The 57,671-nt window shown below is 60.7% G+C and carries 51 protein-coding genes (1 of these 51 running past the window's edge); 21 read left to right on the forward strand and 30 right to left on the reverse strand.

The window, feature by feature from the left end; genetic code table 11:
- Positions 1-816 precede the first annotated feature (816 nt).
- The 3 genes from M0D69_RS29755 to M0D69_RS29765 all read left to right on the forward strand — a co-directional run bounded on the left by M0D69_RS29755 (position 817) and on the right by M0D69_RS29765 (position 3,110).
- Positions 817-1,086 (forward strand): hypothetical protein, encoded by a 270-nt coding sequence (locus M0D69_RS29755; RefSeq protein ID WP_301785438.1) that lies wholly within the window; start codon positions 817-819, stop codon positions 1,084-1,086.
- A gap of 313 nt (positions 1,087-1,399) precedes the next feature.
- Positions 1,400-1,873, forward strand: a complete 474-nt coding sequence (locus M0D69_RS29760; protein WP_301785439.1) for a hypothetical protein — start codon at positions 1,400-1,402, stop codon at positions 1,871-1,873.
- Positions 1,874-2,606: 733 nt separating this feature from the next.
- Positions 2,607-3,110, forward strand: coding sequence for a M48 family metallopeptidase (locus M0D69_RS29765; protein WP_301785440.1), 504 nt, complete (start codon positions 2,607-2,609; stop codon positions 3,108-3,110).
- Position 3,111: 1 nt separating this feature from the next.
- Here M0D69_RS29765 and M0D69_RS29770 read toward each other — a convergent pair whose 3' ends face one another.
- Positions 3,112-4,656 (reverse strand): DHA2 family efflux MFS transporter permease subunit, encoded by a 1,545-nt coding sequence (locus M0D69_RS29770; protein WP_301785441.1) that lies wholly within the window; start codon positions 4,654-4,656, stop codon positions 3,112-3,114.
- Between the two features lie 152 nt (positions 4,657-4,808).
- Between M0D69_RS29770 and M0D69_RS29775 the strand changes: the two genes are divergently transcribed.
- Both M0D69_RS29775 and cls read left to right on the forward strand, forming a co-directional pair.
- Positions 4,809-5,252 (forward strand): MarR family winged helix-turn-helix transcriptional regulator, encoded by a 444-nt coding sequence (locus M0D69_RS29775; RefSeq protein ID WP_301785442.1) that lies wholly within the window; start codon positions 4,809-4,811, stop codon positions 5,250-5,252.
- Positions 5,253-5,524: 272 nt separating this feature from the next.
- Entirely contained in the window at positions 5,525-6,808 is a 1,284-nt protein-coding gene (cls, locus tag M0D69_RS29780) for a cardiolipin synthase (protein WP_301785443.1), read from the forward strand.
- 79 nt (positions 6,809-6,887) lie between these two features.
- Here the strand turns inward: cls and M0D69_RS29785 are convergent, their stop codons facing one another.
- On the reverse strand, positions 6,888-7,313 hold the full coding sequence (locus M0D69_RS29785) for a hypothetical protein (RefSeq protein ID WP_301785444.1): 426 nt from the start codon (positions 7,311-7,313) through the stop codon (positions 6,888-6,890).
- 137 nt (positions 7,314-7,450) lie between these two features.
- Positions 7,451-8,749: a CaiB/BaiF CoA-transferase family protein gene (locus M0D69_RS29790; protein ID WP_301785445.1), complete on the reverse strand. Its 1,299-nt coding sequence runs from the start codon at positions 8,747-8,749 to the stop codon at positions 7,451-7,453.
- Positions 8,750-9,056: 307 nt separating this feature from the next.
- Between M0D69_RS29790 and M0D69_RS29795 the strand changes: the two genes are divergently transcribed.
- The 4 genes from M0D69_RS29795 (at position 9,057) to M0D69_RS29810 (ending at position 11,539) form a co-directional block, all read left to right on the forward strand.
- Entirely contained in the window at positions 9,057-9,419 is a 363-nt protein-coding gene (locus tag M0D69_RS29795) for a hypothetical protein (RefSeq protein WP_301785481.1), read from the forward strand.
- Positions 9,420-9,571: 152 nt separating this feature from the next.
- Positions 9,572-10,090, forward strand: coding sequence for a sigma-70 family RNA polymerase sigma factor (locus tag M0D69_RS29800; RefSeq protein ID WP_031360721.1), 519 nt, complete (start codon positions 9,572-9,574; stop codon positions 10,088-10,090).
- A complete protein-coding gene (locus M0D69_RS29805) occupies positions 10,087-10,881 on the forward strand; it encodes an anti-sigma factor (protein ID WP_301785446.1) in 795 nt (264 codons plus the stop codon). The genes M0D69_RS29800 and M0D69_RS29805 overlap by 4 nt, the downstream gene beginning before the upstream one ends.
- Before the next feature lie 85 nt (positions 10,882-10,966).
- Positions 10,967-11,539: a YbhB/YbcL family Raf kinase inhibitor-like protein gene (locus tag M0D69_RS29810; protein WP_301785447.1), complete on the forward strand. Its 573-nt coding sequence runs from the start codon at positions 10,967-10,969 to the stop codon at positions 11,537-11,539.
- A gap of 27 nt (positions 11,540-11,566) precedes the next feature.
- Here the strand turns inward: M0D69_RS29810 and M0D69_RS29815 are convergent, their stop codons facing one another.
- The 3 genes from M0D69_RS29815 to M0D69_RS29825 form a co-directional block, all read right to left on the reverse strand.
- Positions 11,567-13,018 carry a glycosyltransferase family 2 protein gene (locus M0D69_RS29815; protein ID WP_301785448.1) on the reverse strand — a complete coding sequence of 484 codons (1,452 nt, stop codon included), beginning with the start codon at positions 13,016-13,018 and terminating at the stop codon, positions 11,567-11,569.
- Between the two features lie 74 nt (positions 13,019-13,092).
- Complete coding sequence (locus M0D69_RS29820; RefSeq protein WP_301785449.1) at positions 13,093-13,695, reverse strand: cytochrome b; 603 nt, start codon at positions 13,693-13,695, stop codon at positions 13,093-13,095.
- 164 nt (positions 13,696-13,859) lie between these two features.
- Positions 13,860-14,843, reverse strand: coding sequence for a LysR substrate-binding domain-containing protein (locus M0D69_RS29825; protein ID WP_301785450.1), 984 nt, complete (start codon positions 14,841-14,843; stop codon positions 13,860-13,862).
- A 119-nt stretch (positions 14,844-14,962) separates the two neighbouring features.
- Between M0D69_RS29825 and M0D69_RS29830 the strand changes: the two genes are divergently transcribed.
- The 9 genes from M0D69_RS29830 to yacG all read left to right on the forward strand — a co-directional run bounded on the left by M0D69_RS29830 (position 14,963) and on the right by yacG (position 24,072).
- Positions 14,963-16,315, forward strand: a complete 1,353-nt coding sequence (locus M0D69_RS29830; RefSeq protein ID WP_301785451.1) for an MFS transporter — start codon at positions 14,963-14,965, stop codon at positions 16,313-16,315.
- 55 nt (positions 16,316-16,370) lie between these two features.
- Positions 16,371-17,351 carry a hypothetical protein gene (locus M0D69_RS29835; protein WP_367619774.1) on the forward strand — a complete coding sequence of 327 codons (981 nt, stop codon included), beginning with the start codon at positions 16,371-16,373 and terminating at the stop codon, positions 17,349-17,351.
- Positions 17,352-17,536: 185 nt separating this feature from the next.
- A complete protein-coding gene (locus M0D69_RS29840) occupies positions 17,537-19,198 on the forward strand; it encodes a tannase/feruloyl esterase family alpha/beta hydrolase (protein ID WP_301785453.1) in 1,662 nt (553 codons plus the stop codon).
- Positions 19,199-19,313: 115 nt separating this feature from the next.
- Positions 19,314-20,603, forward strand: a complete 1,290-nt coding sequence (locus tag M0D69_RS29845; protein WP_301785454.1) for an HlyC/CorC family transporter — start codon at positions 19,314-19,316, stop codon at positions 20,601-20,603.
- Positions 20,604-20,683: 80 nt separating this feature from the next.
- On the forward strand, positions 20,684-21,376 hold the full coding sequence (locus M0D69_RS29850) for a GspE/PulE family protein (protein WP_301785455.1): 693 nt from the start codon (positions 20,684-20,686) through the stop codon (positions 21,374-21,376).
- On the forward strand, positions 21,364-22,272 hold the full coding sequence (locus tag M0D69_RS29855; protein WP_301785456.1) for an A24 family peptidase: 909 nt from the start codon (positions 21,364-21,366) through the stop codon (positions 22,270-22,272). Before M0D69_RS29850 ends, M0D69_RS29855 begins: the two co-directional genes overlap by 13 nt.
- A gap of 15 nt (positions 22,273-22,287) precedes the next feature.
- Entirely contained in the window at positions 22,288-22,911 is a 624-nt protein-coding gene (gene coaE, locus M0D69_RS29860) for a dephospho-CoA kinase (protein ID WP_301785457.1), read from the forward strand.
- Between the two features lie 156 nt (positions 22,912-23,067).
- Complete coding sequence (gene zapD, locus M0D69_RS29865) at positions 23,068-23,823, forward strand: cell division protein ZapD (protein WP_047845289.1); 756 nt, start codon at positions 23,068-23,070, stop codon at positions 23,821-23,823.
- A gap of 57 nt (positions 23,824-23,880) precedes the next feature.
- Positions 23,881-24,072, forward strand: a complete 192-nt coding sequence (yacG, locus tag M0D69_RS29870) for a DNA gyrase inhibitor YacG (protein WP_075645280.1) — start codon at positions 23,881-23,883, stop codon at positions 24,070-24,072.
- 8 nt (positions 24,073-24,080) lie between these two features.
- Here yacG and M0D69_RS29875 read toward each other — a convergent pair whose 3' ends face one another.
- The 4 genes from M0D69_RS29875 to secA form a co-directional block, all read right to left on the reverse strand.
- Positions 24,081-24,530, reverse strand: coding sequence for an NUDIX domain-containing protein (locus M0D69_RS29875; RefSeq protein ID WP_301785458.1), 450 nt, complete (start codon positions 24,528-24,530; stop codon positions 24,081-24,083).
- The gene (locus tag M0D69_RS29880; RefSeq protein ID WP_301785459.1) at positions 24,527-25,390 is read right to left on the reverse strand and encodes an ATP-binding protein; all 864 of its coding nucleotides are present in this window, start codon (positions 25,388-25,390) and stop codon (positions 24,527-24,529) included. The genes M0D69_RS29875 and M0D69_RS29880 overlap by 4 nt, the downstream gene beginning before the upstream one ends.
- Before the next feature lie 14 nt (positions 25,391-25,404).
- Entirely contained in the window at positions 25,405-26,646 is a 1,242-nt protein-coding gene (argJ, locus tag M0D69_RS29885) for a bifunctional glutamate N-acetyltransferase/amino-acid acetyltransferase ArgJ (protein ID WP_301785460.1), read from the reverse strand.
- A 198-nt stretch (positions 26,647-26,844) separates the two neighbouring features.
- Entirely contained in the window at positions 26,845-29,655 is a 2,811-nt protein-coding gene (gene secA, locus M0D69_RS29890; protein ID WP_301785461.1) for a preprotein translocase subunit SecA, read from the reverse strand.
- A gap of 262 nt (positions 29,656-29,917) precedes the next feature.
- Between secA and M0D69_RS29895 the strand changes: the two genes are divergently transcribed.
- Positions 29,918-30,409, forward strand: coding sequence for a DUF721 domain-containing protein (locus tag M0D69_RS29895; RefSeq protein ID WP_301785462.1), 492 nt, complete (start codon positions 29,918-29,920; stop codon positions 30,407-30,409).
- 49 nt (positions 30,410-30,458) lie between these two features.
- Here the strand turns inward: M0D69_RS29895 and lpxC are convergent, their stop codons facing one another.
- The 18 genes from lpxC to coq7 form a co-directional block, all read right to left on the reverse strand.
- Positions 30,459-31,376 carry a UDP-3-O-acyl-N-acetylglucosamine deacetylase gene (lpxC, locus tag M0D69_RS29900; RefSeq protein WP_301785463.1) on the reverse strand — a complete coding sequence of 306 codons (918 nt, stop codon included), beginning with the start codon at positions 31,374-31,376 and terminating at the stop codon, positions 30,459-30,461.
- A 366-nt stretch (positions 31,377-31,742) separates the two neighbouring features.
- The gene (locus tag M0D69_RS29905) at positions 31,743-32,246 is read right to left on the reverse strand and encodes a peroxiredoxin (RefSeq protein WP_301785464.1); all 504 of its coding nucleotides are present in this window, start codon (positions 32,244-32,246) and stop codon (positions 31,743-31,745) included.
- A 266-nt stretch (positions 32,247-32,512) separates the two neighbouring features.
- Entirely contained in the window at positions 32,513-33,706 is a 1,194-nt protein-coding gene (gene ftsZ / locus M0D69_RS29910; RefSeq protein WP_301785465.1) for a cell division protein FtsZ, read from the reverse strand.
- A 97-nt stretch (positions 33,707-33,803) separates the two neighbouring features.
- Entirely contained in the window at positions 33,804-35,036 is a 1,233-nt protein-coding gene (gene ftsA / locus M0D69_RS29915) for a cell division protein FtsA (RefSeq protein WP_031360698.1), read from the reverse strand.
- Between the two features lie 27 nt (positions 35,037-35,063).
- The gene (locus M0D69_RS29920) at positions 35,064-35,816 is read right to left on the reverse strand and encodes a cell division protein FtsQ/DivIB (protein ID WP_122175260.1); all 753 of its coding nucleotides are present in this window, start codon (positions 35,814-35,816) and stop codon (positions 35,064-35,066) included.
- A gap of 22 nt (positions 35,817-35,838) precedes the next feature.
- The gene (locus M0D69_RS29925) at positions 35,839-36,798 is read right to left on the reverse strand and encodes a D-alanine--D-alanine ligase (RefSeq protein ID WP_301785466.1); all 960 of its coding nucleotides are present in this window, start codon (positions 36,796-36,798) and stop codon (positions 35,839-35,841) included.
- On the reverse strand, positions 36,795-38,207 hold the full coding sequence (gene murC / locus M0D69_RS29930; protein ID WP_301785467.1) for a UDP-N-acetylmuramate--L-alanine ligase: 1,413 nt from the start codon (positions 38,205-38,207) through the stop codon (positions 36,795-36,797). The genes M0D69_RS29925 and murC overlap by 4 nt, the downstream gene beginning before the upstream one ends.
- On the reverse strand, positions 38,204-39,361 hold the full coding sequence (gene murG / locus M0D69_RS29935) for an undecaprenyldiphospho-muramoylpentapeptide beta-N-acetylglucosaminyltransferase (protein WP_301785468.1): 1,158 nt from the start codon (positions 39,359-39,361) through the stop codon (positions 38,204-38,206). The genes murC and murG overlap by 4 nt, the downstream gene beginning before the upstream one ends.
- Positions 39,358-40,686 carry a putative lipid II flippase FtsW gene (ftsW, locus tag M0D69_RS29940; protein ID WP_301785469.1) on the reverse strand — a complete coding sequence of 443 codons (1,329 nt, stop codon included), beginning with the start codon at positions 40,684-40,686 and terminating at the stop codon, positions 39,358-39,360. The genes murG and ftsW overlap by 4 nt, the downstream gene beginning before the upstream one ends.
- Complete coding sequence (gene murD / locus M0D69_RS29945; RefSeq protein WP_301785470.1) at positions 40,683-42,194, reverse strand: UDP-N-acetylmuramoyl-L-alanine--D-glutamate ligase; 1,512 nt, start codon at positions 42,192-42,194, stop codon at positions 40,683-40,685. Before murD ends, ftsW begins: the two co-directional genes overlap by 4 nt.
- A 55-nt stretch (positions 42,195-42,249) precedes the next feature.
- On the reverse strand, positions 42,250-43,419 hold the full coding sequence (gene mraY / locus M0D69_RS29950; protein WP_047845303.1) for a phospho-N-acetylmuramoyl-pentapeptide-transferase: 1,170 nt from the start codon (positions 43,417-43,419) through the stop codon (positions 42,250-42,252).
- A 15-nt stretch (positions 43,420-43,434) separates the two neighbouring features.
- Positions 43,435-44,847, reverse strand: coding sequence for a UDP-N-acetylmuramoyl-tripeptide--D-alanyl-D-alanine ligase (murF, locus tag M0D69_RS29955; protein ID WP_301785471.1), 1,413 nt, complete (start codon positions 44,845-44,847; stop codon positions 43,435-43,437).
- A complete protein-coding gene (locus M0D69_RS29960) occupies positions 44,844-46,388 on the reverse strand; it encodes a UDP-N-acetylmuramoyl-L-alanyl-D-glutamate--2,6-diaminopimelate ligase (protein WP_301785472.1) in 1,545 nt (514 codons plus the stop codon). Before M0D69_RS29960 ends, murF begins: the two co-directional genes overlap by 4 nt.
- Entirely contained in the window at positions 46,385-48,256 is a 1,872-nt protein-coding gene (locus M0D69_RS29965; protein ID WP_301785473.1) for a penicillin-binding protein 2, read from the reverse strand. Before M0D69_RS29965 ends, M0D69_RS29960 begins: the two co-directional genes overlap by 4 nt.
- Positions 48,253-48,597 (reverse strand): cell division protein FtsL, encoded by a 345-nt coding sequence (ftsL, locus tag M0D69_RS29970; RefSeq protein ID WP_047845307.1) that lies wholly within the window; start codon positions 48,595-48,597, stop codon positions 48,253-48,255. The genes M0D69_RS29965 and ftsL overlap by 4 nt, the downstream gene beginning before the upstream one ends.
- Positions 48,594-49,571: a 16S rRNA (cytosine(1402)-N(4))-methyltransferase RsmH gene (gene rsmH, locus M0D69_RS29975; protein ID WP_301785474.1), complete on the reverse strand. Its 978-nt coding sequence runs from the start codon at positions 49,569-49,571 to the stop codon at positions 48,594-48,596. Before rsmH ends, ftsL begins: the two co-directional genes overlap by 4 nt.
- A gap of 15 nt (positions 49,572-49,586) precedes the next feature.
- Positions 49,587-50,015: a division/cell wall cluster transcriptional repressor MraZ gene (gene mraZ / locus M0D69_RS29980; RefSeq protein ID WP_301785475.1), complete on the reverse strand. Its 429-nt coding sequence runs from the start codon at positions 50,013-50,015 to the stop codon at positions 49,587-49,589.
- A 399-nt stretch (positions 50,016-50,414) separates the two neighbouring features.
- Positions 50,415-51,074, reverse strand: coding sequence for a 2-polyprenyl-3-methyl-6-methoxy-1,4-benzoquinone monooxygenase (coq7, locus tag M0D69_RS29985; RefSeq protein WP_301785476.1), 660 nt, complete (start codon positions 51,072-51,074; stop codon positions 50,415-50,417).
- A gap of 312 nt (positions 51,075-51,386) precedes the next feature.
- Between coq7 and M0D69_RS29990 the strand changes: the two genes are divergently transcribed.
- On the forward strand, positions 51,387-52,538 hold the full coding sequence (locus M0D69_RS29990; RefSeq protein ID WP_301785477.1) for a porin: 1,152 nt from the start codon (positions 51,387-51,389) through the stop codon (positions 52,536-52,538).
- 167 nt (positions 52,539-52,705) lie between these two features.
- Here M0D69_RS29990 and M0D69_RS29995 read toward each other — a convergent pair whose 3' ends face one another.
- Positions 52,706-54,379 carry a long-chain fatty acid--CoA ligase gene (locus M0D69_RS29995; protein ID WP_301785478.1) on the reverse strand — a complete coding sequence of 558 codons (1,674 nt, stop codon included), beginning with the start codon at positions 54,377-54,379 and terminating at the stop codon, positions 52,706-52,708.
- Between the two features lie 163 nt (positions 54,380-54,542).
- Positions 54,543-56,624, reverse strand: coding sequence for a molybdopterin-dependent oxidoreductase (locus M0D69_RS30000; RefSeq protein WP_301785479.1), 2,082 nt, complete (start codon positions 56,622-56,624; stop codon positions 54,543-54,545).
- A 169-nt stretch (positions 56,625-56,793) separates the two neighbouring features.
- Between M0D69_RS30000 and M0D69_RS30005 the strand changes: the two genes are divergently transcribed.
- Positions 56,794-57,671: the 5' portion of a M20 aminoacylase family protein gene (locus M0D69_RS30005; protein WP_301785480.1), read on the forward strand. Its footprint extends 331 nt past the window's final position; 878 of the gene's 1,209 nt are visible here — the first part of the coding sequence; the start codon lies at positions 56,794-56,796; its stop codon lies beyond the right edge, outside the window.

Genomic DNA, 57,671 nt, shown 5'->3' on the forward strand with positions numbered 1-57,671 from the left:
AAACGAGCTTTCTCGCTGTCGTCGCGCGACAGCGACGTTGTGTATAACGACATGCGTTTAATGACCCTTTCCGATTAGCGCTCGTGCACGCGAAGGTTTCGTCGAGAGAAGAACCCAGTTGGGACGTATCCGCGCATCAACAGGCCGCGCCTCATTGCTGGGCACCGAACTCATATTCGATGGCGCTGCACTTAGGGAGTCCGCAATCAACTTACGGTTGACAGCCTTCTCACCCAGAAGCGCGCGCAATTTCGCGCTACGCAATCCGTAACCCGGTTCAGTCACACCGGTGATGTCTCCCCAGCCGCTAGAAGGTCCTGCACCGCCTGCATCGTAATCGGCTTAACGATGTATCCATCGAAGTCCGACATGCAAGGACGCGTCGCACGATATCAACCGGAACGGTGGCAACATCTAATCGGATTGCGCTCGTCCTCTACGTTGTGACGGCGGTCGCCCTTTACGTGTTACAAGACCGGTTATTGCTCCCGCCGGTTGCTGCCCGGGGTACGCGCCCCCTCATGAAATATTCGGTTTCAGAACTCACAAACCCGAGGTCAACATCGTGGTCGTCTGCGACGTTGAGGAGATGAACCCGAGAAATCGAGCAATAACGTCTTTCACAAACGCCAGCGGCAACCTTGAAAGGGCCGGCGCTGGCGTTTGCCAACACGAACATGCCGTGCTGATGCGGTGCCTCGAAACGAACTCGCGTCAATGCTTCTGGTTGGGAATGTACCGTCTGGTGGCGAAAACCATCTGTCGAGACGTGCGCTCTATCAATGTCGGTCGCCCTCAGATTTGCTGGAGGGGAACATGAAAAACTCGAATGAGCAGTCCCTGCGGTGCCAGGTCGAAAAATGGCTCGCTCCGGCTCCCGCGATACCGGTTCATGTGACTGAATTCAGTCGCACGCGTTGGGGCGGTAGACGCTATGTGTGCGTCGAGACCTCGTCGGAGAACGGAGCCCGCGCGTTGTTCTTCTTTCGGCACGATGACCGCAGTTGGTTCGTGTTTCCGCCTACTGCCGACAGGTGGAAGATGACTACAGCGCGCCCTGCTTCGCGGGTTGTAGCTGCCGCGTAGTATGTTCTTTCCGCTACTCGGCCTCTTCCCACGAGCCCGCCGTCCTCTGGCGTGCCCATGGATACGAACGTCTGAAGCCGAGTCCAAAAGGAAGATTGCTGCGATAACTGTCTTGCCGCACGCCTCCAAATCGAGGTCGAGCCATCGCCGCCCGTTGGTCATCCAGGCAAAGTTTTGTTTACCTCACCGTTTAAGCCCGTCTTAATTTTTGATTGCCATCATGGTTGCGCAGACTAGCGTCCAAGGGGTGCTTGTTTCGCCACCCGCACATCGACGGCGATATCGGTAGTTACAGAAGGAGGTTGAATTAAAGATGCCTAACAAATCACGAACGCGCAAACATACCCATCCGGCGATGTCACCGCTGCTACGGGCACTTACATTTAGTCGTGCCGCGCGCGAACCCATAACCCAGGCCATGCTTCTTCAATGCTATGTGGGTCTGGATGCGTTCCGACGAGGTCACGGCTCGCGCGAACTGTTTGCGACTCTGGGCCGACAACTGCTTGTTGCTGAGGAGCTTTGCCTCATCGGATACCACCCAGATGAGATTACGGACATACAAGAAGCCCTCGCGGCGATGATGCATATCGACGCTACCCGAAAGGAAGACGGCGTTTGGCTGATGGGCGATGTCGAGCACGCATGGCTGTGCGTGGCGTTCGAGGTTTTCAGCCGCCAGTTGTCTGTTGCGTCCCTTGATAGTATCGCCAAGGCCGAAACGCGAATGGTGGAAGGCTTGCTCAAAGCCGAACGAACTCCTGCCATCGTTGAAGCGTCAGCGTAACGTACGTTCGCCCGTGCACACCAACTATAGCTCTACGTCACGCCCGAGTTATTCTCCGGCGTATATCGGACGATGGTACGAGACTACTCCTCAACCTAGCGGTAATCTCCTTTGAAGCGGCACGCGCTTCGACGCGGTATCGGTATTAGCCACCGAGCGGCTCATCGTCTTCATGTTCGTAGCACGCAGTGGACCTGTCCAGTGTAGCCACCGGGACCGCCAACACGCACGAACCTAAAATCTTCGACTCGCCTTGGCGCGAGCGAGACATCGCCCGATGTGCCACACAGAAAAAATCTGCGCCAAATCTGCGCCACCCAGCCTTGCGTTTAGCTGTGCGAAGCTGCACGCAGAAACACGTAACTTGTTGATTTTATTGACATGGACTATATTAAATTCAGCTACGAAAGTGATGGTTCCGGATTCGGGACGTAGAGGCCGGAGGTTCGAATCCTCTCACCCCGACCAAGAATTAATAAAAACCGCCCAGCTCGCTGAGCGGTTTTTTGTTTTGCGGCTATGTTTTTCATGCGGCAGTAACCCGCAATTGCTGTCGCTATCTGCTCCTGAACATTTCCCGGCGGCTTCTGTCTGTACGTCTATCCTTTTCTTCAGCTCACGCTGATCACGTGTATCTTGTGGAACTCCCGAAAGCGCTGACGACTCGGCGTGGAGAGCCTGCGCGGCCGCTAAAATGCCAGCCAGCCCACGACACCCCGCATCACACCCCACCATGTTCCCTCTGAAATATCTGAGCACGTATCCGCAAGCGCTTCAGGACAAGGTCCGCAAACTCATCGCCGATGACCAGCTCGGCGTGTATCTCGCCGACCGGTATCCGCGCCGCCATGCCGTGCAATCGGACCGCGCGCTGTATCAATACACCGCGGATCTGAAGCAGGAGTTTCTGCGCGTGGCGCCCGCCATCGATAAGGTGAAGTACGACGCCAAGCTCGACGTGCTGCGTCATGCACTCGGCCTGCACACAGCGATCTCGCGGGTCCAGGGCGGCAAGCTCAAGGCGAAGAAAGAGATTCGCGTGGCATCCTTGTTCAAGGAAGCGCCGCCGGAATTCTTGCGCATGATCGTCGTGCACGAGCTCGCGCATTTGAAGGAAAGCGAGCACAACAAAGCGTTTTACCGGCTATGTGAATTCATGCAGTCGGGGTATCACCAGATCGAATTCGATCTGCGCGTGTATCTGACGCAGCGCGAGCTGACGCGAAATATTTTGTAGGTCAGTCCGCTGCGGCTTGCGCCAGCGTTTCGCTCGAAACACTTCGCATCGGCCGGATCAGCAACAACAGCGGCACGACCAGCAAGGTCGCCACGAACATCAGCTTGAAGTCGTTCAGGTACGCGATCATCTGTGCCTGCTGATTGATCGATTGATCCATCAGCGCGAGGCTCATCTGCGATCCGCTCTCGAGCATGGGTTGCATCAACGGATTGAACACATTCACATTCGCCGCGAGATCGGCGTGCGCGACCTGCGTGCCGCGCGTCATCATCGTCTGCACGATCGAGATGCCGATACTGCTGCCGATATTTCGCATCAGACTGTAGGTCGCGGTGCCGTCGGCGCGAAGTTCGGGCGTCAGTGTGGAAAACGTAAGCGCGCTCAACGGCACGAACACGAAACCCAGACCGAAGCCCTGGATCACGCCGGGCCACACGATGTCGGAGACCGACAGCACCAGCGTGTACTGCATCATCTGCCAGAGCGCGAATGCCGAAATCAGAAAACCGGCGAGCAATAAAAGACGCGCGTCGGTGCGCCGCAACAGCCGGCCGGCAGCCAGCATGGCGACCATCGTGCCCGCGCCGCTCGGCGCCGTGACAAGGCCGGTCGTGGCGACGGGATAGTTCATCAGGTTCTGCAGCATTGGCGGCAGCAAGGCGCGGGTCGCGTACATCACCGCGCCGATCACGAAGATAAAAAACACGCCAGTCGCGAAATTGCGGTCCTTCAACAGTTCGTACTTGAAAAACGAGCGCTTTCCGGCAGTCGCTGTGTGCGCCAGAAAAAAGATGAAGCTCAGCACCGCCAGAATCGCTTCGGTGCGGATTTCGAGCGAGCCGAACCAGTCGAGCTGCTCGCCGCGATCGAGCATTGCCTGGAGTGCGCCGATCGCGAGGCCCAGCGTGGCAAAGCCGAACAAATCGAATTTCACGCCGAGCTTCGCGGCTCGCGCCGGCAGGAACGTCAGCACCCCGAAGAGCGCAAACGCGCCGATCGGCACGTTGATGAAAAACACCCAGCGCCAGTTGTAACTGTCAGTGAGCCAGCCGCCGAGCGTCGGCCCGAGAATCGGCCCGACCATCACGCCCATGCCCCATACGGCCATCGCCTGGCCCTGCTTTTCGCGCGGATTGATGTCGAGCAGGATGGATTGCGAGAGCGGCACGAGCGAGGCCCCGAAAATCCCCTGCAGCAATCGCGACGCGACAATCTGCGCAAGACTCTCCGATAACCCGCACAGCGCCGACGCAATCGTGAAGCCGCCAATAGAAATGACCAGTAGACGCTTCGTGCTCAGCCGGTCCGACAACCAGCCCGTGAGCGGCGTGGCAATCGCCGCGGCAACAATGTACGACGTCAGCACCCACGTGATCTCGTCCTGAGACGCCGACAGCGTGCCCTGCATATGCGGCAGCGCGACATTGGCGATGGTGCTGTCGAGCGTCTGGATCAGCGTGGCAAGCATGATCGAGAGCGTCAGCATGGGCCGGTTCAGCGGTGTGGCCGCAGCCGCGCTTGCCGGCATCGATTCAGAGGACATTCAGGCGCCGATTCGTTTGTCAGTTCGCTTATCAAATAATAAGCATGCTTATTATAAACAGGCTGATGATCGGCACAAGAATTCAAAACCCCGGGGAAACCCGCGTTTGCCGAGGTGCATGCTGGCTCGTGCTTCTTTCGTATAATCCCGACATGGAAACGCACCTCGACAAGCGCTTTGGTTTTCTGATCTCGGACGTGGGGCGCTTGTGCAGCAAGCGCTTCGACGAACTCGCGAAATCGTCTCTTGATCTCACGCGAGCGCAGTGCCGCGCGCTCGCCTACCTGTCCCATTTCGGCGATGTGAATCAGGCCCGGCTAGCCGATCTTCTGGACGTGGCGCCTATATCGGCGGGTCGCTTGCTCGACCGGATGGAGGAAGGCGGATGGATCGAGCGCTTTTCAAATCCCGGCGACCGTCGCGAGCGGACTGTACGGATGACGGCAAAAGCGGAAGGCGCACTCGGCAAGGCGCGCCGAGTGGGTGATTCGGTGGCCGCTGAAGCCCTGGCAGGGCTTGATGCGGACGAACGCGCGCAGTTGATCTCGCTGCTCCGGCGCGTGCGCGTGAATCTGAGCACGATCGTGGATGAGTGAGGGCTTGGCGGCTTTGTAGGCCAGGTACACGCGCTTTTGCGACTATGCGCGGGCTCGCGGGCGCAGCGATCTGAAAACTTGCCGCTGGACTGCGACGCTGGATAGTTGAAAAACCGCAGGCAAGCGGTCCGCCCTGCGATCTGATCGGTACGAGGAGGCCCGACCTTTGCTACAAGGCGTGTCGGGATGCCGGCAGCGTGTACCCGAGCTTCCGGCTCTCGCAAAGCATATGCCTTTGTCCCGATCGATGTCCGTCTGCTCCGGAACCCGACATGCTCTTGCTCGCCATACCGCTTACGGTAGTCGCCACGCTCATCGTCGTGTTGATCCTCGCAAACTTCGTGAGCGGCGAAAAGAAGGTCGAGCACAACATCGACCGGCTGTACGCGAGCGACGACCCTCAGTTCATCCGTTCAATGAGCCTCCTGCTGGGGCCACCGGTGACCTCGGGTAATCGGTATACGGTGCTGCTGAACGGCGACGAAATCTTCCCTTCGATGCTCGATGGCATTCAATCCGCCACGCAGACCATCACCTTCGAGACGTTCATCTACTGGTCCGGTGAAATAGGCGCGCACTTTGCGGCAGCGTTGTCCGAGAAAGCGCGTTCGGGCGTTGCGGTGCACATATTGCTCGACTGGATGGGCTGCAAGAAAATGGACCATCGCTACCTCAACGAGTTGCGACAAGCCGGCGCCGAAGTCGTGCAATATCACAAGCCGCACTGGACCGGGCTCGGGAGGATGAACAACCGGACGCACAGAAAGCTGCTAATTATCGACGGCCGCCTGGGCTTTACCGGCGGCGTCGGAATTGCGGAGGAATGGACCGGGCACGCGCAAGACGAAAAACACTGGCGCGATACGCATTTCCGGGTGGAGGGTCCGGTGGTCGGACACATGCAGGCCGTGTTCATGGACAACTGGATCAAGGCGACCGGCAACGTACTGCATGGTCCCAAGTATTTTCCTGAGATACCAGCGTTGCCGGAAGGTAATGCCGGTAGCGGTATCGCTCACATGTTCAGCAGTTCGCCGACCCACGGCGCCGACGACGTGGAACTGATGTACCTCATGGCGATCACGGCGGCCACGCACAGCATTCACCTCGCGAGCGCGTATTTCGTCCCCGACGGCCTGGCGATCAGCGCGCTGGTGGAAGCGGCGCGACGCGGCGTGCGAGTGCGCATTGTGACGCCGGGAAAACGTATTGATACGCACACCGTACGTGAAGCATCCCGAGCCTGCTGGGGTGATCTGCTCGCCGTGGGTATCGAAATCCATGAATATCAGCCGACTATGTTTCACTGCAAATTACTCGTGGTGGACAATTATCTGGTGTCGGTGGGATCGACGAATTTCGACAGCCGCTCGTTCAAGCTCAACGACGAAGCGAACCTCAATATCTATGATCGCGAATTCGCACGTCAGCAAAGCGCGATCTTCGACGCCGATATTGAAAAGTCGCACCTCGTCACATACGAAGAGTGGTTGCGTCGGCCAATGCTGGAGAAACTGATCGAGAAAGTGGTGCCCTTGCTCGACTGGCAGCTTTGAGTCACCTGCACGGTTGACCCACCGTGGCGGAACTCGGGAGTGACCGCTCTACTCTGGCCGGCGACTACCGGCTACGACTTCAATGCCGCGTCAAACCACCACCCGCCACTGCCTCAATCAGCTTTCTCATAGGCCACGCTTCGGCGTACTGGCCGATCACAGCTACCTCGTGATCCGCCTGCTCCTGTAGCAAGCGGTCGTCCACGACCACGATGATCGGCGTGTTGGCAGTCAGCGCATTGCCACGCAGGTCGACAAGCTTGTAAAGCTCCGACGACGAGGCGTTGCGATGGCATGAGATCACGTCGATCTGCGTGTCGCCAATCAGGCTGGGCTCGCGGACGGCGAAGTCAGTGCCCGCGTTATCGAATTCCCATCTGGCCAGACTCAGCAATGCGTCGACATAGCTCGCGAATCCAGACGCCATGTTGGAAACGTCAAACGTGCCTTCAATTTCGCCCTCGCGCGTCACGTTGATGCCTGGCTGCTTGATCGCCGCTTTCACGGGATGTTCATTTCGACTCCGAAACTTGCATGGATTTCACATGACCACCATACCTTGGTGCGCTTTCGGCGAGTCAAGCTGAACATTGTCATAAAGTATCGACTCGTCGGACCAACGCACCTCACATCGCAGTCAAGCTACCGTCCGATCACCCCCGCTCGCATCAACTCCGCAATCTGCGCGTCGCCCATGCCGAGCACGTCGCGCAGCATGGCGCACGTGTGTTCTCCGAGCATCGGTGGCGCTTGATCGTACGCAACCGGCGTAGCCGATAAGCGCAACGGACTCGCGACCGTCGGGGCAACGCCCGCGACCGGATGCGATATCTCCCGCGCCGCGCCGCGAAATTGCGCCTGTTCAGAGCCGAAAGCCTGCGCGATATCGTTGATCGGCCCGCACGGCACGCCGCACGCTTCGAGCGCATCGACCCATGCGTCGCGAGGACGGGTCATGAACACGGCGGCCAGTTGCGGCAACAATTCCGCCCGGTTCACGCTGCGCCCGCTGTTGGTTGCGAAGCGTGGATCGAGCGCGAGTTCCGGTACGTTCATCGCTGTGCATAGCGAACGAAACTGGCTGTCATTGCCGCATGCGACGATCACATGGCCGTCGCTCGCGGCGAAGGTCTGATACGGCACGATGTTCGGATGCGCGTTGCCCATCCGCTGAGGCGCCAGGCCCGTGGTGAGATAGTTCATCGACTGGTTGGCGAGCATCGCGAGCTGGCAATCGAGCAACGCGATGTCGAGATGCTGCCCGAGCCCGCTCTTCTCGCGCTCCATCAGCGCGGCGAGCACGCCGGCGGTTGCATACATGCCGGCCATCAGATCCGTCACTGCCACGCCGACTTTTTCCGGACCGCCGCCCGCTACGCTGTCGGGCTCGCCGGTGATGCTCATCAACCCGCCCATGCCCTGGATCAGGAAGTCGTAACCGGCGCGCTGCGAGAGTGGCCCGGTTTGGCCAAAACCCGTCACCGAGCAATACACGAGGCGCGGATTGAGCGCCGAAAGGCTGTCGTAGTCCAGCCCGTATTTCTTGAGCCCGCCGACCTTGAAGTTCTCGACGACCACATCGCACGACTTTGCGAACTCGCGGATCAGCGCGGCGCCTTCGGGCGAACTCATATCGATGGCAACCGACTGCTTGTTGCGGTTCGCGCACAGAAAATACGCGCTCTCCGATGTATCCCGTCCGTCGGCATCGCGCAGGAATGGAGGGCCCCAGGTGCGGGTATCGTCGCCCGCGCCCGGACGCTCGATCTTGATCACTTGCGCGCCGAGATCCGCGAGGTTCTGCGTGCACCACGGCCCCGCCAGCACCCTCGATAAATCCAGCACACGAATGCCATCCAGCGGACGTTTTCTCGTTGAGTTCGTGTTCGTGTTTGCGCCTGTGTTCGCTGGCGTCGATTGGTTCTTGCTGTCCTGCACCATTTCACCTCGTTCGTTTCAAGCCGGGTCTGGATTTATCGGCTGATTCCTGCCCGGGGAATGCGACTCGGGCTTGCCACATCCGGGCGAGCGCCAAGCGGGAGAACCGCATCGTTTGACGCATCGATTGTAGCCAAGTCGTCAGCCGCGGCATCCGCTGCCAGGCGCGCGGCCACGCCACCCCATGCAACCCATTGATCGGATCAAAACCCCCAAATCTCATCAAAAAAATCGTCACGCACCGGAATATTCCGCGCGCATCATCCGTTTATCCCTTACCTCCACAAATGGAATGGACAAAAAAATGAAAATGCGCATCCCGATGCTCGCTGCCGCCCTCGTCGCAACCTTCAGCCTGACTGCCCATGCCATGCCGCCGATGGCCGCGGGCGGCATGTACGCCGACGCAAAAGGCATGACGCTCTACACCTTCGACAAAGATCCTGCCTCGGGCCCAAGCGCCTGCAGCGGCGGTTGCGCGCAAGCGTGGCCGGCGGCGATGGCCGATGCATCGGACAAGCCCCAGGGTGAGTGGACCCTCGTGCCAACGGCCGATGGCGGCAACCAGTGGGCGTACAAAGGCAAGCGTGTATACACGTTCTCGAAAGACAAAAAACCCGGCGATGCCATGGGCGACAACTTCAAGGACGTCTGGCACGCCGTCAAGCAGTAAGACGCAATCAGAGCGGGGAGACCAGCATGAAGCGATCGATGGCCGCTGTGCCGCGCGAGCGGGCAGTCTGCGCCACAGCGGCACATCGGCGAATAGTCGTCACGGCGGTTGGCCTGGAGCGCCGAAAGTGAACCAGTCATGAGCATAGGCCGTTGAGCTTCGATACCGATCTTGTTGGGGTTCTCCCGCAGTTGCGGCGTTATGCGCGCGCGCTGACGGGAGACCGTGCCTGGGCCGATGACCTCGTACAGGACGTGACCGAGCGTGCGCTGGGCCGTTCGAAAGGTTTTCGCGTGGGCAGTAATCTGCGCGCGTGGCTGTTCACGATCATGCGCAATCTCTATATCGATCAGTTGCGCGGCCGGCGTGATATTGCAGTCGACGATGAAACCGCGCCGTGGCGGCAAATGGCCGCGCCGGTCGGCGAAGTGGACGGGCTCGTGCTGCGCGACGTGCAGCGCGCGCTATATTGCCTGCCGGTCGAGCAACGCGAAGTCATGCTGCTCGTCTGCGTGGAGGACATGAGTTATCAGGAGGCATCCGTGGTGCTGAACGTGCCGGCCGGAACGGTGATGTCGCGACTTTCGCGGGCACGGGAACACATGCGCGTATTGCTTGGTGAAGAACCGGGCCGCAAATCGGCATCGTTGAAAATCGTGAGTGGCACATGACGAATCCCGAACGTCCGGAACGGGCGGAATCGAGCACGCCAGCCGATGAGCTGCGCGCGCTGTCGGCGTTCATCGACGATGAAGCGCCGGACGCCGAACGCGCCGAAACGGCTGCGCGCATTGCCCGCGATCCCGCCAGCGCGGCGACGGTCGCCGCGTATCGCGCGCAGGACAATGCGCTGCGGGCGCTGTTTGCCGCCTCCGCCGATAAAGAGGCGCAAGTCGTGGTGGTGCGTCCTCGCCGGCGTTACCTGATGGCGGCGAGCTGGCTGGCGGTGGGTATTGCGTGTGGATTTTTGATGCACATGCTGGCGCCGGTCTTCGATCGCGAACGCCCGGCGCCGACGTTCGCGCAACGCGCGGATATCGCCTACGCCGTGTATGCACCCGAGCAGCGGCATGCTGTAGAAGTTGCGGCGTCGCAGGAAGATCACCTCGTGACATGGTTGTCCAAGCGGCTCAACCGGACCCTGACCATTCCTTCACTGCACGAATACGGATTCGAACTGGTCGGTGGCCGCTTGCTGCCCGGCGAAGACGGACCGGCCGCGCAATTCATGTATCAGAACGCGAGCGGCGAACGGCTCACGCTCTATATGACGAGTGGTTCGGGCAAACATCAGGACGAGTACGCAATACGGATGCTGCGCGACGGCTCACGACGGACTTTCTACTGGACGACGGATCACGCGGGTTACGCGCTCTCGGGGCAGATCGGCGAAGCGAAGCTGCGGGCGATCAGCTTCGATACCTGCGCGGCACTGGGCGGCGATCCGAAGAAATGGCAGTGAGGGAGTTGTCGGGATCGCGGCACTCGAGTGCGAGCAATTCAACCGATATCAAGCGAAGTTTTCAAGGCGCGAGGCCGGAAGAACAATGAAGAGTGATCAAAGCAGCACGTGCCGCGCGAAGCGGCTTTTGCACGTTGCCGCGATATGCGCGGGATGTTTCCTGGCGACGGGCGCTATCGCCGATGAACGCTTCACGCTGACTTCGCCCGAGCTCACCGATAACGCCACCCTCGATTCCCGCCATGCCGCGAGCGCACAGGATTGCGGCGGCAAGAACGTCTCGTTGCCGCTGGTGTGGAACAACGCGCCGCCAGACACGAAAAGCTTTGCGGTAACCCTCTTCGATCCCGACGGCGCGCGTGGGCTTGGCGTCGTGCATTGGGTTCTCTATGGCATTCCGGCCGCGACGACCGCGCTCGGAGACGGCGGGCCGCCGCCGGCGGGGAGTATCGGCGGAATCAACCGGACCGGGAAGGACGGTTATTACGGCCCTTGCCCGCCGCACGGCGATGCACCGCATCACTATGTCGTGCAAGCCTACGCGCTGGACCTCGCCGCCGATGCTCTGCCCGCCGCGCTCAACCGCGACGCGTTGATTGCCGCGATGAAAGGTCACGTGCTGGCATCGTCGAGCATGGTGGTGCGATATGCGCGTTGATCGCCACGATGCCTGCGCAATGCCTGATTAAGCCTCGTCCGCCGCCGCGAGCCCCGCTCTCGTCTGCACGCGCCATGCACGCGAACCGCCAAGAAAATCCACCCACCCCAGGGCCGCGCCCGTATGGCGCAACAACTGGAACGTGAACGGCTCGACAATCGCTGTCACGACCGCCATCCACAGGCTCGATCCGGCCGTATCGCCCGTCCATCGGCGGTACAGATGTACGGTCCACAAGTGAAACGCGAAATCGATAAGAATCTTCGCGCCAATCACGCTGAAGATAGGCAGCACGATCGCGCCGCGCCGCTCCACCATGAACCCCAGCAGCAGCGCGAACGCCGTCAATCCGTAGATGGGTTGCACGGTATCGAAGGCCTTCACCGGCAGCATCAGCAAGCCGAGCGTGCCGTAACGCCGGTTGCCGGTCATGTCGCGATTCCAGTATTGCGTCTGCAAAAAACCCGCAAACCAGCGCCGCCGTTGCCGCATGAAACCGCTAAACGAACTCGGCGCGTCCGTGATCGCGTGCGCGTTGCCCACGACGCGCACGTCCCAATCGAGACCATGATCGACGGCATGACGACGCAGCCGGTGGATCAGCTCGTAATCTTCCACCAGGCATTGCGGATCGAAACCGCCGACAGCCAGCAACGCATCGCGGCGAAACGAGGCAAACGCGCCCGAGATCAGCAGCAAGCTATCGGCGCGCATCCACGCAAAACGCGCGATGAAATTGCGGATGTACTCATACGTCTGGAACCACTGGAAGAAGCGCCCGCTCATCGTTTTGCTGCACACGGGAACCAGGATGCCCGCCGCCGCAACCAGATTCGGCCGCGAGGCGAACGCGCTGCGCATCGCGAGAATGGCGTCGCTGGCAAGACGCGTGTCGGCATCGACGGTCATCACAATCGGCGTGCTGATTTTTTCGATGGCCGCGTTCAGTGCGCGCGCCTTGCCGCCATGCGCCACGCGTAGCCAGAAGAGCGTCGGATGAAGCGTCGACGCCACGCTCAGTTCGCCTTCCGCCGGCGAAACGAGACCGAAACGCTGCGTGAGAAGCTCGGCGGTGGAGTCCGAAGAACCATCGTCGGCAATCACGATTTGCGCCGCGCCATGCGTTTGCCCGAGCAATTTCGCGAGCGTGTTGGGCAGCACGGCAGCTTCGTTATGCGATGCCACGATCACGCCGAGCGCCGGCAAACCCTGTTCGCGCTGCTTGCGATCGAGCGGCTTGGGCGGCCTCACGAGCGTCCACGATTTCGCCGCGACGAACATCAGCAGCAAAGTGTCGTAGACAACGTAGGCGATGCCCGTCGACCATGCCACCACGCCGTGCAGAAAAAACGCGCGGGCGAACAACGCGAGCCACAGCACGACCACACCGCCGTGAATCAGCACGCTCGCGAGCGTAACCGGGCGCGGCGCAATGCGCGGCGAAGCCTGCGCGAGCGCTGCTTCCAGGGTTGTTTTCAAGATCGGCTCCGGTTGAGTTGACCAAGGTGCGGTTTTTTTCGTCAGCGTGGGGGCGGCGTGCAGGTCCACATCCATTACGGCACCATTCGCGAGATCACCGACTTCCTGTCGATCCATTGATGCTTGAGCGCACCGCCCACATGCATGGCAAGAAGCGCGTACAGCGCGTAACCCAGCCACTCATGCAGCGCACCGAAACGATCGTGCAGCGACTCTTTCAGCACTGGATCGAGGTGCATCACAAAACCCAGGCGCGGCCACGGAATCAGACCGAACAGATGCATCGGATGCGTCGCGGCGTCTTTCCACGCCGAATCGTGCAACCAGCCTGACAGCGGCAAACCGATCATCAGCAGATACAACAGAAAATGCGCGATGTGAGCGGCGGCGTGCTCCCACTTGGGAAATGCCTTCGGCAACGGCGGCGGCCGATGCGAAACACGCCACAGGATGCGCAGCAGCACCAGCCCGAGAACGGTAATGCCGATGGATTTATGCGTATCGACGACCGTACGCACCCAGCTATCCGGGAACGATTCCGCCGATAACCCCAGCACGGCGTTGCAAATCATCAGCAGCGCGATGAGCCAGTGCAGGACCATCGCGGTACGCGTGTAGCGCAGCGACGCCTCGGTTTGGGGCGGTTCTGACACCACGTTGGCAGCTTGCGTGGACATTGAAACTCCGTGCGGAAAATGGGGATCGGTTGGACGGTTCTGCCATTGCCGCGCCTCATTGCTCGCGCGTGATGTTGCAGACGACACGATCCAAACGCGCCGTAGCGCCGATTTATTCCATCGATTCTGCGGGAAAACGCGAAGTCGCGTTTTTGGAGGGTTTGTCAGGGGCGGTGCCGAGTGGCATCGGCAGTCTCAGTGCCCTTCTCGCCTGGCGACACGAAAGCCAGTACTGCCTGCGCGAACCGCAGCGCAGCCGGGTTCGCCGCGTCGCGGCGGGTGACAAGATGGAGCGGCGCGGAGAACGCCTCGTCGCCGGCAACAGCGCAATACACGACGGCTTCCTGCTGGTATCGCTGCATCGATGCAGGCACGAGCGTAATGCCCGCGCCCGCCGCCACCAGGTTGATGGCGCTCAGCATGCGCGGCACTTCGCTCACCACATCCGGCTTGAATCCCGCCGCCTCGCAAGCGCGGATAAAGTCGGCGTACATGCCCGGCGCGCCCGGACGCCGCACGAAAATAAACGACTCGCCGGCGAGCGCCTTCAGCGGTACGCGCGGCTGCTTTGCGGCACGCGTGCCCTGCGTGGCTTTTGTGCCTTTGGAACGACGCAGCAGCGCGTGCCCGACCGGCAGCACGAGCACCATGCGCTCCTCGTGCAGCAGGTCGAAACGCAACTCCGCAGGCGTCTCGATCGGCTTGCGCAAGATACCGGCATCGACACGTCCATTCATCATCCGTTCGATGATATCGGCGGCATTGTTCTCGTTCAGGTCGATAGCGATATCCGGATGCGTCGCGCGAAACTGCCGGATCGCGGCGGTCGCGAGCGGATGAAACGCCGCCGAACTCGTCAGCGCGATCCGCACGGAGCCAAGCTGACCGTTCGCCACGCGCCGCGCGTTGACGACGCCTTGATCGAGCGCGTCGAGCACGGCGCGGGCATCGACAACAAACGCCGCACCCGCCGATGTCAGCTCCACCCCGCGCGGCAAACGCGTGAAAAGCGCGAAACCCAGTTCACGTTCAAGCTCCTGGATCTGCTGTGACAACGGCGGCTGCTGGATATGCAGCCGAGCGGCCGCGCGCGTGAACTGGCGCTCTTCGGCGACGGTGAGGAAATATCGCAGGTGACGCAGTTCCATCGACGGACCTCATATAGGTGACAGATATGGCAATGCCATCCGATATGTATTTTACATTTGCCATCCCGTTTCGTACCCTTCGATTCAAATACACATGAATGCACAGGATCAGGAGACGCATGGAAACTACCTTCCGCCCAGGCGCGGCCGGCCATCCGCCGGCGCCGGGCGCGTCGCTCAGCAAATCGCAGATTCGTCGCGCGGTGCTCGCGTCGGTGATCGGCAATGGGTTGGAATGGTTCGACTTCCTCATCTATGGCTACTTCGCGAAGATCATCGCGCACGTGTTTTTTCCGGTCGGCAACACGGCGCTTTCGACGGCGCTGACACTCGGCACCTTTGCGGTCGGTTTTATCGTGCGGCCGCTCGGCGGGATCGCGATCGGAGCGTATGCGGATCGCGTCGGACGCCGTAAAACGCTTTCCACGCTCATCCTGTTGATGGCGGGCAGCACGTTGCTCATGGGCCTCACGCCCGGCTATTCGACTATCGGGATTGCTGCACCGTTGCTGGTTTTGCTGGCGCGCGTCATGCAGGGCTTGTCCGTCGGCGGCGAGTTCGCCACCGCCGCCGCGATGCTCACGGAGTACGCGCCGCGTGGCAAAAAGATGTTCTTCGGCAGCTTCCAGATGACATCGCAGGCGGTGGCGCTCGTGTTGTCGTCGGCGTGCGGTTATTTCCTGACATCGAATCTGGATCGGGCATCGCTTGAATCCTGGGGCTGGCGCGTGCCGTTCTTGCTCGGCGCGCTCGTGGGGCCGGTGGGTTTCTATATCCGTCACAAGGTCGCGGAATCTCCCGAATTCGTGGAGTTGCGCGAGCGGCTCGGGCACGCGCCGCGCCAGACCATCCGCGGCTTTTTCCGGCAACGCGGCGACGCGTCGTTATGCGCGATGGGTGTGATCATCGTCGGCACGGCGACGAATTATCTTTGGCACACGTTCATGCCGCTGTATGTCGAGCGTCAGTTGCATTTGCCGCTCAAGAACGCGTTGTTCGGCACGGCGGTGTCGGGGCTGATTGCCATTGTCGGGTACCCACTCGCGGGGAAACTCGCGGACCGGATCGGTGCGTACCGGCTGTTCTTCCCGGTGACCATCGTCTGGATCGTAATCGCGTATCCGCTGTTCGCGTGGGTGCTCGCTTCTCCGACTGCGGGCCGTGTTTTTGCCGCGCAAATGGTGGCAACCGTGGTGCTGAGCCTGATGTCCGGACCGCATCCCGGCATGCTCACGCAGTTGTTTCCCACCGCGACGCGTTCTACCGGCGTCGCGCTCTCGTACAACATTGCGGTGACGCTGTTCGGCGGCCTCGCGCCACTGACCGTTTCCACGCTCATTACCGTGACCGGATCGAACATCGTGCCCGCGTACTACCTGATCTTCGCGGGCTTTGTGTCGCTCGCGCTGGTCGGGCTGACGCGTTCCGGACGACGTCTGCGCCGCGATCCTGACGCCCTGCCGCTCGATTGAGATGACTTCCGTGCCCCGCTTCTCCTCCTCCGATAAATCCCGCAACGAGCGCCCGGTGAGTGCAGTTGGCAACGAGCGGCTGCGCGTGGTTACGCCGCGCGGCGCGGGAAGGGTGCCGTTTTATCGTTCGATAGAGGAACGCGATGCCACGGGCATTTCCCGAATCGTGATCCTGCTGCACGGCCGTTTGCGCGATGCCGACGCCTATCTGCTCTCGGCGCAACGGGCGCTGGCGGCGGCATCGACCGATCCCGCCCATACGTTGCTGCTCGTGCCGCAATTCCTTGCCACCGCCGATATTCCCGCGCACGACTTGCCCGCCGACACGCTGCACTGGGAATGGACCTCATGGATGAGCGGCGACGACGCATGCGGTCCCGCTCCGCTCAGTTCGTTCGATGTACTCGATGCATTCATCGCGCAATTCGCTAACCGGTCGCGTTATCCGGCGCTGCGCGAAGTGGTGATCGCGGGGCATTCGGGTGGCGCGCAGGTCGCGCACCGGTACGCGATCGTGGGTGCGGGTTGCAGCGTGCCCGGCGTGCAGTGCCGGTACGTGGTCGCGAATCCATCGTCGTATGTGTACTTCGACTCGATGCGGCCCTACGCGGACGGTCTTCTGCGGCCCGCCGACACCACCGCGTGCCCCGGCGTCAACGACTGGAAATACGGCGTGCAACGCGCGCCACGCTACGCAGAGTCGGCGTCGGCCTCGTTCGATGCGCTCGAAACACGCTACGCGGCCAGCGACGTTATCTATCTGCTCGGCCAGCAAGATTGCGATCCGCGTCACAACGCGCTCGACCTTTCGTGCGCGGCAGCGGCGCAAGGGCCGCATCGACTCGCCCGTGGGCGTTCTTATTTTGCGTATCTCAAAGCACGCCACCCTCGGTTTGAACATCGCTGCTGGGAAGTGGCGGGCGTGGGCCACAACGGTGCAGCGATGCTCGGTTCGCACGAAGGCGTGCGGGCATTGTTCGGCGCGAAACGGCTCGCGAATGTAGTCGATTCATCGACAGCCCGCGCCACGGATTAGACACAGCGCGACACACCACGAAATTCAAGATCGTCGCCTGGGCGACGGGCTTGCTGTCGCCTGGACGGTTTAGCGGTTTCTCGCGGTTAAGCGGTTTATTGGCAGGCGCTCGTTGCGTTATTTGACTCGCTTGGTTCGTTTGCCCGATGGAAGCAGCAGTTCATAAAACATACGGAGACAGCATCATGAAAACCCACATCGCCGCTTGCGGCGTGTCCCTTGTCGTCGCGACGCTCGCCGGTTGCGGCGGTTCGTCGTCGAATAACGACAGCACGCCTCCCACGCCGCCTATTTCCTCCGCCGCTGCGTGCACCGCGCTCGGTGGTACGAAAATAGCGGCGACATCGATCGGTGCGCCCAGCAATGGCGCGACTGTGGCAAGTGCGACGCTGGTCGCGGCCTCGAGTACGGCCGGCGAGTATTGCCAGCTGAACGGCACCATCGCGCCTGTCGATGCAACCGCGCCGAACATCAACTTCGAAGTCAACTTGCCGACGGTGTGGAACAAAAAAGCCCTGCAATATGGCGGCGGCGGCTTCGACGGCACGCTCATCACCGGCCTTGCCGCGCTCGACATGGCGCCTGCCGGTTCGTCGACACCTCTCACCCGCGGCTACGTCACTTTCGGCGACGATTCCGGTCATCAGAGCAAAAGCATTACCGACGGCTCGTTCGCGGCGAACGACGAAGCACTCGCCAACTACGGCGGCTTGACGCTGAAAAAAACGCACGACGTCGCGATGCTGTTGCTGAAGGCGCGTTACGGCGCGGCGCCCACGAAGACGTATTTCTTCGGCAGCTCTACCGGCGGCCGCGACGGCCTCACCGTGATCCAGCGCTGGCCCGCCGACTACGACGGCATTGTTGTGAACCGGCCCGCGCTGAACTACACGGGCTTGCGCCTTTCCAACGTCGTGCTTGGCCGCGCGCTGTACCTGAACGGCGGCTCGGGCTGGCTCGATGTGAACAAGACCGTGCTGCTCGAAAACGCCGTGACGAAAGCCTGCGATACGCTCGATGGCGTTGCCGACGGCATCATCTCGAACGTTGCGGCCTGCAAGCTGCAAGCGCCCGCGGTGCTCGCAGCCCTGCGCTGCCCGGCCGGCAAGGACACGGGAGATACGTGTCTCTCCGACGCACAGATCGCGACGGTGAACACCATTGCTTCGCCGATGCTTCTGCCCTATCCGCTCGCGAACGGCGTCACGCGTTACGCCGGGTACAACATCCTTGCCGGCTCCGTGTTCGCGGGCCCGTACACCACGCGGAACTTCGGCACTTCGCCAACACCGGCCAACCCCGCGGGCAAGAACGACGCGAACCAGTGGGTCACGGGCGATCAGTGGGTGAAGTACTTCATCACGCGTATCCCTACGTTCAATTCGCTCACCCTCGATCCTCTGAATCCGGGCGCTTATCAGGCACAAGTCCAGCAAGTCTCCGCTGAAAGCGATGCAACCAACCCCGAGCTCTCGGCGTTCATCGCGAAGGGCGGTAGGGCGATCATCACGCACGGTCTCGCCGATGAAATCGTCAGCACGGATTCGTCGGTGGACTACTACAACGCACTGGTGCAGAAATTCGGCCAGGCTTCCGTCGACAGTTTCGTGCGCTTCTACCTGATGCCAGGCGTTGGTCACGGCACCGGGCCGTTCCTGCCGCAAGTCGATTCGCTTGGTGCCCTGGAGCAGTGGGTGGAAAACGGCACTGCGCCGGGAACGCTCACCGTTACGGACTCGACCGCTGCAACTGCCGGGCGTACGCGGCCGCTGTGCCGTTACCCGAGCTGGCCGAAATACACGGGCGGTGACATCAATTCAGCAGCGAGTTTCAGTTGTAGCCAGTAATCGCCAAGGGAGGACGGGATAGGCCGAACCACCGTCCGGAAGGCATGTCGAGCAAGAGAAGCGATCGTTTTCTGCTCTGCTATAGTCTTTCCCATCCTCCCTTTCCAGATCGCGCGTGGACCACATTCCCTTATGGGCGCAAATCTGCGCCATTTTCCTGCTGTTGTTTCTTTCCGCATTCTTCTCGATTTCCGAAACGTCGATGATGGCGCTCAATCGCCATCGCCTGAAGCACCTCGCCAACCAGGGTTCGCTGCGCGCCCGTGTCACGCAGAACCTGCTATCCAAGACCGACCAGCTGCTCAGCGTGATCCTGATTGGCAACAATCTGATCAACACGATCATTCCGGTACTGACAACGTCCATCGCGCTGCACACCTTCGGCCATAACAATCTGGTGTTGTCGATAACGACCGGGATTGTCGCGTTCCTGATCATCGTGTTTGCGGAGATTGCGCCGAAGATTGTCGGCGCGACGTACCCGGAGAGAGTCGCGCTGCCGGCCAGCCTGATTTTGTCGCCATTGATGCGTGTGGCCCGGCCGCTCGTCTGGTTCGTCAACCTGTTCGCGAGCGGCGTTCTGAAGGTTCTGCACATCAATACGAAAGGCGGCCGGGACCAGCGGCTTTCCACGGAAGAATTGCGCACCATCGTGCTGGAATCGGGCAATTTCATGCCGACCAAGCACCGCAGCATTCTGCTGAACCTGTTCGATCTGGAGAACATCACCGTCGACGACGTAATGATCCCGCGCCGCCGGATTGAAGCGCTGGATTTCGACGCCCCTTTCGACACGATCCTGCATCAGCTCGAGACCTGTTATCACAACAAGCTGGTGGTATATCAAGGCGATATCGATCGCGTGCTGGGCGTTCTGCACGTGAGAAAAACGCTTTCGGGGCTGCATAACCAGGAGTTCGAGCGCGAGACCTTGCGTGAGCTTTTGGCCGAGCCGTACTTCGTCCCGGCCGGCACACCCGTGTTTCAACAATTGCAGTTCTTTCAGGAAAGCCGCCACCGCATCGCGATCGTCGTGAACGAATACGGCGAGTTGCAGGGGCTGGTGACGCCGGAAGACATCATCGAAGAATTGATCGGCGAGTTCACCACGACCATTCCACGCGGCGCGGGTTCGCGCGGCGGCTGGGATGAGAACGGCGAGTGCATCGTGGCGGGCAGCATGCCGCTGCGAGAGCTGAACCGATGGCTCAAACTCACGCTTCCCACCGATGGCCCCAAGACCCTCAACGGCCTGATCCTCGAGACGCTGGAAGAGATCCCGGACGGCGACGTGAGCGTAGGTATTGCAGGCGTGCACTTCGAAGTAATGCGCAGCGACGATCAGGCGATACGCACCGTGAAAATATTCCGCCCGCAAGGCGTGGTGCTGAGGAAGCAGGGCTAGAAACGTAGTTGAGTTCATGGGCTGTGGCGGTTACGTTTTCGCGGCCACCGCCGCGGTTATCCGCTCGCCCGGCCGAAGCAATGGCAGATACGGACAGTGCCCCGGCCGTCGGGTTGCTCGCTGATACCCAGCGTGAAGCCGCGGCGCGCGGCGCATCCGATAGCCACGTCGAGCCGGGCGAGCACGAGTGGCGCATCCGGTTGCGTATCGACGGCGCGTTGCATACGTATCTCAAGCCGCCTCCCCATTTGCGCGACGCATTCACGACGCGCATCAAAGTGCTTGCGCATATGGATATTGCCCAGCGGCGCGTGCCGCAAGACGGGCGCTTGCGGTTGCCGCTTGCGAACGGAAATCCCGAGGACCACCGCGTAAATTCACTGCCGGTCCAAATCCGCGACGCCGAAACCGCCGACGTCGTGGTGAAGGCGGCACAAACGGGCCACCTTGTGCTCTTCACGCTGCATACGAACGACGCGCCCGCCGCCATCGCGCGACTAATCGATATCGGCATTGCCCCGTACAACCTGGCGTCAGCACTGAGGCTAGTCACCGCGCAACGGCTGGTACGGCGGCTTTGCGAAGCGTGTCGCATGCTTTCGGAACCGGAGTTCGAGCCGGGCTTCAGACCGTTCGAGGCGCGTGGCTGTGCGTCGCGTTGGTGGGCGGTCTCGTCGTCGCGATGTATCTTCCGATCGTTCAGCTCGGCAATGTGGTGTAGGTGGTGTAGGATCGCAGCCGAATTCAACCCAGGACAGCCATGCAGCCTTTGAATCAGGCGGAGTTTTCAGGCCGCTATCTCGACGCTTACGGTTCCGCGTTCAGCGCTTTGCCGCTCGCGGCGCAGTATGGTTTCGCGATCGTCTTCGGGCTGGTGATCGGCAGCTTTCTGACGGTGGTCGTGCATCGTCTGCCGATCATGCTCGAACGCGCATGGCAGGCGGAGAACACGGCCGCCCCGGAAGATAACGCCAATAAAATCACGCCGCCCGCCCGCTACAACCTTGCAGTGCCGCGCAGCGCGTGCCCGCATTGCGGCCACGTGTTGCGCCCATGGGAAAATATTCCGGTCGTGAGTTATGTTCTGCTACGCGGCCGCTGCGCGAAATGCAACGCGCATGTCAGCGCACGTTACCCGCTCACGGAACTGGGTACCGCACTGCTCGCCGCCCTGTCGCTGTTCGCGTTCGGGCCCACGCTGATGGCGCTCGCGGCTTTCGGCTTATGCGCCACGCTCCTGGCCACGAGCCTGATCGACTTCGATACCCGCTATTTGCCCGACACGTTGACCTTGCCGATGCTATGGGCTGGCCTGATCGTCAATCTCGGCGACACTGCATTCGTCCCGCTGCACGAAGCGGTGATCGGCGCGATCACGGGATATCTGTTTCTCTGGTGCGTGTATTGGCTTTTCAGGCTCGTGCGCGGCGTGGAAGGCATGGGTTACGGCGATTTCAAACTGCTCGCCGCACTCGGCGCGTGGCTCGGCTGGCAAGCACTGCCGCAGGTCGTGCTGCTGTCGGCGGTAGCGGGCGCGATCTTTGGACTGGCGGCAACGGTCATCGGCAAGATGCGGTTTGAAGAACCGCTGCCGTTCGGGCCGTTTCTCGCGGCAGGCGGCGTGATTACGCTATTTTTTGGTACGCCGCTTTACGCGGTGTTTGGTTAAAAAAGGGGCAAAGCGATGTTCAGCATCGGCTTGACCGGCGGGATCGGCAGCGGCAAGACCACGGTGGCGGACATGTTCGCGGCACTCGGCGTGCCGGTCATCGACACTGACTTGATCGCGCACCAGATCACCGCGCCGGGCGGTGTCGCGATGCCTCTGATTGAAAGCACGTTCGGCCCGGAATACGTCGCCCCCGACGGCTCGCTGGATCGCGCGAGAATGCGCGCGCGCGTTTTCTCCGATAGCGCCGCCAAGGCTCAACTCGAATCAATCACGCATCCGCTGATCCGTGCCGAGAGTGAGCGGCAACGTAGTGAAGCGCAAGGTGCTTATCACGTCGTCGTGGTGCCGTTGCTGATTGAAGCCGGCGAACGCGCCAGCAAAGTGGAGCGCATTCTCGTGGTCGATTGTCCGGTGGAAACGCAAATCGAACGCGTGATGCAGCGCAACGGCTTCACACGTGATCAGGTGCTCGCGATCATCGCGCGTCAGGCCACGCGTGAAGCACGGCTGGAGGCAGCCGACGATGTAGTCGTCAACGACTCCGCCGCCACACTCGACACGCTGCAGCGCGAGGTAGACGCCCTGCACATGCGCTATGTGGCGATGGCCTCGGAAGGGAGCAAACCGCGTACCTAGCAAGTGCGTGCAACGCGTTCGAACTCGTCACGAACGGCGCTGAAAATGCGCGCCGGATGCTATCAAACGCGTGGATTTGCCGTGGGTTTGATGCGGCATTAGAATGTCCTCACTTTCTGCCATCGAACCCATCGACCAACGCCGAGGCGAGCGCGCTTGATCCTTTACGAGTACCCCTTCAACGAGCGAATCCGAACGCTGCTGCGCCTCGAAGACCTTTTCGAGCGCTTCACCTTCTTTCTGACTCAAGAAGACCCGCGCGAACATCACGCTGCACTGACTACGTTGTTCGAGATCGCCGAAGTCGCGGGCCGCACGGATCTGAAAGCAGACCTGATGAAGGAGCTGGAGCGGCAACGCCAGACGCTCGCGCCGTTCCGGGGCAATCCCGGTATCGAGCAGGATGCGCTGGAGTCCGTGCTGGGCGAGATCGAGCAAACGCTGGCCGGGCTTGGGCAGATGCAGGGCAAGACAGGCCAGCATCTCGCCGATAACGAGTGGCTCGCGAGCATTCGCAGCCGGACGATCATCCCGGGTGGAACCTGCCGCTTTGATCTACCGTCGTACTTCGCATGGCAACAAAATCCAGCCGAGGAGCGTCGCGGAGACATCGCGAAATGGGTCACGCCCATGCTGCCGCTACGCGACGCCGCCACTATCGTGCTGCGTCTCGCACGCGAATCGGGACAGGCGTCCAAGGTGATGGCAATGCAAGGCAGCTATCAGCAGATGCTTTCGGGTCGAATTTATCAATTGATGCAGGTGCGGGTACCGTCCGACACGCGCCTGATTCCTGAAGCGAGCGCGAACAAGTACATGCTGTGGGTTCGCTTCACGGTGCAGGACGGCGATCTGAGGCCACGCGCCGTGGACGCCGACATCCCGTTCCACCTGACGCTGTGCAGTCTTTAAGTTGGGCTTAAAAACCCCATTTACTGAACACAACCTCTTTGGAATCCGCTCTGCCGAATGACTACCATCGTTAAATGCCCGACCTGCGAGAAGGACGTCCGCTGGGTTCCCGAAAGCCGCTTTCGTCCGTTTTGTTCAGACCGTTGCAAGCAGATTGATCTCGGCGCTTGGGCAGCCGAAAAGTACAAGATCGGCGGTAGTCCGTTGGACACACCGCCGGATGAAGATTCCCATAGCGACCTGAACTAGAACTAGCACTAGCCCCGCGGCCAAACCGCTTCCGCCTGCAGCCACTCCAGCACAGGAATGGCCGCGGGCAGCAACGGCGCGACATCGGCGGGAAGATGCTGCCAGGCTAGCGCCTGACCTTCACGGCCGACCGGATCGCCGTTCCACGCCGTCACCTTGCAAAAGAAGAGCCGCACGTAAGCATGCGGGTAATCGTGCTCGAGCGTCCGCCAGCGCTCGCAGGCGGTCACATCAATGCCCAATTCCTCGTGCAATTCCCGCGCGAGCGCTGCTTCAACGCCTTCCCCCACTTCCAGCTTGCCGCCCGGGAATTCCCAGTAACCTTCATACGGTTTGCCTTCCGGGCGTTGCGCGAGAAGATAACGGCCGTCCGGCTGCACAAGCACGCCAACGGCCACTTCCGTCACCTTGCGTCCGTCGGGTGCGGTGTTTGAAGAACTCGCGGGAAAAGTCGTCATGCTTTGCGGCCCGACCAGTCGCGGGCGAACTGCCACGCCACCCGTCCCGAACGCGAGCCGCGCTCCAGCGCCCACACAAGAGCATCGCCGCGCGCTCCGGCAATCTCTTCTGCCTCACAGCCGAAATGCTTCAGCCAATGCCCGACGATCGTCAGGTAATCGTCCTGTTTGAACGGGTAAAAGCTCACCCACAAGCCGAATCGCTCGGACAGCGAGATCTTTTCTTCAACCACTTCGCCGGGATGAATTTCGCCGTCTGACGTGTGTTTGTAGGTCTCGTTGTCGCTCATGTATTCGGGCAACAAATGGCGCCGGTTCGACGTTGCGTAGATCAGCACGTTGTCGGATTGCGCGGAGATCGAGCCGTCCAGCGCCACTTTCAGCGCCTTGTAGCCCGACTCACCTTCTTCGAACGAGAGGTCATCGCAGAAAACGATGAACCGTTCCGGCCGCGCGGAGATCAGGTCGACGATATCGCCGAGATCGTGCAGATCGTCCTTGTCGACTTCGATCAGGCGCAGCCCTTCCGAGGCGTACGCGTTCAGGCACGCCTTGATCAGCGACGACTTGCCCGTGCCGCGCGCGCCCGTCAGCAGCACGTTGTTCGCCGGCGACTTGCGCACGAACTGCCGCGTGTTCTGCTCGATAAGCCCCTTCTGGCGCTCGATGTTGCAGAGATCGTCGAGCGTCAGCGGCGACAAATTCGGCACGGGCTGCAGAAAACCGCGTCCCTGGCGCTTGCGCCAGCGAAACGCCATCGCACTGTTCCAGTCGATTTCGGGCGGGGCCGGCGGCAACATCCCTTCAACGCGCGCCAGGACGGCTTCGGCGCGAGTCAGAAATTGTTCGAGTTTATCCATGGGAAATGTGTGGTTCAGGACCGGTAATCGGCGTTGATGCTGACGTAATCGTGCGAGAGGTCGCACGTCCAGATCGTGGCATCGGCTTGGCCACGGCCGAGCAAGACGCGGATCGCGATCTCGCTTTTCTTCATCACGCGCTGGCCGTCTTCCTCGCGATACTCAGGATTGCGGCCACCGTTTTTCGCGACCAGGACGTCGTCCAGATACAGGTCGATCTTGTTCACATCGAGATCAGCAACGCCTGCATAACCGATGGCGGCAAGAATCCGGCCCAGGTTGGGATCGGAAGCGTAGAACGCGGTTTTGACCAGCGGCGAATGGCCAATCGCGTACGCAATCAGGCGGCATTCGGCTTCACTCGCGCCGCCTTCCACCGTCACCGTCATGAACTTGGTTGCGCCCTCGCCGTCGCGCACGATCAATTGCGCCAGCTCCTGCGCCACCGATGTCACGGCATCGCGCAAGGCCAGATAGGCGGGAGAATCGGTCGAAGCGATCAAAGGCAGCGTCGACTTGCCCGAAGCGATCACGATAAACGAGTCGTTCGTCGAGGTATCGCCGTCGATGGTGATGCAGTTGAACGAGCGATCCGCCACGTGCTTGATCAGCGTATCGAGCACCGGCTGCGTGAGGGCGGCGTCGCAGGCGAGAAAACCGAGCATGGTCGCCATGTTCGGCCGGATCATGCCGGCGCCCTTGCTGATACCCGACAGCGTAATCGTGTGGCCATCGATCTGAACCTGACGCGATGCCGCTTTCGGCAGCGTATCGGTGGTCATGATGGTTTGCGCGGCTTCGAACCAGTGAGCCGGTTTTTGATTCGCCAGCGCGGTGGGCAGCCCGGCTTTCAAACGGTCGACCGGCAGCGGTTCGAGAATCACGCCTGTGGAAAACGGCAGGATCTGCGTGGCTTCCAGGTCCAGAAGCCCTGCCAGCGCCGCACAGGTTTCGCGTGTGTGCGCCATACCCGGCTCGCCGGTTCCCGCATTGGCGTTGCCCGTATTCACCACCAGCGCACGAATGCCTTTGGCGCCGGCGCGTACCGCGTCCAGATGCTCACGACACACCGTAACCGGCGCCGCGCAGAAGCGGTTCTGCGTGAACACGCCGCCGAGCGTCGCACCTTCTTCGATCTGTATGACGAGCACATCCTTGCGATTCGGTTTTCGAATGTTCGCCTCCGCCCAGCCTAGCGTGACGCCGGCGACGGGATGCAGGTTGGCGGGATCGATCGAGGGGAAATTGACGGCCATGTTCGCGACTCGCTGAAAGTGGCGAGTGCCGGCGCGCGAGACGCGAGCCGGCACGGAGATGAATAAACGGCGCCTGACTTGTTGAGAAGACCAACGCCCGGGAAAAACAAAACCAATCTGCCAAAGACAAACGACGCATCGCTGCGTCGCCTGTCTCCAATGCCTGCTTGTTACTCGCTACGGCTCTTCAAGCGCCGATTATGCGAGCTTGCCGTGACAATTTTTGTACTTCTTGCCGCTGCCGCATGGGCACGGGTCGTTGCGACCGACTTTCGGCACGTCGTCGGCGGCCGCACGGGTTGCGACCGTCGTGTCGTCGCCGTAGGCCATTGCCTGATTGACCATTTGCGTGGTGGCATCGGTGGCCACTGCGGCTGCCGCCGCTCCGCCGCCGTCGAAGTCCGCGTGCTGGAACGATACGTTCTCCAGATGGCTGCCCTTCTCTTCGTACTGCTCGGCGGCCTCTTCAAGCTGTTCCGGCGACTGGATCTGCACGTTCATCACGACACGCGTGACTTCCTGCTTCACGGAATCCAGCATGGCGGCGAACAGTTCGAACGCTTCGCGCTTGTATTCCTGCTTCGGGTTTTTCTGCGCGTAACCGCGCAAATGGATGCCCTGGCGCAGGTGATCCAGTGCGGCGAGATGCTCGCGCCAGCGGCTGTCGAGCGTCTGCAGCATGATCGAACGCTCGAACGCGCTGAACGATTCACGTCCGACCAGCGCCACCTTGGCCTCGTAGGCTTCATCGGCAGCGGAAACCACGGCTTCGAGAATTTCATCGGCGTCGATGGAATTCGACTCGTTGATCATCTCCTGAACCGCGAGATCGAGCGCCCAGTCGTTGCGCAGCGCCTCTTCGAGTTCCGGCGCGCTCCACTGCTCTTCAATACTTCCCGCCGGGATATACGTGCGCGTCACCTCGGTAATCACGCTCTGGCGCATCGCGGTGATCGTCTCGGCCACGTCGGTCGCTTCGAGCAATTCGTTGCGCTGCTGGTAGATCACCTTGCGCTGATCGTTCGATACGTCGTCGTATTCGAGCAATTGCTTGCGGATATCGAAGTTGCGCGCTTCCACCTTGCGCTGCGCCGATTCGATCGACCGCGTCACGATGCCCGCTTCGATCGCCTCGCCCTCCGGCATCTTCAGGCGATCCATGATGGAGCGCACGCGATCGCCGGCGAAAATACGCAGGAGCGGATCGTCCAGCGAGAGATAGAACCGCGACGAACCCGGATCGCCCTGACGTCCGGCACGGCCGCGCAATTGATTGTCGATACGACGCGATTCATGCCGTTCCGTACCGATAATATGCAGCCCGCCCGACACCTTCACGCGGTCGTGAAGCGTTTGCCATTCGTCTTCGAGATGCTTGATGCGGCGCTGTTTCTCGTCTTCAGAGAGCGATTCGTCCACTTCGATAAACGACGACTGCTTCTCCACATTGCCGCCCAGCACGATGTCCGTGCCGCGACCGGCCATGTTCGTCGCGATGGTCACAGCACTCGGCCGTCCCGCTTCCGCGACAATCGCCGCTTCGCGCGCGTGCTGTTTCGCGTTCAGGACCTCATGCTTCAGCCCTGCTTGCGTGAGCAGCCCCGAAAGCAATTCCGACGCTTCGATGGACGTAGTGCCGACCAGGACCGGCTGTCCGCGTTCGACGCATTCACGGATATCGCGCGTGACGGCGTCGTAGCGCTCCTTCGCCGTCTTGTAGATCTGATCCTGCTTGTCGATGCGCTTCGGCGGACGGTTCGTCGGGATCACAACCGTTTCCAGGCCGTAGATCTCGTTGAATTCGTACGCTTCGGTGTCCGCCGTACCCGTCATGCCGGACAGCTTCGAATACATGCGGAAGAAGTTCTGGAACGTGATGGACGCGAGCGTCTGGTTCTCGTTCTGGATCTTGACGTGTTCCTTCGCTTCCACGGCCTGATGCAAGCCGTCCGACCAGCGCCGGCCGGTCATCATGCGGCCGGTGAACTCGTCGACGATCACAACTTCATTGCCCTGGACCACGTAATGCTGGTCGCGGAAAAACAGCGTATGCGCGCGCAATGCGGCGTACACGTGGTGCATCAGCGTGATGTTCTGCGGCGCATAAAGACTTTCGCCTTCACCGATCAAGCCCCATTCGGCCAGCAGGCGCTCGGCCTTCTCGTGACCTTGTTCGGTGAGGAAAACCTGCCGCGCTTTTTCATCGAGCGTGTAGTCGCCTACTTTCTCGACGCCCGTTCCGTCCGCTTTCTCTTCGCCGATCTGCTGCTCGAGCAGCGGCGGCAGCGCGTTCATACGCACGTAGAGTTCGGTGTGATCTTCGGCCTGGCCGGAAATGATGAGCGGCGTACGCGCTTCGTCGATGAGAATCGAGTCCACTTCGTCGACCACCGCGAAATTCAGCGGCCGCTGCACGCGTGCGTGGGTCTCGTAGACCATGTTGTCGCGCAGGTAGTCGAAGCCGAACTCGTTGTTCGTGCCGTACGTGATGTCCGCGGCGTAGGCTTCCTGCTTCTGCGCGTGTTCCATTTGCGACAGGTTGATGCCCCACGACAACCCGAGGAAGTTGTAGAGCTTGCCCATCCATTCGGCGTCGCGTTGCGCGAGGTAATCGTTCACGGTGACCACGTGGACGCCGCGCCCGGACAACGCGTTGAGATACGCGGCCAGCGTAGCGACAAGCGTCTTGCCCTCGCCCGTGCGCATTTCCGCAATCTTGCCGTAATGCAGCACCATGCCGCCGATCAGCTGGACGTCGAAGTGACGCATTTTCAGCACGCGTTTGCTGGCCTCGCGGCACACCGCGAACGCTTCGGGCAGCAACCGGTCGAGCGATTCGCCGCTCGCCACGCGCTGACGGAACTCGTCGGTCTTCGCGCGCAGTTGCTTGTCCGTGTACTGCTCGATCGTCGGCTCGAAAGCATTGATCGCCGCAACGGTCTTTTGGTATTGCTTGACTAGGCGCTGGTTGCGACTGCCAAAAAACTTTTGGAGGAAACCGGTGGTCATCGGATCAGTGTCTGCGTCGCGGTATCGGCTTAGAGCACGCTGGATGCGTCCCAGTTCGGGGAACCTCGGCGGCTTAAGTCCATGGGTGAAATCGAATCGGGGATTTTAGCACGCGCCCCCGCTGGAGCTTGCGCGCGCATCGTTTGTGGTACAGCGGCCGGACGACAAGCCAAACACCCTTCAAAGCGACAGGCGCCGTGCCATTTCGCGAGGTGTAGAGCGTTACAATCAACGCGTCGCCGCCCGCCCCACAGATTGAAAAATGAGCCGATTTCCGCCGAATTCAAGGCCTCCGCCACGCTTCGATCCCCGCAAGCCACAGGCGCTCTCGGACGTGCTCGGCCGCACGAGCGAGTTTCTCGCGTTGCGCGCGGGCGTGGAGCAAGTGACGGCGCTACAACGCGATCTGGTTGCGCTGCTGCCCGATTATCTTGGATCGAACGTGGAACCGGGTTTCATTAAAGACGGCGTACTGGCGCTTTTTGCCGGACATAACGCGCTCGCCGCCCGTCTTCGACACATCGAACCGCGTCTTCTAGCCGATCTGCAACAGCGCGGCTGGGCAGTTAATGCGCTGAAGATTCGCGTGCGGCCTCAGGCGATGAAAGATGTCGTGCCGCCGAAACAAGCGCGTATGTCAGCCGCCGGAGCCGATGCGCTGCAAACGCTCGCCGAGACGCTCGAACCGTCGCCGCTTCAGGAAGCACTCGCTAAAATGGCTGCGCGTCATCACGCGAAAACGCAAAAAAAATGAGCGGCGCTCGAAAGCCGCCGCTCATTTCCATTCTGACTTGCTAAATACTTTACGCGAACGCCGTTTGGGTGTCGAAAGCGAAACCGCGCGGTGCCGCTTGTTTATCCTCGAACGTCACGATTTCATACGCATCTTCGTGCGCCAGTAATTCACGCAGCAACATATTATTCATTGCGTGGCCGCCTTTATACGCGGCATACGACGCCAGCAACGGATGACCGACCACATACAGGTCGCCGATCGCGTCCAGCATCTTGTGCTTCACGAACTCGTCTTCATAACGCAAACCGTCGTTATTCAGAATCCGGTATTCGTCCAATACGATGGCGTTATCCATGCTGCCGCCACGCGCCAATCCGAGCTCACGCATCATTTCCACTTCATGCGCAAAACCGAACGTCCGTGCCCGCGCAATGTCCCGAACATAGGATGTATTCGCAAAATCCACTTCAAGCGCCTGACCGGTTTTATCGACAGCCGGATGGCGGAAATCAATGGTGAACTTCAGTTTGAAGCCGAAATACGGATCGAGACGCGCGAATTTATCGCCGTCGCGGATTTCAACCGGCTTCGTCACCTTGATGAATTTCTTTGCCGCGTTCTGTTCTTCAATACCCGCCGATTGAATCAGAAACACGAAAGAAGCAGCACTGCCGTCCATAATCGGAATTTCTTCAGCCGTGACATCGACATACAGATTGTCGATACCCAGCCCCGCGCACGCCGACATCAAATGCTCGATGGTCGACACGCGCGCGCCGTCCTTCTGCAACACCGAAGCCAGGCGCGTGTCGCCGATAGCCAAAGCCGACGCCGGAATGTCCACCGGCTCGGGCAGGTCGATACGCGCAAAGACAATGCCGGTGTTGGCCGGCGCGGGCCGAAGCGTCAATTCCACCTTACGGCCCGAATGCAGGCCGATCCCGACGGTTTTGACGATGGCTTTAATGGTTCGCTGCTTCAACATGATTTTTTTCGCTTCGATTGTGACTCTCGATTGAGAGAATCAATCGTGAATTTGTATTCAATAGCGCGGAGTATACTCTAATCACCTCGCGTCGTCCCGGGAGGAAGGTTGCAACTTGTTTCCCGAAGTTACCGTGTAAGTTCGGCACACAAAACGCACGGCTACGCGCACGCAAGGAGGGTCGGGCCGATGACCGGAATGGAGGCATTCCCGGACATCGGCGCCGTATTACGGCTTTGTTGCGACTGTGTTGCGGCGTGTTTCAAGCGACGGCACAAACGTCATCTTTTGTAGCACGAATGCAACACAATGTCCGTGCTATCGACCTGAAATCGACCCAACATTGATTCAACATCGCTTGAAACATCAGCCCAACGTCGCCAGTACGCTCTCAGCGCTGCTGACTTCAAACTTGCCGGGTGCCTCGAGGTTCAGCGCCTTGACCACGCCGTTCTCGACCACCATCGCGTAACGCTGGGAGCGAATTCCCATGCCACGCTCCGACAAATCCTGCTCCAGGCCGAGTGCTCGGGTAAAACGTGCGCTGCCGTCGGCGATCATCTTCACCTTGCCCGAGGTTTGAAGATCGCGTCCCCACGCGTTCATGACGAACGCGTCGTTGACGGAGACACACCAGATTTCATCGATACCCGCAGCCGCGAACTTCTCCGCATTCTCGACAAAACCCGGCACGTGCCTGGCGGAACAGGTAGGCGTGAACGCGCCCGGCAATCCGAAGATCACCACGCGCTTGCCCGCCGTCCGCTCACGCGCCGAGAAACCGTTCGGTCCCACGGCACAACCCTCCGACGCCACCTCGATAAATTCGAAGAGACGTTCGTCGGGCAGCGTTTCGCCTGTCTTGATCATGGATCGGCCTTTCACTGAGTCAGTGCTGGTCACGCCAGCGATCTACCACTTTGATTCTTCACACACGTACACGCAACGCCGTTGTTCCGTCACCGCTTTGCGTTTCGATCTCATCCCAATATAGACGATGATGAACGCAATCGAGGCGGTCACTCCGCCACAGTCCAGCATCCGGAAGACGCGGCCTGATAACGAGGCAGAACAACCATCGCCTGAGATTTTTGCCAACGGGCGCTTAAATCAAGCAGCCGACCCGGCAAGAATCATCAGTCTGCTTGCTTGCGCAAGAACGCCGGAATGTCGTATGTGTCCACGCCCTTTTCCTGCAGCGCCTGCACGTGCGAAGCCGCCGTTTCCCGCGACGAACGCCACACAGCCGGCGTATCCAGCGCGCCGTAGTCCGTGCCGTGCGATTGCTGCGGCGCGTAGCTATGCTGTGCGTGTGCAACCGGCGCATTGTCCGTGCCCGTGCGCAGCAGGGTCATCGGTGCAGCTTGTTGCTTCTTCGCTGCACGGCCGAGGCCCGTTGCTACAACCGTCACGCGCAATGCATCGCCCATGGCGTCGTCATACACCGCGCCGAAGATCACGGTCGCGTCTTCTGCTGCATACGATTTGATCGTGTTCATCACTTCGCGCGTTTCCGACAGACGCAGCGAACGGCTCGACGTGATGTTCACCAGCACGCCACGCGCCCCCGACAGATCCACGCCTTCCAGCAACGGACTTGCGACCGCCTGCTCAGCGGCGAGGCGCGCGCGATCGACACCGGCCACCGTCGCCGTGCCCATCATCGCCTTGCCTTGCTCGCCCATCACCGTCTTCACGTCTTCGAAGTCGACGTTGACCAGCCCGTCGACGTTGATGATTTCCGCGATGCCGGCAACAGCGTTGTTCAATACGTCGTCAGCGCACTGGAAGCACTTGTCCATCTCAGCGTCATCGCCCATCACCTCGAACAGCTTGTCGTTCAGGACGACGATCAGCGAGTCGACGTGATCCTCCAGTTGCTGCGATCCCGCTTCAGCCACGCGCATGCGGCGGCCGCCTTCAAACTCGAACGGCTTGCTGACCACACCCACGGTCAGAATGCCCATTTCCTTCGCGATCTGAGCCACGACCGGCGCTGCGCCCGTACCCGTGCCGCCACCCATGCCTGCGGTGATGAACACCATGTGCGCGCCGCGCAGTGCATCGGCGATGCGCTCACGCGCATCTTCCGCTGCGGCCTTACCCATGTCCGGCTTGGCCCCTGCTCCGAGACCCGTGTTGCCCAACTGGATCACCTGGGTGGCACGCGAACGCGCGAGCGCCTGCGCATCCGTGTTCATCACGATGAAGTCCACGCCCTGAACTCCGCGGTTGATCATGTGCTGCACCGCGTTACCGCCAGCACCACCAACACCAACGACCTTGATGATCGTTCCGTTGGTTTCCGTTTCCAGCATTTCGAAATCCATATTGCCTCCGTCAAGAATGAAAATCGGCGTTATTCGGCAAGAGATCGGGCAACCTCTTGTCGCGCGCCAGCCGCCGGCACCAGCGCGAATTCTGTGTTCAGAAATTTCCCAGGAACCAATCTTTCATGCGTCCCAAAACCTGTCCCATCGAGCCGGACTGCACGGCAACCTTGCGCCCGCGCATGCGTTGCGAACGGCCTTCGACGAGCAAACCCATCGCTGTGGAATAACGCGGGTTGCGAACCACATCGGCCAGACCGCCTGCATATTCGGGCACGCCGATACGCACCGGCTTCAGGAAGATGTCTTCGCCGAGTTCGACCATGCCGGGCATCATCGATGCACCGCCGGTCAGCACCACGCCGCTGCTCAGCAATTCTTCGTAGCCCGACTCGCGCACGACCTGCTGCACGAGCGAGAACAACTCTTCCACGCGCGGTTCGACAACAGCCGCCAGCGCCTGCCGCGACAGCGTGCGCGGACCGCGCTCGCCGAGTCCCGGCACTTCGATCATTTCGTCCGGATCAGCCAGCGCCTGCTTCGCGATCCCGTAGCTCACCTTGATATCTTCGGCATCGGGCGTCGGCGTGCGTAAAGCCATGGCCACGTCGCTCGTGATCTGATCGCCGGCGATGGGAATCACCGCCGTATGACGGATCGCGCCTTCGCTGAAGATCGCGATGTCGGTCGTACCGCCGCCGATATCCACCAGCACCACGCCGAGCTCCTTCTCGTCTTCCGTCAGCACCGCCAGCGACGAAGCCAGCGGCTGCAAGATCAGGTCGTTCACTTCGAGCCCGCAGCGGCGCACGCACTTCACGATGTTCTGCGCCGCGCTCACCGCGCCCGTCACGATGTGCACCTTCACTTCCAGCCGAATGCCGCTCATGCCGATCGGCTCGCGCACATCTTCCTGCCCGTCGATGATGAATTCCTGCGTCAGGATATGCAGCACCTGCTGATCGGTCGGGATGTTGATCGCCTTGGCCGTCTCGATCACGCGCGCCACATCGGTCTGCGTGACTTCCTTGTCCTTGATGGCAACCATGCCGCTCGAATTGAAGCTTCGAATGTGGCTGCCGGCGATGCCGGTGAACACATTCGTGATCTTGCAATCGGCCATCAGTTCGGCTTCTTCGAGCGCGCGCTGGATTGACTGGACCGTCGCCTCGATGTTGACGACAACGCCCTTCTTCAATCCCTTGGAGTCGCTCTGGCCGAGCCCGATCACCTCGTAGTGGCCCTCGCCTTTCAACTCGGCGACGATAGCCACCACCTTCGACGTCCCGATGTCGAGGGCGACCAGCAAGTCTTTGTAGTCTTTGCTCATAGCGTGCTCATTGCCTGTGATGTCTGCTTACTTCTTCACTTTGTCGGTGTCGCTGATGAAGCGCATGCCGGCGGCCTTGACTGCAAAGCCGTTCGGATAGCGCAAATCCGCGTATTCGATGTCATTCCCCCACCGCCCCGTCACCGACGACCACGCCGCCACGAACCGTCGGCTGCGATCGAACAACGTGTCCTGATTACGCTCGCGCCCCAATTCGATCTGCGTCCCGTTCGAAAGCTTCACTGTCCACGCATATCGCGGCGACAAGATGACTTCTTCCGGATGCGCATCCAGCGGCGCGAACCACTTCGTAAAATCCCGGTACCGTTGCACCACTTCTTTCGCCGATCCATCCGGCCCTTCGAACGCGGGCAGGTCGTCGTCGAGTTCACCCTGGTTCGCCGTGAACAGATCGCCGTCCACGCTCACCAGTTGATCCGTGCCCCACGTGCCGAGCGGCTTGAACTCCTCCAGCGTCACCGCCAGCGCGTTCGGCCACACGCGCCGCACGCTCGCGTGACGCACCCACGGCATCTGCTCGAACGCAGTGCGTGCCGCGTCGAGATCGACGGTGAAGTAGTTGCCCTTCAAATGGCCTACGACGCTCGCGCGCACGGTCGGCGAATTGATGTGCGACGTGTCACCGTCAATCTGGATCTCGCGCAAACGGAACTCCGGCCGCTGGATCGCCCAGTAACCGGCGGCCCCAAGCAGCACGAACACGAGCAATACGTGCAGTGCGTTGGCCGTGAGGTTCATCTGGCGAGCGTTGTTCCACATGTTCGGTTTCGTCTACGTTCGTTCAGTCTTTCAAAGTCAACGACAACACCTTCACCACGAGATCGGTGTAGCTGATCCCGACCGCACGCGCCGCTTTCGGCGGCAGCGAGTGGTCCGTCATGCCCGGCGCGGTGTTCACTTCCAAAAAGTACGGATTGCCGTCGCCGTCCATCATGAAATCGGCGCGGCCCCAATCGGTGCAGCCAAGCACGTCGAACGCGCGGCGCGAGAGCTGCTTCATGCGCGCTTCGTCGGCGGGCGTGAGGCCGCAGGGAATCGGGTACTGCGTGTCGTCGGCGATGTACTTCGCGTTGTAGTCGTAGAACTCGCCGGCCGGCACGATCTTGATGATCGGCAAGTCCAGGTCGCCCGCGATACAGCACGTGTATTCGCCGCCGCCTTCAATGCTTTTCTCGACCAGCACGCTCTTGTCGAACTTCGCCGCTTCGATCAGCGCCGGCACCAGCGTTTCGGCGCTCTTCACCTTGATTACGGCAACGCTCGACCCTTCGCTCGCCGGCTTCACGAACAGCGGCAGCCCAAGCTTGGCAACAATCTTCGGCGCCGCAGCTTCGTAGTCGTCGCCGCGCATCACGACTTCGAACGGCGGTGTCGGCACGCCGGTCTGTTGCCAGACGAGCTTCGTGCGGAATTTATCGAGGCCGAGTGCCGAACCCAGCACACCGCTGCCCGTGTACTTGATGCCGTAAAAATCAAGCGCACCCTGCAACTGGCCGTTCTCGCCATACCCGCCATGCAACGCGATAAACACGCGCGCAAAACCCTCCGACTTCAACTCGGCCAGCGGCCGTTCCGCCGGATCGAACGGATGCGCATCGATGCCTGCATCGCGTAATCCCTGCAGCACGAGGCGCCCCGAATTCAGCGATACCTCGCGCTCGGCAGTTTCCCCACCCAGCAGCACCGCTACTTTTCCGAATACCTTGGGGTCGATTGCGTTACTCGTCGGGTTACTCGTCATTTCGAAGCCTTTGCATCCTGAACTTGCGCCGTCAGCCGAGCGCATACGCCGCCGATCGAACCGGCGCCCATCGTTATCACTACATCGCCGTCGCGTGCCAGCGTGGCAATCGCGTCCGGCATCTCATCAACCATTTCCACAAACACCGGTTCCACTTTCCCCGCCACGCGAAGCGCGCGAGCTAAAGCGCGGCCATCGGCGGCGACGATCGGCGCTTCGCCTGCCGCGTAGACTTCAGTGAGCACGAGTGCGTCGACAGTGGACAGCACGCGCACGAAGTCTTCGAAGCAATCGCGCGTGCGGGTATATCGATGCGGCTGGAACGCGAGCACGAGACGCCGGCCCGGAAAGGCACCGCGCGCTGCCGCGACCGTCGCGGCCATTTCGACCGGGTGATGACCGTAGTCATCGATCAGCGTGTACGCACCGCCTTCGGCCGCCTTCACCCTCACTTCGCCATAGCGCTGAAAACGCCGGCCTACGCCCGTGAATTCTTGCAGTGCCCTCTGGATATCGGCATCGGCGACTTCAAGTTCAGTCGCAATTGCAATCGCGGCCAAAGCGTTCTGCACATTGTGCGTACCCGGCAGATTCAACACGATGTCCAACGGCGTCGCGTCTTCACGCAGCGTCGTGAAATGCATCTTGCCGTCGCGCGCTTCCACGTTCACCGCGCGCACTTGCGCTTCGGCGCCAAGGCCGTAGCGGATGATCGGCTTCGACACGAACGGCAGGATTTCACGCACGTTCGGATCGTCCACGCACAGCACCGCGATGCCGTAGAACGGCAGCCGATGCGTGAATTCGATAAACGCCTGCTTCAGCCGCGCAAAGTCATGGCCGTAGGTGTCCATGTGATCGGCATCGATGTTCGTGATGACTTCGATCACCGGAAACAAATTCAGGAACGACGCATCGGATTCATCGGCTTCAGCCACGATGAAATCGCCCGTGCCAAGCCGCGCATTCGCGCCCGCGCTGATCAAGCGGCCACCGATCACGAAGGTCGGGTCGAGCCCGCCCGCGGCCAGCACGCTTGCCACCAGCGACGTGGTCGTGGTCTTGCCGTGCGTGCCGGCAATCGCGATACCTTGCTTCAGGCGCATCAGTTCCGCGAGCATCACGGCACGCGGCACGATCGGAATCCGCCGATGACGCGCGGCCAGCACCTCGGGGTTATCGGAGCGCACAGCAGTGGACACGACCACGGCGTTCGCGCCGTCGATGTTCTCTTCACGATGCCCGATCGCCACGCGCGCACCCAGCGTGATGAGTCGATCGGTCACGCCATTGCTCGACAGATCCGAACCGCTGACCTGATAGCCGAGATTGAGCAACACCTCCGCGATGCCACTCATCCCCGCGCCGCCGATGCCGACAAAGTGAATGTGTTTAACGATATGTTTCATGGCTGGATTTCCTTCGGCGCTTGTATCAGCGCGCTCAAGCCGGCTACCTCGGCGCAGACCCGGCCGACGCGTTCGGTTGCGTCGGGCTTCGCCAGGGCGCGAGCTTTCTCCGCCATCCGGCCAAGCGTCTCGCGGGTCTGATCGCGCAACCAGCCGGCAAGCTTTTCCGCCGACAAATCGCGCTGTTGTATCAAGTGGGCCGCGCCTTCATTGGCAAGAAACGCGGCGTTGGTGGTCTGGTGGTCATCGACGGCAAACGGGAACGGCACGAACAACGCGGCCACGCCAACCGCCGCTATCTCCGATACGGTCATCGCGCCGGAGCGGCAGATCACGAGATCGGCGGCGGCGTAGGCGTTCGCCATATCGTCGATGAAAGGCACCAGTTGAACGTCCTCATCGACCGACAAACCCGCCGCCGCGTAATTCGCTTTCAACGCATCGATATGCTTTGCGCCCGCCTGATGCACGACGCGCGGACGCAGCGCCGGATCGAGCAACGCGAGCGCTTTCGGTACGGTTTCATTCAAAGCGGCTGCACCCAGACTGCCCCCGACGACCAGAACATTAAGACGCGCTTCAGGACCCGCTTCAGGACCCGAATTACGCGCGGCGTAGCGTTCTTTGGGTGGCAGAGCGTGCGCAAGTTCCGCACGAATCGGATTTCCGGTCCATTCAGCATTGGGCAGCGCATTCGGGAACGCGACAAGCACGCGTTTGGCCACATGCGCGAGTACCTTGTTCGCCAGTCCTGCTATCGAATTCTGTTCATGCAGCACGAGCGGCGTACCGCTCAGCTTGGACATCAATCCCGCCGGAAACGTGATGTATCCTCCCATGCCGAGCACCACGTCCGGCTTCACGCTACGCAACGCGCGCAGGCTTTGCGAACACGCGCGCAGCAGGTTCACGGGCAGCATCAGCTTCGTCTTGAGACCCTTGCCGCGCACGCCGCCGAAGCGCACGTATTCCATCGTGATGCCATGCTTCGGCACGAGCGTCGCTTCCATGCCCGACGCATTGCCGAGCCACACCACACGCCAGCCGCGCGCCTGCATCCAGTGAGCGACCGCGAGCCCCGGGAACACGTGTCCCCCGGTGCCGCCGGCCATCACCATCAGCGTGCCTGCGCGAGATGACGTCGAAACCGTCATACCTTGCCTCCGCGCATGAGCACCCGGTTTTCATAGTCCACGCGCATCAGCACCGCGAGCGCGACGCAGTTCAGCAAGATGCCCGAACCGCCGTAGCTCACCAGCGGTAACGTCAGACCTTTGGTCGGCAGCAGGCCGAGGTTCACGCCCATATTGATGAAGGTCTGCGCGCCGAACCAGAGGCCGATGCCCTTTGCCATCAAACCGGCAAACGTACGATCGAGCGCGAGCGCCTGACGGCCGATTTCAAACGCGCGCCGCACGATCCAGTAGAACAGCAGGATCACGACGATCACACCGACAAAACCGAGCTCTTCACCGATCACCGCGAGGATGAAGTCGGTATGCGCTTCGGGCAGATAGTTGAGCTTCTCGACGCTGCCGCCCAGGCCCACGCCGAACCATTCGCCGCGGCCGAACGCGATCAGCGAGTGCGTCAATTGATACGCCTTGCCTTGTGCATAACGGTCGTCCCACGGATCGAGGTAAGCGAAGATCCGTTCGCGACGCCATGGCGATGCCCACACGAGCAACGCGAACGTCCCCACGGCGGTAGCGACCAGGCCGCCGAACAGCTTGGCGTTCACGCCGCCAAGGAACAGCACGCCCATCGCGATGCACGCGATCACCATGAACGCGCCCATGTCCGGCTCGAGCAGCAGCAACGCGCCGACGAAACCGACGGCGACGGCCATCGGTAAAAAGCCGCGGCCGATGCTGTGCATGAACTCTTGTTTGCGCACCGTGTAGTTGGCCGCGTAAATGGTCACGGCGAGCTTCATGATCTCGGACGGCTGCATGTTCGTGATGCCGAGCGGAATCCAGCGGCGCGCGCCGTTCACGCCCTTGCCGATGTGCGGAATCAGCACGATCACCAGCAGGAACAGTGCGAACAGGAAGAACTTCGGCGCGTATTTATCCCACGTGGACACCGGAATCTTGAACGCGATGATCGAGGCCACGATGGCCGTTGCTATCGATATAAGGTGGCGCACCAGGAAGAAGTAGTCGCGGTATTGCGCATACTTCGGTGAATCCGGCATCGCGATCGAGGCCGAATACACCATCACGATACCGAGTCCGAGCAACGCGATCGTGACCCACAGCAACGAGTAGTCGTAGTCGAGCATGCGCGAACGGATCGGCGTCACGCCGTTGACCGCGCTCGAAATGCCGCTCGCCCGTTCTGCCACGCGCGCACCGATGCCGCCCAATCCGCCCACGCCAGCCGTGCGCGACGTGCGGCCGCCGAGCGAGGCGCTGTCGTTGGCGACGGCGTTGCGTTGTCCGCTCAGCTTGGAGCCAAAACGTTCGGACCAGCTCATAGCATCACTCCCCGTTCTGCCGCAATATCTGCCACCGCTTGGCGGAATACATCCGCGCGATGTGCGTAGTTCTTGAACATGTCGAAGCTGGCGCAGGCCGGCGAAAGCAACACGGCGTCGCCGGGTTGCGCCAGTTGCGCAGCGGCGCGCGTCGCGGCTTCGAGCGTTGCGTGGTCGTGCAGCGGCACGTCCGTTTCGGCCAGCGATTCACGGATGCGCGGCGCATCGCGGCCGATCAGCATTACCGCGCGGCACCAGCGCGCGACGGGGGCGGCGAGCGGTGAAAAATCCTGGCCCTTGCCGTCGCCGCCGGCAATCAGCACAGTCTTCTGCGCCAAGCCATCCAACGCCGCGACCGTTGCGCCGACGTTCGTGCCTTTGCTGTCATCGACGAAATCGATGCCTTCTATTTGCGCGATCACTTCCACGCGATGCGGCTCACCCTTGTACTCGCGCAAGCCATGCAGCAGCGACGCCAGCGGCAAACCGACCGCGCGTGCCAGCGCCAACGCAGCCAGCGCATTCGCCGCGTTATGCAGGCCGCGAACGCGCAGTGCATCGACGGGCATCAGGCGTTTCGAATACACGTTCGGTTCAGCGGCGACATCGCTTTTGCGGCGACGCGTGGGCGCGGGTTCATCGCTGAGATCGCGGTCATTGCCTTGCGCCAGCCACGCGATACCGTTCTCGCGCAGCAGACCGTAATCGCCGAGACGCGACGGTTCGTCGAGGCCAAAGGTCACCACCGACGCGGCATTTCCCGATGCCAGCGCCATGGTCCGCGCGTCGTCGCGATTCAGCACGCGCACCGTGCGCTCACCGAAGATGCGGCCCTTCGCTGCGGCGTAAGCGTCGAAACCGCCATGCCAGTCCAGATGATCCTGCGTAATGTTGAGCACAGCAGCAGCGTCCGGCGCGAACGAGTGTGCCGTTTCAAGCTGGAAGCTCGACAACTCGAGCACCCAGACATCGGGCAGCGCCGTGTTGTCGATTGCTTCACTCAACTTGTCCAGCATCGCCGGGCTGATGTTTCCCGCCACCGCCACGGTCTTGCCTGCACGTTGGCACAACAACCCGGTGAGCGCGGTCGTCGTGGTCTTACCGTTGGTGCCCGTAATGGCGATCACCTTCGGCGCATAGCCGTTCGCGCCAAGCGACTTCAACGCTTGCGCGAACCATTCGAGCTCGCCCCACACAGGGACGCCGCGTTCCCGCGCGGCGTCGAGGAGCGGCCTCACATCGTCAGCCAGAGGCGACAGTCCCGGGCTGATTGCAACAATCTCCACACCGCCATCGAGCAGCGCCGGCGTGAATTCACCGCCGACAAACTCCGCATCGATGCCATGCGAAGCAAGTTCCGACAGCTTCGGCGGCGTGGCGCGGGTATCGGCCACGCGCAGACGGCACCCGTGACGCGCGCACCAACGCGTCATCGCGAGGCCGGATTCACCGAGCCCCAGCACAAGCACCATCGGACTTTGCCGATCGAAGAACTTCTCGCCAAACATCGCTTTACCTTTTTCCCGACCAACTAAAAATCAACGCACGAATTTGCGTAACTTATTAACGCAGCTTCAGCGTCGACAAACCGAACAGACACAACATCAGCGTGATGATCCAGAAGCGCACGACCACCTGCGTTTCCTTCCATCCCGACAACTCGAAATGGTGATGCAGCGGCGCCATCTTGAAGATGCGCCGCCCTTCGCCGAAGCGTTTTTTCGTGTACTTGAAATAGCTGACCTGCATCATCACGGAGAGCGTTTCCGCGACGAACACGCCGCCCATGATGAACAGCACGACTTCCTGACGCACGATCACCGCGATGGTCCCGAGCGCTCCGCCTAGCGCGAGCGCGCCGACATCGCCCATGAAGACTTGCGCGGGGTGCGTGTTGTACCAGAGAAACGCGAGCCCCGCGCCCCCCATTGCAGAACAAAAGATCAATAACTCACCCGCACCGGGAATGTGCGGGAACAACAGGTATTTCGAGTACACCGAGCTACCCATCACATAGGCAAATGCGCCCAGCGACGCGCCCACCAGCACGACCGGCATGATGACAAGACCGTCGAGGCCATCGGTGAGATTCACCGCGTTGCTCGAACCGACGATCACCAGATACGTCATCGCGATGAAACCCCACGTGCCAAGCGGATAACTGATCGATTTGAGGAATGGCAGCATCAGGTCGGCGCGCGCGGGCAAGCCCATCGACAAGCCGCTTCGCACCCATGCCATGAACAGGTCGAACACACGCGCGTTGTTCGCCTCGGACACGCTGAACGCGAGATACACCGCAGCGAACAAACCGATCACCGATTGCCAGAAATACTTTTCCCGCGACGACATTCCACGCGGGTCTTTATGCACGACCTTGCGGTAGTCATCGACCCAACCGATCACGCCATAACCGAACGTGACGAGCATCACGATCCAGACGAAGCGATTAGTCAGGTCGGCCCACAGCAACGTGGAAAACGCGATGCCCAACAAGATCAGCACGCCGCCCATGGTCGGCGTGCCGGACTTCACCAAATGCGTTTGCGGGCCGTTCGTACGCACGGCCTGACCGACTTTCAGCGAAGTCAGTTTGCGAATCACCCACGGACCGGAGACGAGACCGACGAACAACGCCGTGATCGTCGCGCCGACTGCGCGGAACGTGAGGTAGGTAAACACGCGCAGAAAACTGGCGTCATTCTGAAGCCATTGCGCGAGTGCGAGTAGCATGCTGGTCCTTCTTCTTCAGTGCGCAGCAGGCGTAGCGCCCGCTGCGGGTTGGTGTGGACTCGTCACGGCGTCCACCACGCGCTCCATCTGCATGAAGCGCGAGCCTTTCACGAGAAACGTGGCGTCGAGTCCGAAGCCGGCGCCGGTGAGTGCTGCAATGAGTGAGGTGATATCGGTGAAATGCTGGCCTGCTGTTCCGAAGACTTTGGTCGAATCAATGCTCGCGTCGCCGAGCGCGTAGAGCGCATCAATGCCCCGTTGCGCCGCATACGCTCCCACTTCGCGATGAAACGCCGGGCCTTGGTCACCAACTTCGCCCATGTCGCCCATGACCAGCACACGCGGCGACGGTTGCGATGCCAGCACGTCGATAGCCGCGCGCATGGAATCGGGATTCGAGTTGTACGTATCGTCGATGACGGTCGCGCCTTCGAGCGGCTTCAACACCGCGCGCTTCACTTGCAGGCGGCCTTTAACCGGCATGAAGGCTTCGAGTCCGCGCTTGATGGCATCGAGTGAAACATTGGCCGCGAGCGCCGCTGCGGTTGCTGCCAACGCGTTGCGCGCGTTGTGTTCACCCAGCACCTGCAATGCGACCTCCAGCGGCCCTTCCGGAGTTGCGATCTTTACGCGCGTACCGTCGAGCGTGCCGGTCACGGCCGCTGCGACTTGCGAAGCATCCGTGTGCAACGCGAAATCCAGAATCGGATTGCCCGTCGCAGCGACGCGCCAGATGCTGGCGTATTTGTCGTCGGCGGGGAAAACCGCCGTGCCATTCGCGGCGAGCGAATGAATCACCGACGCATGTTCCAGCGCGACCGCTTCCACCGTCGCCATGAATTCCTGATGCTCGCGTTGCGCGTTGTTCACGACAGCAACCGTCGGCGCGGCGATCTTGCCGAGCGTTTCGGTTTCGCCCGGATGATTCATGCCGAGCTCGATCACCGCGAGCTTGTGCGTTTCGTTCAGACGAAACAGCGTCAACGGCAAGCCGATGTCGTTATTGAAGTTGCCCGCCGTCGCCAGCCGCGCGTTTTCACCGACAGCCGCCGCGAAAATCGACGCAATCATTTCCTTGACCGTCGTTTTGCCATTGCTGCCGGTCACGGCCACCAAGGGCAACGTGAAGCGTTTGCGCCAGCCATACGCCAACGCGCCCAACGCAACGCGCGTGTCCTTGACCTTGATCGCGGGCACATGAAAATCGTCGGGCATGCGCGCTACCAGCGCCGCCGCGATGCCGCGCTGCGCCACTTGCGGCAGGAAATTGTGGGCATCGAAACGATCGCCCTTGATCGCGATGAACAGATCGCCGGGACCTGCCGTGCGGCTATCCGTCGATACCCGCTCGAACGCAACGTGTTGATCGCCGATAACAATCGCGCCCGGAATCTCCAAAGCGGCTTCGCGCAGTGTGAAGAGCGTCATTCACCACCTCCGCGTGCTTGCGTGGCGCGAGCGGCAAGCGCCAGGCGTGCGTGATCCTGATCGGAGAATGCGCGTTTCTTGCCCATGATTTCCTGTGTGGCTTCGTGGCCCTTGCCGGCCAGCACGACCACGTCCTCGCGCGCCGCTGTGCGGATCGCCTGGAGAATCGCGCTCGCACGGTCTTCTATGCGGCGCGCTTTCGACGCATCCTGAAAGCCCGCGGCAACCTGATCGATGATCGCGAGCGGATCTTCACTGCGCGGGTTGTCGCTGGTAATCACGACGTGATCCGCGTTCTTCTCCGCGATAGCACCCATTAGCGGACGCTTGGTCGCGTCACGATCGCCGCCGCAGCCGAACATGCAGATCAACTGACCGCCGCGCGCTTCGGCCATCGGTCGAAGCGCCTCCAGCGTTTTCTCGAGCGCGTCCGGCGTGTGCGCATAATCAATCACCACCAGCGGCTCATCGTTCTGCAAACGGCCGCCGAGGCGCTGCATCCGTCCGTTCACCGGTTCAAGCTTCGCGATCTGTGCGAGCGCGGCATCGAGCGGAATCTGCGCCGCCAGCAACGCGCCCAGCACGCCGAGCAGATTGCTCACGTTGAATGCGCCGAGCGTGGCGACTTCCACGTCGGCGTCGCCCCAGCCGGAACTCAAATGGAACGCCGTGCCCGTCGCGGTCGCGCGCACGCGGCTGGCAAGCAGCAACGCGTCGGCTTTCACGTTCGCGGACTGCGACGCGCTTTCAATGCCATACGCAATCGTTCTCGTTCGACCGTGACACGATGCAATCAAACGCTGACCGGCTGCATCGTCACGATTGATGACTGCCGCTTTCAACGCCGGCCACGCGAACAGCTTCGCCTTCGCCGCTTCATACGCGGCGAACGTGCCGTGATAGTCGAGATGATCCTGCGTGAGGTTCGTGAAAATGGCGATGTCGAACTTCGTGCCATTCACGCGCCCCTGATGCAAAGCATGCGACGACACTTCCATTGCAACGGCCTTCGCGCCGTCAGCCTTGAATTGGGCAAACGTGCGTTGCAGTTGCGGCGCGTCGGGGGTCGTAAAACCGGAGTGCACGAGCTTGCCCGGCATGCCGCTGCCCAGCGTGCCGATCACCGCACACGGCATGCCCAACGCCGACAGCGCAGTGGCGAGCCATTGGCTGCACGACGTCTTGCCGTTCGTTCCGGTCACACCCGCAACCAGCATGGAGTCGGTCGGCTCGCCGTACCACGCCGATGCAATCGGTCCAGCCAGTTCGTTAAGCGCTTTGACCGCAAACGCACTCGACGCATCGGGCTTGCCCGCAAAATTTTCCGGCTGATACAGCACGGCAGCGGCGCCTCTTTCAAACGCGGCATCGATGAACGGACGGCTATCCGCCCCATCCACAGCGTAGGCAAAAAACACGTCACCGGGTTTTAGCGAGCGCGAGTCGGCGTGCAATTGCGCACTGGCATCAACGTGCGCACGCAGCCACGCGACCGCTTTCGCGATTTGCGCCTGCTGCTTGACCAAGCCCAAGCCGCTCATCGAACGACTCCCGGGTGATTTTTCAGATTCGTCGATACCTTCAGCTTCTTCGGCGAATTCGTATTCGTGTTCGTATTCGTCGCGTTGGGCTTCTTGATGTCGGTGGCGGGCGTGCCGGAAGCGGGGTCGTCGGACACCACCATCTGCTTTACCGCCATGTCGGGCGGAACGTTCAGCGAACGCAGCGTGTCGCCGGCGATCGCCGAGAACACCGGACCCGACACCTGGCCGCCAAAGTGGCTGCCGGCCGTCGGTTCATCAACGGAAACCGCCACTACGATGCGCGGATTCGGCATCGGCCCCATGCCGACGAACGACGCGCGATATTTCGATTTATCGTAGCTGCGGCCAGAGTGCTTGTACGCCGTACCCGACTTGCCGCCCACGCGGTACCCCGGCACGGCCGCATCCGGCGATGTACCGCCCTTCGCCGTCACCGTTTCGAGCATGGCGCGCACTTCTCGCGCGGTGGTCGGTGCAAACACTTGCGGACCGGTCACAGGCGCATCGCCCGGCGTACGGAAAATGGACACCGGCAACACTTGCCCGTCGTGCGCAATAGCGGTGTATGCACGCGCCAACTGGAACAGCGACGCCGACAGGCCATAGCCATACGACATGGTCGCCTGTTCGATCCGGCGCCAGCTTTTCCACGGCCGCAAACGGCCGGACACCGCGCCCGGGAACCCGACCTTCGGCGCTTGCCCAAGCCCGATGCTCGTATACATGTTCCACATCTCTTCGGGCCGCAACTGCATCGCAATCTTGGTGGCTCCGATGTTGCTCGACTTCTGGATCACGCCACCCACGGTGAGCGTGCCGAAACCGGAGTCGTCGGTGATGCGCGCGCCGTCGAGGACAAACTGCCCGTTACCCGTTTCCACCAGCGTATTGGGCGTGACACGATGCAGATCGAGCGCCAGCGATACGGTGAACGGCTTCATGATCGAGCCCGGCTCGAACGTGTCCGTCATGATCCGGTTGCGCAACTGCTCGCCAGTCATGCGCGAGCGGTCGTTCGGGTTGTAGGTCGGATAGTTGACAAGCGCGAGCACTTCGCCGGTCTGCACGTCGATCACGATCGCCGCGCCCGCCTTGGCCTTGAACTTCTCCACGGCCGCTTTCAGGTTCGTGTACGCGATGTACTGAATCTTGCTGTCGATGGACAACTCCACGTCGGCACCGTTATGCGGCACGACTTGCTCGTCCACGTCTTCGACGACGTGTCCCATCCGATCCTTGATCACGCGACGCATGCCCGGCGTTCCGGCAAGAATGCCCTGATCGCCGAGTTCCACGCCTTCCTGACCCTTGTCTTCAATATTAGTAAAGCCGATCAGATGCGCAGTGATCTCGCCTTCCGGATAGAAGCGCTTGTATTCACCGCGCGAATAAATGCCGGGGATGTCCAGGGCCGCGACTTTCTGCGCGACTTCCATGGGCACTTGGCGCTTCACATAGACGAAGGTCTTGTCCATCGAGAGCTTCGCGCGCAATTCCTTCGGCGACATATCGAGCAGCGTGGCGAGCTGGCCGAGCTTGTCGGCGGCGAGATCGTCCGGAACGGCTTCGGGAATAGCCCAGATCGCCTTGACGGGCAGACTGGTCGCAAGCACCAAGCCGTTGCGGTCCTTGATCTGGCCGCGCGTGGCCGGCAATTCGAGCGTGCGCTGATAGCGGCTTTCGCCCTGCTTCTTGAAGAACGCGTTGCCCGGACCCTGGATCCAGAACGCACGCCCGGCAAGCGCGACGAACGCCATGAACAGCATGAACACGACGAGCTTCGAGCGCCACATGGGAAGGCGCACCGAGAGGATGGGGTTGGGCGTGAAGGCGACGCCCTTGTTTTTCTTTGGCGACGGTTTCATCGTTTCACCCCGCGCGCGGGAGGAGCCGACGCCGGCACAGGCGCAGGCAACGGCGCGTCCGTGGCCTTCGACGTCGCCGGGTCATAGTTCAGATATTGCGTGCGGCCCGTCGTGACGGGCTGCATCTTCAGGGACGTAGTAGCCAACTGCTCGATACGCGAGGTTTTCGACAACGCGCTCTGCTGATATTGAAGCTGCGAAAAATCCTGCTGCAACTGACGCTCTTGCGACTGCGCCCGCTGCACATCGATAAAAATCTGCCGTTGCTTGTTCGACGCGCTCACCGCGGACAGCGCGCAGCCGAGGACGACGATCAGCAGGAAGATGTTGAGACGATTCATGGCGGCGTCTGCCCGGTAGTCTGAGCAGTAACGCGCTCGGCAATCCGCATCACGGCGGAACGCGCACGCGGGTTCGCCGCGACTTCAGCGTCAGACGCAAACACACGGCCAAGCAGCTTGAGCGGCGGGCTGGGCAAATCAGCGGCACGAATCGGCAGGCGGCGGTCGATCGCAGGCCCGCTTGCGTGGGCCTGCATGAAACGCTTGACGATCCGGTCCTCGAGCGAATGAAAGCTGATCACGACCAGCCGCCCCCCTTGCTCCAACAACGCCAATGCTGCGTCCAGAACTACTTGCAGCTCCGCAAGCTCTTGATTGATGTGAATCCGTATAGCCTGAAAGGTGCGAGTTGCCGGGTCCTTGCCCTTCTCACGGGTTTTGACGACGTGACCCACGATTTGGGCAAGCTCGCCCGTGCTGACGAGAGGCCCAAGACGGTCGGACTCTGCCCGGCGAGCAACAAGCGCCTTTGCAATCTGAAAAGCAAACCGTTCTTCCCCATAATCTTTAATCACCTCCGTCAGTTCCTGCACCGTTGCCCGCGCCAGCCATTGCGCAGCAGATTCGCCACGGCTCGGGTCCATCCGCATGTCGAGCGGGCCATCGGCCCGGAAGCTGAAGCCGCGATCCGGGTCGTCCACTTGCGGCGACGACACCCCCAGATCCAGCAACACGCCCGACACTCTCTCAACTCCTCGCTCGGCAGCAGCGTCGGCTAACGAGGCGAAACTCTCATGCACGATCGAAAATCTTGAATCCTGAATCTGTGCGGCCGTGGCGATGGCCAGCGGGTCTTTGTCGAACGCGATCAGGCGGCCGGCTTCCCCCAGCTTCGTCAGGATCAGACGGCTATGGCCGCCGCGCCCGAACGTCCCGTCTATATAAGTACCGTCTACGCGCGTAACCAGCGCATCGACCGCTTCGTCCAGCAGCACCGTGCGATGCTGCAACTCGTTTTTCATCGCAGGGGCCATGTCTTTAGCGCCGCGTCAAAACGTGAAATTCTTCAGCGCGTCAGGCATGCCTTGCGCCATTGCCGCTTTTTCCTTCTCGGCGTAAGTCGCCGCGTCCCACAATTCGAGGTAATTACCCATGCCAAGCAGCGTCACTTCCTTTTCCAGCGATCCAGCCGAACGCAGCTCCGGCGATACCAGCACGCGTCCCGCGCTGTCGATGTCAACATCCATGGCGTTGCCGAGATAAATCCGGCGCCACCACAGGGCATCCATAGGGAGTGCAGCGATTTTCGAGCGGAAGATTTCCCACTCCGGGCGAGGAAAGAGCAACAGGCATCCATCCGGGCTCTTCGTGAGCGTCACCCGGCCTTCTGCCTGTCCTTGCAGCGCTTCCCGATAGCGAGACGGGACGGACATCCGTCCTTTCGCATCGAGCGACAGCGCCGAAGCCCCCTGGAACACTCGCCCTCTCCTCTTCACGACGCGCACAAGCGTCACGACTTTGTTGGAATATGCCTGAAAGTGCTCTCTGAATCACACAAAAATACACTTTCTCACACCATTTCCCACTGTAGAGGAAGGCATTTCCCCGGTCAATACGATCTGGCATTTTTTGACTAAATTTGTTTGCTAGAACAATGACTTAGCGCAGACCGCTAAAGTAGGGCGAAATTTCGAAAAGCGTTATGAATGAATGATGTAGTGACGAAAGTGAAGGTAGTACGTGAAATGACGGAGAAAGACTAGGGGGTGGTTTCGTTCTGCGAGGGCAGACAGGAGGGGATTACGGGTCAGATTGAACGCAGAAACCAGGCGAAGAGTGAGACCGCATCTCGCCGGATCAACGAGATGCGTGACTGATTAAATATAGTACGCCGTGCGGGTCATGACCTTCGATGTCGCGCGCATCAGCGCCCGCACTGGAAACGGCAGTTCGACACCACCCGCGTTGACCGCAGCGACCGCATGCGCGGCTTCATCGACGCGCATTTGCTCAACGATCGCGCGCGATGCGTGGTCATTCGCAGGCAGACTCGTCATATGGCTATTCAGGTGCTTCTCGACCTGGCGCTCGGTTTCCGCCATGAAACCGAGACTGACGCGGTCGCCGAATCTTCCCGCGACAAACCCCAGCGCCAGCGACCCCGTGTACCACAGCGGATTGAGCAGGCTCGGCCGTGAGTCGAGGTCGCGCAACCGTTGTGTTGTCCACGCGAGATGGTCTTCCTCCTCGCGCGCCGCTTGCTCGAAGCCGCGCTTCAACGTCGCCGACTTGGTCGCGAGTTTTTGCGCCTGATACAGCGCTTGCGCGCACACCTCGCCGACATGATTCACGCGCATCAACGCCGCCGAATGCGCTTTTTCCTCCGCGGTCAGCGCCGTATCCGCGGGCTCGACTGGCGCCGCTGCATCGTCCGCGCGAATCGTTTGCGGCGCCGGTATCGGACGCGACATCCGCGATACGCCGGTCATCGACCGCAGTCCACGATCGAACTCAGAGATCAGTTCATCGAGTGTCATTTCATAACTCCTGTTTCGATCTCCTGAGCGATTTTGCATCGGACGAAGGTCGATCAACCAACAAATTACGTACTCTTTAAAACGTGTAATTAGGGCAAGTACGAGTCGTAAATATGCCCGAAACGACGATTTTACCGCATGTTGCGTAAACGTCACACGGAGGAAACAGAGGGACGGCTTTTCCTTTGTCGCTAAAAGCCTCTTTGTTACATTACGTTCAACTTCAATTTTGAAGTACCGGCGGGGACGTCAACACACTGGCGCTAAGAACAGTGACCTTGCCAAACAGTTTCAACACTTTGGAGATCGTTAATGAAAAAGTCGCTTCTCGCTCTGGCTGCGTTGGGTACATTCGCAGGTGCCGCGCATGCTCAGAGCAGCGTGACGCTGTACGGTATCGTCGATGCAGGTTTCGTTTATAACAATAACTCGGGCGGCCAAAAGCTGTACGCAACGAGCGCCGGCAATCTGCAAGGCGATCGTTGGGGCCTGCGTGGTAAGGAAGATCTGGGCGGTGGCCTGACGGCACTGTTCGTGTTGGAAAACGGCTTTAACGTGTTCACCGGCAAGCTGAATCAAGGCGGCGACGAATTCGGCCGTCAAGCTTACGTCGGTCTGTCGAGCCAGTACGGTACGGTCACCCTCGGTCGTCAATACGACTCCGTGGTCGACTACACCGGCGCACTCGAAGTTGGTAGCCAGTGGGGCACGTTCTACGCCGCGCACCCGGGCGACCTGGACAACATGAACAACTCGAATCGCACGAACAATTCGATCAAGTACGCCAGCACCAACTACAGCGGCATCACGTTCGGCGGCTTGTACAGCTTGGGCGGCGTTGCAGGTCAATTCAACCGCAACCAGATCTTCTCGGGCGGTATTGGCTATGCACAAGGTCCGTTGACCTTGGGTGCGGCTTACTTGAACGTCAAGAACCCGAACTACTCGTTCTTCGGAAACAACTCGACGTCGTCGACGACGGCAACGAACATGAGCGCCTCGCAGGTGTACTCGGGCTTCGCAACGGCCAAGACGCAGCAAGTGATTTCGGCCGGCGGTGCTTACACGTTCGGCCCGGCAACGGTCGGTGCAACATACAGCAACACGCAGTTCAAGGATCTTGGACAGACCGCCGTCGCAGGCGCGCGGACCGTCTCGGGCAACGCCAAGTTCCACAACGCCGAACTCAACTTCAAGTATCAGTTGACCCCGGCGTTGCTGCTCGGCGCAGCGTACGACTACACGAAGGCATATAGCATCGCCAACGAAAAGATCCATCAAGGTGTCTTGGGCGCGGACTACTTCCTGTCAAAGCGCACCGACTTTTACATCGACGCGATCTACCAACACGCATCGGGCACGAACTCGCTCAACGGCACGGCTACGGCGCAGATCAACGGCCTGTCGGCTTCGTCGACGTCGAACCAAGTCGCAGCGATCGTCGGTATCCGTCACAAGTTCTAATAAGTCGTAATAAAAACAGTTGTCTTGAAAGGCGCCTTCGGGCGCCTTTTTTTCGTCCTGATTCCGGCTGAATATGCCCGGTATCGGCGTTTCCGATAAAAAAAAGCCTCCGCATCTTGCGATGCGAAGGCTTGCTGTTTCTTTTGCGCTTTACCGCCGGGAAGTTCTCAGGCGTTGCCGTCGCGCAACTCTCTGCGCAGTATCTTGCCGACATTGCTCTTGGGCAATTCCGTCCGGAACTCGATCACACGCGGCCGCTTGTAACCCGTCAAGCGCTCCTTGCAGTAGGCCATCACATCGGCTTCAGTCAAATGCGGATCGCGGCGCACGACAAACAGTTTGACCGCTTCGCCGGAGGTCGCATCCTTCACACCGACCGCCGCTACTTCGAAAACGCCCGGAAGCTTCGCCACCACGTCCTCTATCTCGTTCGGATACACGTTGAAGCCCGACACCAGGATCATGTCCTTCTTGCGATCCACGATCTTCACGTATCCGCGTTCGTCCATGATGCCGACGTCGCCTGACTTGAAGAAACCGTCGGACGTCATCACTTTCGCCGTCTCATCGGGACGATTCCAGTAACCCGCCATCACCTGTGGCCCGCGAATGCAGATCTCACCGGGCTGGCCGAGCGGCATATCGTTGTTGTCGTCGTCGCGGATGACGAGTTCGGTGGAGGGAAACGGCAAGCCGATCGTGCCGGTGTATTCGGTGGCAGTCACCGGATTGCACGTCACGCAAGGCGACGTTTCGGACAACCCATAACCTTCGATAATCGGCGAACCCGTCGTCTCGAACCATCGCTTCGCCACGGCTTCCTGCACGGCCATGCCGCCGCCGTTCGCTGCGATCAGTTTGGAAAAATCGAGCTTGGCGAATTCCGGATTGTTCAGCAGCGCGTTGTACAGCGTGTTCACGGCCGGAAATGTGTTGATCGCGAAGCCTTTCAGCTCCTTGATCGTGCCGGGGATATCGCGCGGATTCGGAATCAGGATGCCCATGCCGCCCGTGCGCAGGGTCAGGAAGCCGCAAACGGTCAGCGCAAAGATGTGATAAAGCGGCAGTGCCACGACGGTCACGAACTGATCGATGTCGGGCCGGTTCTTGCGTCCGGGTTCGAGCCAGACTTCGGACTGCAAGACGTTGGCGATCAAATTTCGATGCAGCAACATCGCGCCCTTCGCCACACCCGTTGTGCCGCCGGTGTACTGGAGGAAAGCGATGTCGTCGGGACCTTGCTTGATAGGTTTGAGCGTTTCGCGCGCGCCTTGCCGAAGAGCCGCGTTGAAACTCACGTGGCCAGGGAGATTCCACGCCGGCACCAGTTTCTTCACGCGACGCACGACGAAGTTGACGATCACGCCCTTCGCGCCCATCAGATCGCCCATCGACGCAACCACGACGTGCTTGATCGCCGTGTTCTTGGCGACGACCTGCACGGTGTGCGCGAAGTTCTCGAGCACGACAATCGCCTCGGCTCCCGAATCCCTCAACTGATGTTCGAGTTCACGCGGCGTATAGAGCGGATTCACGTTCACGACGACATAACCCGCGCGCAAGATCGCGACAATGGCGACGGGATACTGCAGCACGTTCGGCATCATGATCGCGACGCGCGCTCCGGGCTTCAACCCACGCGACTGGAACCATGCAGCAAGCTGGGTGGACAGCGTGTCGAGTTCGCCATACGTGATTGCCTTGCCCATGCAAACAAACGCGCGCTTGTTGCGGTACTCGCGAAAACTCTCTTCGAGCAACTCGGAAAGCGAGTTGAACTGAGTCTCGTCGATTTCCTCGGGCACGCCTGCCGGATAAGACTTCAGCCAGATTTTTTCCATACGGCGTCTCCTTTGTATGATTTTAGAATGGTCGTGCGAAAATACTCCGTAGCGCATCCTAGCTGCTCGATCGCATTCCGACAACCGGGTTAGACGCCAGCTTCCAATCCGGCCGGCACGTGCTTCGCCTTACCCTGTATGGCTTCTGCCTGTTTTGACTGATTCAGTACGCCGCCTCGACCTCCACGAGACAGTCATAAAATGTCGCCGATCCGCCGAGATCGGTCAAAGCCTGGCTGGTCACCTGATTGGCGTTGCAGCCATCCGGCGCGAGCTTCTTCCACCACACCGATAATCCCACCACCACGCCCTCACGCGCACGATCGGTGACGCGCACACGCGCCTCCATCGAACCGCGATCGTTGAATATGCGTACCCGCTCACCCTCGGTGATCTGACGGGCGTGGGCGTCGGCGGGATGCATGTCGAGATGCGGTTCGCCTTCCGTCGATCGCAGGCTTTCCACATTAACGAAGCTGCTGTTGAGGAAGTTCCGAGCGGGCGGGGAGATCATCGCGAGCGGATAGCGCGCAGCGAGTTCCGGCGCGTACTCGGCCGACTCGTACGGCGGCAGATAATCCGGCACCGGTTCGAGCCCGGCACGTTGCAAACGCTCACTGAAAAATTCGCATTTCCCCGATGGCGTGTGGAAACCGCCCTCGGCAAACGGCGCTTCCGCCAGCTTGAGCTGCGCCCAGCCCTTCGTTTTGAGCGTCTCCCAGCTAACACCCGTCAGCGCGGGATCGTCCCAGCGGAATGCCTTCGATGCCACCTCTTCGTCACTTTCGAACAGTGCCGGATGCGTGAGCCCCATCGCCCTGGCCAGGCCGCGAAAAATCTCCGTGTTCGCCCGCGATTCGCCCACCGGCGCGATCGCCGGCAAGTTCGCCATCACATGCGTGTGGCCGTACGACTTGTGGGCGTCGAGATGCTCGAGCTGCGTGGTCGCCGGCAAGATCAGATCGGCGTAATCGGCGGTATCGGTCTGGAAATGTTCGAGCACGATGGTGAACAGGTCTTCACGCGCGAAGCCCGCCGCGACCTTGGCTGAATCCGGCGCGACCGCGACCGGGTTCGAGTTATAGACAATCAACGCTTCAACCTTCGGGCCGAAGCTTGCGTCGCCGCTATGCAACAACGCGTCACCGATAGCATTCATGTTCACGATGCGCGGAAGCTTCGATGGCCATCCCGCCAACAAGTCCGGCCGTTCGAGCGCGTTGACATCGACCGGAGCCCAACCCGACGATGACAGCAGCAAGCCGCCCGAACGCTCACGCCATGCGCCGGTCAGGGACGGCAGACAGGCTATCGCGCGGACCGCATTGCCGCCGCCACGCACGCGCTGCATTCCGTAGTTGAGGCGTATCGATGCCTTTTTCGTCGATCCGAATGCCCGCGCGAGATCGATCACGACCTGCTCTTCGATCCCGCATATTTTCGCGACGCGCGCCGGCGGATAGTCGTGGGCGCGAGCCTTGAGTTGATCGAAGCCGAGCGTGTAGGCATCGATGTAGTCCTGATCGATCATTCCTTCGCCGATCATCACGTTCATCATGCCGAGCGCCAGCGCGCCATCCGTGCCCGGTTTCAACGCGATGTGCTGATGGCATTTTTCTGCGGTCAACGAGCGGTATGGATCGATGGCGATTAACCGGGCGCCACGTCGTTTGGCCTCCTGCGCGCGCGTCCAGAAATGCAGATTCGATGCGATCGAATTCGATCCCCAGATCAGGATCAGCTCGCTTTCCTCGAAATACTCTGTATGCATGCCGAGACTTCCGCCGTATGTGTAGCGCAAGCCCGCGGCGCCGGCGGCCGCGCAAATGGTGCGATCCAGACGCGACGCGCCGAGCACATTGAAGAACCGCGCCGCAATACTTTCGCCCTGAACGAGCCCCATGGTGCCCGCGTAGCTATAGGGCAAGATCGCTTCGGGCGCTCGGGCCGCGATTTCGTTCAGACGTTCAGCGGCGAATTTCAGCGCTTCGTCCCAGCCAATCGCTTCGAAACGGCCTTGACCCTTCGGACCGACGCGACGCATCGGTGTGAGCAATCGATCTCGATGATGTGTCCGTTCGGCATAGCGCGACACCTTCGTACAAAGCACGCCCTGCGTGGGCGGATGATCCGGGTCGCCGGTCACCTTGACGGCGCGGCCGTCCTTCACCGTGACGCGCATCGCGCAGGTGTCGGGACAGTCGTGCGGGCAGACGGCGCGGGCGAATTCGGCGAGAGCATTCATGCGGATATCCGGTAGGAACGTGCAAAGAGCAGACAGAGAAGTCGATTTTATTACGGTTGGCCTGACCTCACCGTCCCGAACTTCGATAAATAGTCGCGGGCGTAGAATGGAGCGATCGACGCGAACGACAGCACGCGCAACGTTAATTTTTCAGGCAGAGGCCAGTTTCATGAATCTGATTCCAGAAATCCAAGCGTCGCACGAGGAGATCAAAACTCTGCGACGAACGATCCATGCGCATCCCGAGTTGCGCTATGAAGAAGTTGGCACGGCAAAACTAGTCGCCGAAAATCTCGAACGATGGGGCCTGGAGGTTCATCGCGGCATGGGCAAAACTGGAGTAGTCGGTGTGCTCAAACGCGGCTCGAGTCTCCGGTGCGTGGGCCTGCGAGCCGACATGGACGCGTTGCCGATCACCGAAATCAACACGTTCGGCCATCGGTCGCAAAATGAAGGACGCATGCATGCGTGCGGTCACGACGGCCATACCGCGATGTTATTGGGCGCGGCGAAATATCTGGCTGAGCACGGGAAGTTCGACGGCACCATCGTGTTCATCTTTCAGCCAGCCGAAGAAGGCGGTGCGGGCGCCAAGGCAATGATTGAAGACGGGTTATTCGAACAATTTCCCGTTGACGCGGTGTTTGGCATCCACAACTGGCCAGGCATTCCCGCGGGTCACTTCGGCGTCACCCCAGGCCCGATCATGGCGTCGAGCAACGAATTTCGCATAAACATCAAGGGCATTGGCTCACACGCAGCGTTACCGCACAACGGACACGACCCGGTATTCACCGCGGTTCAGATTGCCAATGGGCTGCAAGGGATTATCACGCGCAACAAGAAACCCATCGATACCGCTGTCCTTTCGATCACCCAGATCCATGCCGGCGACACGTCCAACGTTGTCCCCGATGAGGCTTGGCTCGGTGGCACCGTGCGAACATTTACCGTTGAAACACTTGATTTGATCGAGCACCGGATGCGGAAGATTGTCGAGTCCACCGCGGCTGCATACGAGTGCGAGGTTTCCATCGATTTTCATCG

Origin of the sequence: Caballeronia sp. SEWSISQ10-4 2 (assembly GCF_030464885.1) — a bacterium.
Classification (GTDB): Bacteria; Pseudomonadota; Gammaproteobacteria; order Burkholderiales; family Burkholderiaceae; genus Caballeronia.

What these genes read in the sequence shown, in the direction of transcription:
- M0D69_RS29810 (WP_301785447.1), top strand. Translation starts at nt 10,967, where the DNA reads ATGAAGAGTGATCAAAGCAGCACGTGCCGCGCGAAGCGGCTTTTGCAC.
- mraY (WP_047845303.1), bottom strand. Translation starts at nt 43,419, where the DNA reads ATGCTACTCGCACTCGCGCAATGGCTTCAGAATGACGCCAGTTTTCTG.
- yacG (WP_075645280.1), top strand. Translation starts at nt 23,881, where the DNA reads ATGACTACCATCGTTAAATGCCCGACCTGCGAGAAGGACGTCCGCTGG.
- ftsA (WP_031360698.1), bottom strand. Translation starts at nt 35,036, where the DNA reads ATGAGCAAAGACTACAAAGACTTGCTGGTCGCCCTCGACATCGGGACG.
- M0D69_RS30000 (WP_301785479.1), bottom strand. Translation starts at nt 56,624, where the DNA reads ATGAATGCTCTCGCCGAATTCGCCCGCGCCGTCTGCCCGCACGACTGT.
- M0D69_RS29990 (WP_301785477.1), top strand. Translation starts at nt 51,387, where the DNA reads ATGAAAAAGTCGCTTCTCGCTCTGGCTGCGTTGGGTACATTCGCAGGT.
- M0D69_RS29855 (WP_301785456.1), top strand. Translation starts at nt 21,364, where the DNA reads ATGCAGCCTTTGAATCAGGCGGAGTTTTCAGGCCGCTATCTCGACGCT.
- murC (WP_301785467.1), bottom strand. Translation starts at nt 38,207, where the DNA reads ATGAAACATATCGTTAAACACATTCACTTTGTCGGCATCGGCGGCGCG.
- secA (WP_301785461.1), bottom strand. Translation starts at nt 29,655, where the DNA reads ATGACCACCGGTTTCCTCCAAAAGTTTTTTGGCAGTCGCAACCAGCGC.
- M0D69_RS29830 (WP_301785451.1), top strand. Translation starts at nt 14,963, where the DNA reads ATGGAAACTACCTTCCGCCCAGGCGCGGCCGGCCATCCGCCGGCGCCG.
- M0D69_RS29895 (WP_301785462.1), top strand. Translation starts at nt 29,918, where the DNA reads ATGAGCCGATTTCCGCCGAATTCAAGGCCTCCGCCACGCTTCGATCCC.
- argJ (WP_301785460.1), bottom strand. Translation starts at nt 26,646, where the DNA reads ATGGCCGTCAATTTCCCCTCGATCGATCCCGCCAACCTGCATCCCGTC.
- M0D69_RS29775 (WP_301785442.1), top strand. Translation starts at nt 4,809, where the DNA reads ATGGAAACGCACCTCGACAAGCGCTTTGGTTTTCTGATCTCGGACGTG.
- M0D69_RS29840 (WP_301785453.1), top strand. Translation starts at nt 17,537, where the DNA reads ATGAAAACCCACATCGCCGCTTGCGGCGTGTCCCTTGTCGTCGCGACG.
- ftsW (WP_301785469.1), bottom strand. Translation starts at nt 40,686, where the DNA reads ATGAGCTGGTCCGAACGTTTTGGCTCCAAGCTGAGCGGACAACGCAAC.
- M0D69_RS29880 (WP_301785459.1), bottom strand. Translation starts at nt 25,390, where the DNA reads ATGGATAAACTCGAACAATTTCTGACTCGCGCCGAAGCCGTCCTGGCG.
- M0D69_RS29790 (WP_301785445.1), bottom strand. Translation starts at nt 8,749, where the DNA reads ATGGTGCAGGACAGCAAGAACCAATCGACGCCAGCGAACACAGGCGCA.
- rsmH (WP_301785474.1), bottom strand. Translation starts at nt 49,571, where the DNA reads ATGGCCCCTGCGATGAAAAACGAGTTGCAGCATCGCACGGTGCTGCTG.
- M0D69_RS29755 (WP_301785438.1), top strand. Translation starts at nt 817, where the DNA reads ATGAAAAACTCGAATGAGCAGTCCCTGCGGTGCCAGGTCGAAAAATGG.
- lpxC (WP_301785463.1), bottom strand. Translation starts at nt 31,376, where the DNA reads ATGTTGAAGCAGCGAACCATTAAAGCCATCGTCAAAACCGTCGGGATC.
- murG (WP_301785468.1), bottom strand. Translation starts at nt 39,361, where the DNA reads ATGACGGTTTCGACGTCATCTCGCGCAGGCACGCTGATGGTGATGGCC.
- M0D69_RS29795 (WP_301785481.1), top strand. Translation starts at nt 9,057, where the DNA reads ATGCGCATCCCGATGCTCGCTGCCGCCCTCGTCGCAACCTTCAGCCTG.
- coaE (WP_301785457.1), top strand. Translation starts at nt 22,288, where the DNA reads ATGTTCAGCATCGGCTTGACCGGCGGGATCGGCAGCGGCAAGACCACG.
- ftsZ (WP_301785465.1), bottom strand. Translation starts at nt 33,706, where the DNA reads ATGGATTTCGAAATGCTGGAAACGGAAACCAACGGAACGATCATCAAG.
- M0D69_RS29920 (WP_122175260.1), bottom strand. Translation starts at nt 35,816, where the DNA reads ATGTGGAACAACGCTCGCCAGATGAACCTCACGGCCAACGCACTGCAC.
- M0D69_RS29825 (WP_301785450.1), bottom strand. Translation starts at nt 14,843, where the DNA reads ATGGAACTGCGTCACCTGCGATATTTCCTCACCGTCGCCGAAGAGCGC.
- M0D69_RS29875 (WP_301785458.1), bottom strand. Translation starts at nt 24,530, where the DNA reads ATGACGACTTTTCCCGCGAGTTCTTCAAACACCGCACCCGACGGACGC.
- ftsL (WP_047845307.1), bottom strand. Translation starts at nt 48,597, where the DNA reads ATGAATCGTCTCAACATCTTCCTGCTGATCGTCGTCCTCGGCTGCGCG.
- M0D69_RS29925 (WP_301785466.1), bottom strand. Translation starts at nt 36,798, where the DNA reads ATGACGAGTAACCCGACGAGTAACGCAATCGACCCCAAGGTATTCGGA.
- murD (WP_301785470.1), bottom strand. Translation starts at nt 42,194, where the DNA reads ATGTTTGGCGAGAAGTTCTTCGATCGGCAAAGTCCGATGGTGCTTGTG.
- cls (WP_301785443.1), top strand. Translation starts at nt 5,525, where the DNA reads ATGCTCTTGCTCGCCATACCGCTTACGGTAGTCGCCACGCTCATCGTC.
- M0D69_RS29960 (WP_301785472.1), bottom strand. Translation starts at nt 46,388, where the DNA reads ATGAGCGGCTTGGGCTTGGTCAAGCAGCAGGCGCAAATCGCGAAAGCG.
- M0D69_RS29995 (WP_301785478.1), bottom strand. Translation starts at nt 54,379, where the DNA reads ATGGAAAAAATCTGGCTGAAGTCTTATCCGGCAGGCGTGCCCGAGGAA.
- M0D69_RS29850 (WP_301785455.1), top strand. Translation starts at nt 20,684, where the DNA reads ATGGCAGATACGGACAGTGCCCCGGCCGTCGGGTTGCTCGCTGATACC.
- M0D69_RS29965 (WP_301785473.1), bottom strand. Translation starts at nt 48,256, where the DNA reads ATGAAACCGTCGCCAAAGAAAAACAAGGGCGTCGCCTTCACGCCCAAC.
- M0D69_RS29765 (WP_301785440.1), top strand. Translation starts at nt 2,607, where the DNA reads ATGTTCCCTCTGAAATATCTGAGCACGTATCCGCAAGCGCTTCAGGAC.
- M0D69_RS29770 (WP_301785441.1), bottom strand. Translation starts at nt 4,656, where the DNA reads ATGTCCTCTGAATCGATGCCGGCAAGCGCGGCTGCGGCCACACCGCTG.
- M0D69_RS29805 (WP_301785446.1), top strand. Translation starts at nt 10,087, where the DNA reads ATGACGAATCCCGAACGTCCGGAACGGGCGGAATCGAGCACGCCAGCC.
- M0D69_RS29760 (WP_301785439.1), top strand. Translation starts at nt 1,400, where the DNA reads ATGCCTAACAAATCACGAACGCGCAAACATACCCATCCGGCGATGTCA.
- coq7 (WP_301785476.1), bottom strand. Translation starts at nt 51,074, where the DNA reads ATGACACTCGATGAACTGATCTCTGAGTTCGATCGTGGACTGCGGTCG.
- murF (WP_301785471.1), bottom strand. Translation starts at nt 44,847, where the DNA reads ATGACGCTCTTCACACTGCGCGAAGCCGCTTTGGAGATTCCGGGCGCG.
- M0D69_RS29905 (WP_301785464.1), bottom strand. Translation starts at nt 32,246, where the DNA reads ATGATCAAGACAGGCGAAACGCTGCCCGACGAACGTCTCTTCGAATTT.
- M0D69_RS29820 (WP_301785449.1), bottom strand. Translation starts at nt 13,695, where the DNA reads ATGTCCACGCAAGCTGCCAACGTGGTGTCAGAACCGCCCCAAACCGAG.